Below are 44539 nucleotides of genomic sequence, written 5' to 3' on the forward strand. Positions count from 1 at the left end.
GCAATGCATCTGCCCCGATGCAATGCATCTGCCCCGATAACGCTGAACGCAACCGGAGCTACCACCGTTCATGTTTCTGTAACAGCCGAAGATGGTGCCACTATTCGTACATATTCCATTACCGTGTACAAAAACGGATCAAGTAATACTTCAATAAGTTCATTGGCATTAAGCCCGTCAAGTCCATTGTCGGTAACAACGGGTACCAGTAATATAAATTACCAAACCTCGGTATCGGTTACTACAGCTACAGTTGGCGTTGTAGTAACAACTTTAGATCCAAATGCAGTCATACGGGTTGAGGGCAACCCTGTAGCCGGCGGGGTTACATCCGACCCAATAACACTGAATGCAACCGGTTCCACAACAATCCATGTATCAATAACAGCCGAGGATGGTGTCAGTATCCGCACTTATTCCATTGTTGTAAATAAAAACGATCCGGGTAGTATAGCCTTAAATTCATTGCTTTTAAGCCCGCCAACCGGTATTGCAAAAAAATCAAATGACATTGACAGCAGAAACATCACCGTTCACCAGGCCTTGTCACCAAATAGCGATGGTATTAACGATGTGTTCACCATTGATGGTATTGAAAATTATGCCGATAACCGCCTGAGCATCATGAATGCCGGCGGGGCATTGGTATACGATGTAAAAGGCTACGGAAGTAACGGTAACGTGTTTGATGGTCACTCAAACAAGAATGGGATGATGCAGAAGCCGGGTACATACTATTATTCGTTAGAGTACAAGGATGGTAATGAAACCAAACGAAAAACAGGTTATATCATCCTGAAATATTAACCGGGAAAGGTATGGCCCGATAGGGCATTGTAATAAACCCCGGTTGTTGATAGCAGATAGGCAACCGGGGTTTTACTGTAAATAACCTGCTGTAATAGGGTGAAAATAGCCTGCTAAAAGCATCAAATCAGGCGGATAAACACCATAGGTAAGTTAATAATTCGGCCTATCATTACTAAGTTTTTCATAAGCAGGGTTTTGCCGAAAATAGCGCGGCAAACTGCCCATGGCCAAACTATAATACTTTCCTCTTAAACGAATTGCTAACCAGGATTACAAAAAAAAATGTCCATCAAAAAAAATATACTAAAGCTATGTCTTGTGCTTGTATTTGCAATAGGTGGCAGGGCTTTTGCTCAGCAGCAAATCTATAACTACAGTCAATATGCAGATAACCTTACCGCAGTTAACCCGGCGTATTCCATACTTGATAAGGCCGGATCTGTAAGTGTGCTGGGGCGTAAACAATTTATAGGAATAGATGGGGCACCAAGCAGCCTCATGCTGAATGCCAATTTTCCTATCGAATCTATCAACGGCGCGGCTGGTGTGTATGTACTGAATGACCAGGCTGCGGTAGAGAAACAAATTGAGGCTAACGTTTTTTTTGCTAAAGGAGTGCAGCTTACCCAAACCGATTACCTGGCTGTTGCGTTAAATTTAGGGGTGCGTAACTATGTGGGCAACTATTCGCAACTGGATGCTACCGACCCGCAGTTTATGAATGATGTGCGCGAAACAAAGCCCAACATTGGTTTCGGGGTAATGTTGTATAGCACTAATTACTATTTAGGCTTATCGGTTCCCGAGTTTACCATCCGTAGCCTGGGCACGGCATCCCAACAGCAGGCCAATTACCTGCGCACACATTATTATTTTACGGGGGCCTACCTGGCCGATGTAAGCGACGATGTAAAGGTTAAGCCGGCCACTTTGGTTAGTTATGTAAACGGATCAACAGTTTTGGCAAATATTTCGGGCACATTATACCTTAAGGAGCAATTGGGCGTAGGCTTAAATTACCGTACCGATAAAAAAGCGGCGGCTATGTTATCAGTAATTGGTAAAGTATTCAGGGTAGGGTATAGCTACCAGTTTGGCACATCATCAAATAACCTGGGCGGTGTAAATATCACCACCCATGAAGTAAGCATAAGTTACAGGTTTGGAAATGTAACCGGCAATAAATTATTATAAACCAGAATATCAAAGTACAATTTTTAAAACCTGTTCATAGCCTTTAAAAGGCTAAGCGGGAATACTTTGCCCTTGTTTTTGATAAAACCAACAGGCAGATACCGAAAAGCCTTAAAAGAGTAGGTGCAAAAAACTAACCAAGCAAAAATTATTATGGATCCCATTATTCATTTGAACCAAGCCGAGCAACAACACATGCTTTTTATGTTTGTGCCCGTAAAAGCAAAAAAAAAGCATCTTATTAACGAAGCCCTAACATCGGTTAAGCAATCATTTGTCCAGGCAGATGAGGATATGCGCGCTTTAACCGGTGTGCACTTTTTTATGTTTTACCATTTAGATGCCGGCGGATCGGCAAATTTACCCATCAAGAGTTTTGAAGCGCCGGAGAAGCAAGGCTTATTGGTGGTGCAGGCAATTTACGATGCCGATTTTGTACCCTATATCAGCTCATTTGTTGATAATCCTAAGGTGGCCTTTTTTCTCGATATTTTATTAGATTATATTGATGAAGATGGCATATTTGACCTTGATGACCCTACTTCGGCGGTATCGATTAAAGCGAATGGTGGGGTGGCGTTAAATAAGGCGGCGTTTATTTGCCTATTGATGCGCTATAATTTTTCGGACCCAACTATACCTGCTGCTGCAAAATCAACAAAAGAAGAAAAATTTATATTGGGTTATACGTTCCCTGGTTTAACTGTTGGCAATATACTGGCAAATTATCCACATGCACGTGAATTATGGCCAACAAAACCGGTAGCCATTCAGTTTGAAGATTCTGTACCACCAGAGCAATGCTAAAATAATTTGCCCCACTGTAATAGGTGGGGCGTTATAACTAAACTGAATTACCATGAACCCGAATTTAACCGATATTAATGCCGCTGCCCAGCCTATACCTAAACTTAGCGATATACAGGGTTTAATACTGCGAGGCTATAATTTACCTTTTGTACGCTATATTATTTTTACTATAAACAATGTAGATGGGGCGCGCCGGTTTTGTAAAGATATATTGCCCGGGAGTAGTGCATCAATGCACGTAACCACAGCTTTGCCATGGCACAACGGCATAAAGCCCGATTATTGCCTAAACGTAGGTTTTACTGCCAGCGGCCTGGAAAAAATGATAACTAAAACGAACTTCAATAAAGTGAGCGCCTGGAGTTTGGATTTTTTTAGTGCGTTTAAAGCAGGTGCCATTAAAACTGCCGAGAGACTTGGCGACATCGGCGAAAGCGCACCCGACCAATGGTGGAAAGATGATGGCTGGATCCCCGAAGATACTGACCCTGCCCCGGATGGTTCGGATTTGCATATACAGCTAACCCTTTTTGCGCATGACACCCAAAGCCTTGATACTTATTACAACGCCTTGTTGGGCATGGTGCCCGAAGATGCAGATGGCAAGGCTTTGAGTGCTGTTTTTTTAAAAGACTCAGAACCGTTATCCCAGGGCGATGATTATATCCATTTTGGGTATAAAGACAGTTTTTCGCAGCCGCGGCTAACAGATGTGCCCTGGAATACTACACAGGGAAGATTGCGTGCTGGCAAAAGCACTGTTGACGACAGGCCGGTAGTGCCAATGAACCAATTTGTGATAGGCATTACCAAGGTTTCTGTTGATCCTCAACCATTAAGGTATAATCCTCATCCTCTGTTAGAAAATGGCAGTTTTGCGGCCTTTAGGTTATTATACCAGGATGTAGCCGCTTTTAATAAATATATAAACTCTGCTGAAGATGGTACACCTCCTGATCTGGTAGCTGCAAAAATGTGCGGCAGATGGTTTGATGGTACGCCGCTGATAGTGTCGCCGGATAAGCCGAACCCTAATTTGAAAGATTTTGATTATACCAATTTTAATTATATCACCCCCACAGCCAATCAACGGGGCGAACCGAAACCGAAAAGCGACGATTTGGGGCAACTATGCCCTTATGCAGCCCATATTAGGCGGGCAAATCCGCGGGATGATGAAAAAGTGAAAGGCAATAGTGGCCCGGCGGCAGACGCGAAAACGCGTAGGATTATGCGTAGGGCCGGCCCGTATGGCCCCGATTACAGAGACGATGAAGTAGCCAAAAAAGACGGTGGGGTTGAAATAAAAAGGGGATTGGTCGGCTTGTTTATATGCGCCAATTTAACCCAGCAGTTTATATTTATTATGGATTCCTGGATTAATCATGGCGGTTTCAGGTCTGCTGATAAAAGCCCTAACGGCAGTGGTGTCGATCCTTTATTCGGCCCTTCTAAAAATGATTATGCGCCTAATAACGAATTTGATTACCTTCCCGATGGCCCAACCGATCAGCCCTATAAACGCATGCCCGGCCTTGAACGCTTTATACGTACCGATGGTAGCTTGTTTTTGTTTTTGCCGGGGATAAAAGCAATTGAAGATATATCAAACGGTATAATACCAACTAAGCCACAAACATAAAACCTAAAAAACTTAACCATGAAAAGTACCTTACTATTTACGCATGACGACCGGCTGAAAAATCGCCCGGTTTCATTTAAAGAAGTTGACGAACAGGCCCTGCACGCTATTGTACAGGCTGCCGTGAACGTCGAGTTGTTTACAATCCCATTGTATATGACCTCGTTATACTCCCTGCAGGGGATGCATGAGATGAACAGCAAGGGCAATAATTTTTACCTTGGCCGAACCTGGCCGGGCATGGCGGCAACCGCTAAGCCTGCAACCGCAAATGAAAAAGCATTTAACGCTGTCTTTAGTGTTTTTGTGGCCGAAATGCTGCACCTCCAAATTGTATCAAACCTGGCCAAAGTGGTTGGGTACGACCCTAAGTTTACCTGCGAGCCCTTACAAGACGAGGAAACCTACGCCTGGAAATGCTATGGCGATGATAAAACCATATTGCCGCACATCCTCGACTTTAAAGATTGTGTAGCACCATTTGACAAGGTAAAAGTTAAAACAGGAGCAATGAATAAGGAACAGGTACGCTTGTTTTTGGCCATTGAACAAACCGAAACTGATGCCGAAAAATTGATTGACCCTGATAAAATTGCTAAATACAGTGAGAAAGCACCTTTTGATAATTGGAAACCTGGTACCGATTTACCTTTCTTTGGATCGATAGGGAACATGTACCTGCAATTGTGGAATTACCTGTCCATAACCTATACCGATGGCGCAACACTTTGGGATATTGTTTTTGAAAAAGGAAAGGGCGGGGGTGATGTAGCCGTACAAAAGGAAATTTTTAATCCGGAGAGGCTCGATCCTGAAACAGAACCAGATCCGCAAGATCCGGGCGACGATGAATACCCCGGCATTGCTACCAGTATCCAGAATACCGAATCGGAAGCTGCCCTATTGGATGCCATGAACATGATCAACGGCATTACCGACCAGGGTGAAGGCGGCGGTGTAATTAAACAAATCCTGGATAGGATGAATAAAAGCAAGGGCGCCCATCAGCATGTTAACCTGAGCGCCGTGCAAGACCAGTTTAGGCCAAGTTGCCCGGTTTTGAAGAATAAATATCCCTCATATACTGCTACCGGTGCCGATGCGCCATCGGCCAAAGCCGACGCCCGCGACACATTTGGAAAAATGGACCATTATGAAACTTTTGCTTTTGTTATGAATTTGCTGATGGAAGGGCAGATTGAAACCTGGGACCAATGGCATGCCAAAGGTAATTCATGGTCGGCCGAATCATTACAAACCGCAGCTTATGATCCCTCACACAATCCGCAACTGCCTGCATCAGGTGATATTGCCGGTGCTTTAAACAGGTTAAAGCTGAATGATGCAGATGAAAAAAACTTTGAACTGTTTAGCCGCGCATCTACCGGTGCCATTGCAGGTGTAACCAAAGTACTTAACGATTATTTTAAAAACCCTAAAACACAATTCCCATACCCATCTATGGGAGGCTCGGGCGATAGGATGTCAATCTGTTGGGCTGTTTTTGGTAAGGCGCCGGATATCAGCCTCGGCGTAACCTCGCCGCATGATAAACCAATAGACCGTACTCAGCACCTTTACCATGCCTGCCAGGGAATGAGCCTGGATGATGTGTTGAAAGATAACCCGGAAACCTGTGCAACAACGGCAATTTACCATACCTGCAAAGGATCAAATGACTGTAAAACCGAAGGTGGTTGCGGCTTCGTTCAGAAAACCACGGGTGGCGGGCTGTGCGGTGGCAAGGCTACTGCTTTTTATAAAACACAACCCGGATGGCCTGCAGCAAACGCTTTGCCTTTTRGTCCGCCGGCAGATAATGCCTGTAAAGCTTTGGGTGGCTGCGCTGTTCCTATTTCGGCATCACAAATGTACCCTGCCCTAAAAGATGGAGAAGAGTATCGGATGCAACTATATGATTTTGGCAGCAAGCCCGATTTTAAACCAAAATCATTTGGTATTCTTGATTATGAAAAAGGTGAACTGGTTTATGACGTGGCCTGGAAAGCTTATCAGGCAGTTTTGGAAAAGAGAGGATTACCCGTACCTGAAAAACCAAAGCCAAGTGATTTGCGTTTGGCCTTTCCGCCGTCAACCTAAACAAAATTGTTTTTATGAATAATAATAATTTACCACGCCTCGGCCTGCCAAATTTGGGCCTTGGCGTGGGTTTACGAAACAAGCATTTTAATTACCTGCTGCATAACCCCGCGCAGGTAGACTGGTTCGAGATCATCAGCGAAAACTTTATGGATGATTTTGGCTTTGCCCGCCACGTGCTGATGCATGTGCGCAAACAGGTACCTGTGGTAATGCACGGGGTATCATTGTCTGTTGGCAGTACCGATCCTATTAACTTTAAATATCTTGAAAAACTGAAGGCATTAGCTGAAATTATCGAACCGGAGTGGATATCGGACCATTTATGCTGGACGGGTGTTGCCTACACCAATACGCACGATTTGCTGCCAATGCCCATGACCCAGGAAAGCCTGACCCACGTTTGCGAACGCGTAATGCGCATACAGGATTATTTAAAACGACCGCTTATATTAGAAAATCCATCTACTTATTTGCAATTTAAAGCATCAACCATATCTGAGTGGGGCTTTTTATCGTCATTAGCTACTACAACAGGTTGCGGGCTATTGCTTGATGTTAATAATGTATTTGTATCGGCAACAAACCACTGTTTTAACGCGCCAAATTACATCAACAATCTGCCACATGAGCATATTGTACAAATGCACATTGCCGGCCCTACCGATTGCGGCGATTTGCTGATAGATACGCATGATCAGCCAGTACCATCGCAGGTTTGGGAGCTATACGCGCAAGCACAAAGGCTCACCGGCGGTGTAAGTACCCTGTTGGAATGGGACGCCAAAATACCCGATTATCCTGACTTGCTGATTGAACTTTACAAGGCCCGCGAAGCTTTAAAAGGAAATATTCCTGTTCAGGGCGTTAATAAATCTGAGCATCAGCCTGTATCAAACCCGGTTGAATTTCAATTGCTTGCTGCAAATGGTTAAAGATCAAAAATTGGCATTATTGCAAAACTGGCTCAAAACCGTAGTGATGACGCCGGGCTACCTGCCTCAAAAATTGGGGCAGGCATGGCATCTGCACGGCCTTGACGAAGCAGATGTGGTGGTTGCCGACGAGGGTACAGCATCGGTTTACACCCGCCTGAACGTTTATAGCTCGGGATATTTATTGCGCTTGCTGGAATGTATGTATGCCGATTATGCCATCAGCCGGAAATTTATGGGCGATGAGGTGTTTGATAGCTTTGCCAAAGCTTACCTGTTATATCATCCATCCACCTCGTTTACTTTATACGATCTGGGTGCCGCATTCCCCGGGTTTTTGGCCAAAACAAAGCCTCACGTTACTCCGGGCGAAGGGCCGGATGTAAGTGATTTTATGAGCCTGCCCATATCATTTGCCAAATTGGAACGTGCCCGGCAGGAAGCCATACGGGCGCCGGGAACAGAAGGGGTTGCCGAACATGATCAGGAAATTAGTATCCAGGACATTCTGTTTGGTGTTGTTAAAATAACTACTCCCGGTTGCCTGCGATTGCTGGAACTGGATTTTCCTATGATCTCTTTTTTTACCTCGGTTTACCGGGATGAGGATTATGAACTGCCATCACCCCAAAAAACATTCACCGCAGTAAGCCGTAAAAATTTCAGGGTTACGATGACCGACGTTACCGAAGTGCAATATACCCTGCTTTCGTTGTGCCAGGCGGGGGATAACCTGTACGATGCCATAACCGCGACGGCATCATTTAATAAAATACCCCCGTCCGAACTATTGGCCGATGTGTTTCTTTGGATGCCCCTGTTCCATAAAAATGGTTTGCTTGACTGGGCTTGATGAGGACGTTAAACCCAGGTGAACCGTATTGTTATGATGTAGCAATTGGTTTTCGTTGTTGGTAAACACTACAAATTTACCAGCTTCCTTTTATATTTCAAAATCACCTTTTATTGATGCATAAATAGGTATAAATAAGGTAATTAATTGGTATTTATTTGTAATAAATAGTGTATTTATTGATACAAAAAGTACATTTATTTACACAAAAATAAAATGAAGATTTTTTATGCAAAAGATCAGAAAAGCAGCCTGAAAAATAAGGCATCGTTCGGTTCAAAACTGCAGACTGAACCACCGTTCTGTTCCCGGGACTGGGGGATAAATTAATCCCGACCGATATCATCAATAAAAATGCTTACCCGTACAGGCCGTCACGGAACCAATGATATTTGTATAAAAAAATATGTAGATACATTTAAATTTGGTTTTGTGCGGTATATTCGCGGTATCAACCCTATTGATTAATGAAAAAACTTTTAAGTATTGGCTTCGTTTGTTTGTGTCCCATTGTGTTTGCCCAAAAAAAACCTTCCCCGGGCAATTTGGTACAGTATGTTAACCCTTTTATAGGTACCGGCGCTGTTGACAAAAACAGTTTATCGGGCAGTAATTTTCCCGGCTCAACTGTCCCGTTTGGTTTTGTGCAGCTAAGCCCCGATACCCGCGAAGCACCGGATGATCCTGCATCCGGTTATGATTATAACGATAAAACCATCATCGGCTTTAGCCACACCCACCTGAGCGGTACCGGCGTAGCCGATTTGTTTGATGTGCTGATGATGCCAACCACCGGTGAAATTAACCTGGTGCCTGGCAGCGCAGATAAGCCTGGTAGCGGCTATAGTTCTGCCTTCTCGCATAAGGAAGAAACAGCCAAGCCCGGCTACTACCAGGTAATACTGAAGGACTATAACATCAATGCCGAACTTACCTCAACATCGCATGTAGGTTTGCATCGTTATACTTTTCCTAAAAGTGATGAATCGCACGTAATTATTGATATGGACCATTCGCTTGACAAAAAGCGGGGTTACTGGTCATGTAAAATTGTGAGCGCGCAGATACGTGTAATAGACGACCACACCGTTGAAGGTTACCGCGTTTTAAGCGGCTGGGCCAAATTGCGGAAAATTTATTTCCATGCCGAATTTTCAAAACCATTCACCAGTAGTGTACTGGCCAGCGGCGGCCACCGCTATCCCGATCTGTCAATCATCAACGGCACAAACCTGAAGGCTGCTTTAAACTTTAGCACTAAGGATAAAGAGCAAGTATTGGTAAAAGTAGGCCTATCGCCCGTAAGTACCGAGAATGCCCGAATGAATATAAAAGCCGAGCTGCCGGGCTGGGATTTTGATAATACCAGCACGCAAAGCAGCCTGCAATGGGAACATGAACTGACCAAAATTAAAATAGAAGGTACCCTGGAGCAAAAACAGATTTTTTATACCGGCATGTACCATGCCTTTACCCAGCCCAATAATATGGCCGATGTAAACGGCGATTACCAGGCTACAGATTTAACCATTGCCAACGCGCCGGATAAAACGCATTATTCAACCTTCTCGTTATGGGATACTTACAGGGCGGCGCACCCCTTGTATACGCTCATCCAACCGGAAAAAACTGCCGGCTTTATCAACAGCATGATGCGCCAGTACGATACTTACGGCTACCTGCCTATATGGCAATTATGGGGCGATGAAAATTATTGCATGATAGGCAATCATGCCATTCCTGTTATTGTTGACGCGGCTTTGAAAGATATTAAAGGTTTTAACCAGGAGAAGGCTTACGAAGCGGTTAAAGGCTCATCCATAACAGATCATCCCGGCTCGCCTTTTACTACCTGGGAAAAATACCAGTATATTCCCGAAGATATTGAATCGCAGTCGGTTTCGGTAACGCTGGAGATGGCTTATGATGACTGGTGCGTGGCGCAATTAGCCAAAAAGCTGGATAAAACGGAAGATTATGACCGTTTCATGAAACGATCTGAATATTACCGGAACCTGTACAATACCAAAACAGGTTTTTTTCAGGCCAAAAAGAAGGATGGCAACTGGCTGGAACCATTTGACGCGCTGGCCTATGGTGGCAATGGTGGCAGCCCCTATACCGAGGGTAATGCCTGGCAGTACTTTTGGTACGTGCCGCAAAACGTATCCGGCTTAATTGATTTAGTAGGAGGGAATACCGCTTTCAACCAAAAGCTCGACCTGTTTTTCTCTACAAAAGATAAACCAGGCGAGGTAAATGGCAATGCGTCTGGTTTTATTGGCCAGTATGCGCATGGCAATGAGCCAAGCCACCACGTTGCTTACCTGTATGATTATGCCGGCCAGCCATGGAAAACACAGATGTACGTTGCCAAAGTTTTGAATGAATTGTATAACAACTCATCATCGGGCTATTCGGGTAATGAAGATTGCGGGCAAATGTCATCATGGTATATATTTAGCGCCATGGGTTTTTACCCGGTTAACCCGGCCAACGGAGTTTATGCTATCGGTTCGCCTATATTAAAAAACGCGCAGATTGACCTGGGAGATGGTACAGTATTCACAGTTGACGTAAAAAATGCGGGCAAGCAAAATGCATACATCCAATCGGTAAAACTAAACGGTAAAAGCTATACCAAAACTTATATTACCCAAAATGATATCACCGGCGGCGGTAAACTTGAATTTGTAATGGGATCTAAACCTAACAAAAACTGGGGCATTAAACCTACCGATGCACCTTTGGCCTGGGGGTATTAAATTCAAAATTCAAAAGTAAAAATTCAAAAAAAGAACCTTTCAAATTTTTAAAACCAAAAGCCAAAGGCAGGAAGCATAAAATACAATACGGATTACCGCATTTGTACTTTATCCCTAAAGCTTCCCGCCCTCGGCTCTTGGTTTGCAATAGATATTAGTGTTGTATTGCCTTTCACCTTTTAACCTTTTTTACTTCATTGTTTCGGCATGCAAAATGCAAAGCATCTTGGTTACCGTCCTGTGGAATCCTGAAACAAGTTACCCATAACGTCTTGTATTTTCGGGGCGGGGGGCCTGTCACCCTGAGCCTGTCGAAGGGCCGCGCAGAGCGGCATTTGCCCGCAATGGTTCGACAAGCTCACCATGACATGTTCTATTTTCGAGGTGTGTAGGCCTGTCACCCTGAGCCTTTCGAAGGGTCGCGCAGAGCGGCATTTGCCCGCAATGGTTCGACAAGCTCACCATGACAGCCATTTTTTACGATGTCATTTCTCCTTCAGGATTTCGCGAAATTTTACCACTCACCATGACAGCCATTTTTGCGACGTCATCCCTCCTTAGAATTTCGCAAAATTTACCAATCAGAATGACTACATATTCGACGTTTCGATTAAGCCGAAAGCAAAACAAATAGCCAAAGGCAGGAAGCATAAAATACAACACGAATTACCGCATTTGTACTTTACCCCTAAAGCTTCCCGCCCTCGGCTCTTGGTTTGTGATTAGTTTTGAAAAACCTTTTACCTTTCGCCTTTTACCCTTCACCTTTACCCTTCTCTACTCCATATTGGCCAGCTTTACAGCGAATTTGCCGTCGAGGGTGCCTGTTGTGCCGTAACCTTCCAGTTTGGCGTGTACGAGGCCTTTAAAAGCCCCGTTGGTAAAACTCAGGATGTTAATGTTGCCGCCTGCGCAGTGAATCCCTTTTTCGCCGGGGTTTTGCGTTGGGTCGTTGGCGCAGCCAAAGGCTTGCTTGTTATCCATAAATATCATGTAAGCCGTGTTTTCCTTTGCCCGCTTTAAGCCATACTGCCCCGGGGCCTTGCCTTTAAAGGTTAGGGTGATCATGATTTCTTTTACACCAGCGTAGCGTGCATTTTTGGTCACCGTAAAATGCCCTGTGAATTGCATAGTAGTGATATTGCTTTGCCGGGCGTAAATGGCTTTAGCATTGCTCATGGCCACATCCATATTTAAACCCTTTGAAGCTGTAGCAGCCCGTGCCTGTTGTGTTACCTGTGCAAGCTGTGCTTGCAACGCTGCCAGTTTTGCCTGTTGAGCGGCACTGGCGTTGGCTCTGGCTGGCAACTTCATAGTCGCCAATTGGTCCATCTGTCTATCATTTGGTTTGATGATGTATTTTTCCTGCATAATGCCTGCTGTTGGGGCGTCAAAATAAAACACGATGGGGTTATCTTCAATATAAATGGTTTGCAGCAGTACTATCTTGGCCAAACCGGGCCTGTTGGGGATGAGTTCTACGCTGATGGTGGCGCATCGTCCTGCCGGGATAGTTGATGGGGCCATGTAGGTAGCAAAACCGTCGTTTACATTAAGGCTGCCTGCGCCTTGCTCCATTATTTTCCAGTTTTTTATTTTGTAGGGCTCGCTTGCCGGGTTGCCGGCATCGTAGCGGTAATCCTGGCCATAATTGGCATCGCCGGGGTTCATCGTGGCCGGGTCGCCGGGAAAAATCTGTAGCTCAACGTTTATCTGTATCTGTTCATCAGTTTCCACAATTTCCTTATCCGGTTTTAATGTGAATGCCACCGCCCTGCGGGCAATAGCCTCGTCAAGCTGTTGCGGGGTATAATGCTGCGCTTTTGCCACCTGCATAACCCAAACAAACACGAATACTATGAATATTATCTTCTTCATTTTTTTTAAGCTAAAAGCTGAATGCATAAGGCATAAAGCTTTGATTTTATGTTTTATAATAAACTAATTGTAGTAAAATAGTCCTGGAAAATGGTGATTAGCTTTGGGCTTTCCGCTTTAAGCTTTCGGCTCCTACCTTCCTTCCAGTACCCAGCGTGCGCTTTCGGCATCATCCCATATATTGGTACTTTGCAGGGCGCCGCTTTCCATGTTCAGGTAGGTGTTGTTGCCCACATTTTTAAACTTCACCCTGTCCGATCCTACCACCGGTTCAATGTACCACATGGTGCCGGCGTATTGGGTGTTGCTGTTCAATTCCACACTGCCGGGTTTGCCGCTGCTGATGTAAGCGTTAAGGCCCTTGCCTTTAAGCAGGTAATAGTTTGCTCCGTTCACCGGGATTATCTCCCACTGCAACATATGGTTCGATTCGGTGTTGTTGGTGGTGATAAAGCCTGCGCGGTTATCAAGGTAAACGCCTTTCCAGCTATTGCGGATGTCATAATAACTTCCACGGTTATAACCATCGCGATAGCCCTGCCCATATCCCGGTGGTGGCGATGGCGTGCCATAATTAGCGGAGTTTAAAACAGTGCCAACCGGCGATACCGCATTCATGAGGTAGGTGGCCGTAACCTTTGGCTTGTCGTTTAGCGGCACAATCACAATGGCCGTGGTGCTGATGGTTTCGCCGGCCTTTATCCAGTAGCCGATATCAACAAAGCGTTTGTTTTTTACGGTTTTATTGGGGTCTTTAGGGTCTTTATCATCCACGCGCGCCAGTATGGTACAGGGATTGGCCGATAGTAAGGCCTCCTTACTGGTGAGCCGGGCGCCTGTGGCATTTAACACATTAAACTGCACGATGTAGGGTGCAATTTCATTAAGAAAATTAAAACCGGTACGGTATAAAATGATCTTTGATTCGGGGGAGGTATTGGTGACAAAAAACTTAACCGAAAAGCGGCTGAAATCGCCTTTGTCGCTCACTTTTTTTACTTCCTCGCTGTTAATATGGTAGCCCATAGTTAAACCGTTGAGTGTAAGTGGTGCGGTATCTGTAACATCAAACACCTGTGATTGCTGCTGGGCCAATAGGGGGGCTGCAAAGGCAATCGCTGCCAAAAGGCAGATGAATAATTTTGTTTTCATATCACTTGATTTTGGGGTTATCTAATAATTGCGGTATGTTTTTAAGATCGACATTGGCCAGCACCTTTTTTATAAGGTCATTACCACCTTCAACCATGATCATTACGTTAAAAACGGAAACCTTATTAACGGTAGGCGCATAAACGGGTGTAATACTTTTAATACCATTGCCACTGGCCAGGCCAGAATTGGTTAAATTGAATTTGCCATAATAGATGTAATCTTTATTGGGCATCCAGGAGCCGTCTTCATTTTTATGCGCGGGTATGTAAATATCAAAGGATGAACCGGGAATGGTATGGCGTATAACCGGCCGGTAATCCTCGCCGGTTACGCCCCCGCTGGCTTCACCATAAATGGTATTAATAATCACTTTGATTTTTACACTGCCTTCCATTTCTATTAGCTTAATATCGGGCATGCTGGTACTTGCCTTTTGCATAGCTTCTATCATTATTTTTTGCTGCTGCAGGGCGGTTATTTTTCCGGCCTTTAAAAGTTTCGATGTCGAATCGGACAACGTAGCCATTCGTTTACTGAACCACTGCGTATTAAGCGGCCCGCTATTAAAATCTGGCAGCTTAAAAAACGAAAGGCCATAGGTATCCTGGGTAAATGGCCGGCTGGCAGCATTTACAGATACCAATGCCCGCCTTTCGTTATTTGGATTGCAGGGATCTATGCTAGATATAGGGCCTGTAACATCGATGGTTGCGCCGGTTTCGCGATATATCAAATCGCCGGGCGCTCTTTGGCCGGCAGCGCCTTCTCTGAAACTGATGGCGGGTACCAGGTTGTTGAATGCTTTTTGGATGGTATTAAAAACTTTCCAAAGCAAAGCATTTTCACAGCCCGATGGTGTGCGGCCAACTTCTTCGTCGTAAAATTTGGCGTAAATGGTAGGGTCGCAATTACAGCCGGGCATTTTATCTGTTTGCTCATATTTAGGTTCGCGAAACAGTTGCAATGTGCCCGATATAAAGCCATGAACGCTATTAATCGTGCCCGGTGATGCTCCCGGTTCTTCGTAAATCGCATTGCCTGCAAACGTTAAATAAATTTCGCCTGCGTTAAAAACGTTATAGTGCACACGCATGGGCCGGTGGTCGTTATCCGGGTGGATATAAAACTGCGTTTTTGTTTTGCCCAGGATATTAAACTGGTCGCCCTGGTATTTATCCCGGTAAACTACATTGGTATCGGCACGGTCATCCAAAATAATGATGCCGATATCTGATGATCCGTTAACCATCAGGTGCCTGGCGCCGCTGGCTGGGTTTACAAACCAATAGGTATTGTAGTTTTTGTATTTAACCAACGGCATTGCTATTGATTTTTTTATTGACGGCCCGCCGTTTAAAGGGCTAAACTCGTAATTGAATGTGCCGGTTTGTGCCACGCCTTTTATCGCGCAGCAAAACAACATGATAATGATTAGGTGCTTTTTCATGATACCGGGCTTAAAGATCATGATGGCACAAGTATAACATGCCGGTGATAACATTAACAGCGGTAAAATAAACCACGTCTTTGCCGTTAATAGTCACTTTAACCGGGAAGTCGGCATTTTCAAACCTGGTATTGTCGCTAAAACAAAGGCAATGATCGCCCGGCCAGCAAAAAGCATCATCGTTGGCACCGATAAATAACTGTTTAAGGTCTATCGGGAAAGGAGTTGCCGCAACAATTTGGTTGTTTCTCATCAAGGTTCTGTTGCCTTTACTCGATAGGAAAAATACAGCGCCACTGTTACGAATCCAGCCACCACCGCCATAATCTGCCAAATCTATTTTAGTGCCGTCAATCCGGTAGGCTGTGCTGCCTGTGGCGGTTGTACTTATCGCGGCGCACATTTTACCATTCGGACTTATTAACGGTGCTGCCATTACTAAACCAGGGAGAGGGGTAGTTTGACCTGAAGAAGAGGTCATTACATAACTAACCCCTTTCCCATAACTCATCCCGGCGGCAGCCACTACAGACGAATCTGCGTTATGGCCTATTGCTGCCGACATAAAACGGGCAAATGACTTCCCTTTGAATGTAAATTCCTGGTCTATTTTACCCGGCTGCCTGCCACTTTGTATATGCGGTCCTTTTTTCAAAATAGCGTTAGTGGCATCAAGGGTGCTGAAATCCGTACTTTGAAAATCTTTTTCACTGCCGTTATAGGCATCGTTAAAAGATATGTTTTGCGGTGGCTTTTTCCCCGTATTTTGCAGCTTTCCGTTTTGATAATCATATACCGCCATAACATCGGCAATCTGGCCGGTAAACTGGCCATTTATTACTTTAAACGACAGAAAATGCAGCCCAAAATTGCCTCCGCCTTCGCCTTGCATGGCAGTGTTAATTTCGGCTTTAGTGTATACTTTAATCAGGACGCCAAACCTGGCCGGGTCGGTAAATTTTCCGTCGGTCGGCGAACCGGTTGTATTTGAGTTATTAGGTGGGGGTGATGTGGTATTTACAATATCGTTCACTTTACTTTTAAGTTTTTTTAAAAATTGGGCATGCAGCACCTGTGTGGCCGATAGCAGGATAAGGGTGTAAACTAATTTTCTCATTTTATTTAGGGTTAATGATTTTTAAGCTTCAATAAGTTGCGGCCGCTCCTCGGCAACCATAATTTTTCTCTTTTCGGGCGCAACAAAAGGCATGTAATAAGCGGTGATGTTTAAGGTGATCATCACCGATGAAAAAAAGTAAAGGCCCATAAAAAAAGCGATGGATACATGAAAAATAATGGCGCCGCCCAGCCACCACTTGCGTAAAACAGCGATGTTGATAAGGGGGTACATCATTTCCAATATGATAGTAAACCAGCCAGCCAACAGGGGTACAGGTGTATTGTATAAAAAATCAAAACTGACCCATTCTGTAGCGTTATAACCATGCACCATTCGCCATATGGCTTCGCCATTGCGCCAGTTGTAGCCCAGCAGCTTCTCGAAACCTGAGAAAAAATAGATGAGGCAAACATGGGTTTGAAATAATTTCAGGCAACGCGCGGTCCTTTCGGCTGATACAGGTTGCTTGTTAAACCATAAACTATCCAATGATAGCAGGCTGCCAACCGGGAAAACGCAGCAATAAAACAGCGCTATCGAGGTAAAAAGATCAACACCATAGCTGTAAAACTCCATGGAGTTGGTTATCAACAGTTGCAAGGCAAGCGATAGGATGGCAGCAGGGCGTGTAAAAAGGCCTGCTAAAAGCATCAACAAGGCTACGGGGTAAATTAACCTTATAATCCACAATAAGCCCTCGTAGCTTAACGGCACGATGCCTTGCAGGTTTTTATATAAACTATAAATGGATGGAATTAAAAAGTCGCGGGTGCCCGCTGCAATATCGGGCGGGATAAAAGCATGAGATGAAAATATGCTATCAAAGTCGGCCTGCAGCGCCATAAAATGGAGCAAGGATATTAACGCTATTCCGCAACGCAGCGAAACCATCCAAAGGCTATTTGAAGGCGCTTTGGAGTTATTTTTAAATAAGCTTTTAACAAAGTTTTTCATTTGGTAAGCTTTAGTTCTTTTATTTTGATGAGGTAATAGTTGTGATCTCCTGCGGCATATTGGCCAAGGGTAGGGAAGCCTATCAGGTTATAACTCACGAAAAAGGTATCCTGCCGGCAAGTGTTCTGGTTATATATTTTAACGGCTATGCTTTTAAAAAGCAAGTCCATGTATTTATCTTCTAATTTTTTATAAGGGGCGTTTTGATCTTCTAAAAGATTATTGGTAACGTGCGAGGAGAGTACCGAAAAGCGCATTTGCGCCTCGAAGCCCTTGAATTGCGCCTGTATTTTTTGGCCGCCACACTCACCAATAATCAATCCGCTGGCTTTGATGTTAGGCGCGAAATACCCGTAAGGCGATCCCGCTGCGGTTAGTTTGCCGTAGTACCTGAATGGGGTATTAAAAAAAAAGTGGTTATAAAAGTAGTTTACAGGTGTGCTTTTTTTTACTTTATAAAAACGGCAATACTTATCGTAAGCAAAAAATACCGAGGTTATAATGATAAAACCTATGTGGAATTTGCTCCAAACTGTAAATAATGCCGCCCTGGTGTTCATGCTTATAAAAACTATGGCTGGCGGCATTTGCCGCCAACCTTTAGTGCTTATTGTTAATTTTTGTAATTTTCAAGAATGCCACTGATTGCTGCTACCGACGATACATTATCGGTTGAATTATAGATGCCGCGTTGCGTTACTTCAATGTCTTCGCCAACAGGTTTGTTTACCATTGATTGGGTAAAAATGCCCGCGCCCACTGTTTTATCGGCAACGTTGTAACCGGTAAGTTTGGGGTACTTGGCATCAGTTACTTTTTTGTAGCTTACCGTGGTTTCCTGGGTAAAGTTTTTAATGCCATACTCTTTTGCCAGCACAGCCTGAAGGCTTTTTTTGTGCGCATCGCTCATAGGCACAGCTTCTTTAGTAACATACAAATTGGCGCCCAGCTTGGTAAAGCCCAGCCTTTGCGCGTTTTTAAAGAATGAAAACGACGCGATACAAGTAATGCCCAGCATTACGGTGATTAATTTTTTCATGGTTTTTTGTTTTGGGTTAAATTTTCTACTCGTAAGGCTTTTCGATTACGCCCCGTTTTTGCCGGTATCTGGCCTCCGGTTTATCTATGAATGGGGTTAATTTTGGGTAAAAGTAGCGGCCGAAATTGTTGTGCTTACCTCTGTTATTTGGGTGTTGTGAGGATCGGTATTATCATAATACTGGCCTTTTAAATCAACTGATGGCGACTTGCAGGCGAAACTGCTACCCGAGCCCGAAAGTACAAGTGTGCCGCCCGCCAATGAAGTATATATGCCGACATTCTGAGTGTTTTTAAGACTGGTTTCAGACACAAGCAGCGCAACCTGGTTGGCCGCCGGCGTATTGTCGTTTCCGCCTACAATAGTATAACTGCCGGCATCTGAATTTCCTTTTCTGAAAACGAAGTTGACCAATACCTTGGTCGAGTTATCATCGGCTACTGCCGAATCGGTAAGCACATCAAGCGTAGTAGATGATGACGCATACAGCTTTTTTGAAGTATAAGCTTTTCCCCTGAAGGTAAACTTGGCTGCCACCTTTACTGTTGGCGTTGCGCTATTGTTTTTTGAGCAGGATGCTGTGGCCAGGGCCGCAAGAAAGGTTAAGAATAAAAGTTGCTTTTTCATAGGATGTTTTTTTTAAGGTGTTATATATTTATTTAATTGTTTAGTCTTTAATTGTTATCAAAAATGTCATTTCGAACGAGCCGGGGAGGGTGTAAGCTTAGGCGTGAGGAGAAATCTTATATACCCTGCATCACCACACGCATCTCGATTGCAGGGCGTATAAGATTTCTCTTTCGCACTCCCACAATTCCCCTCGCATGCGCTATCGAAATGACATTTCTTTAATTAAAAAGGTGTGCACCCGATAGGGTGTATTAGGGGGCTGGGTGATTCTCCGACCGCTACCCATAATCTTACATTTTTACAAATTCAACCCGGCGGTTATTGGCCTTGCCTTCAATAGTTACATTATCGCTGATGGGCTTGGTATCGCCATATCCTTTGGTGGTTAATCGTGCGGCATCAATCCCCATGGTTACCAGTTGTTTTTTAACAGCGGCGGCCCTTTGCTGCGATAATGTTAGGTTGTGTGCAGGCGCACCGCTGTTATCGGTATGGCCATCCACCTCGAATTTTATCTCTGGGTTATCTTTCAATACAGATACGATCATGTTGAGTGTACCCATACTTTCGGGTCTGATGGTGGCCTGGTCGATATCGAAGTTGATACCATGGGTAACAATTTTGGCATCAGTGAATTTTTTGCCCAGCATATTCATGCCGCCGCCGCTGGCTATCCGGAAATTGGATATAATAATAGGGGTCTCGGCATTGCCAATGCCTTCAATGTCAATAGCATGCGGTATTATTCCAATATTGGGTACCACCAGGATGCGGTATTGATCTACATAAATTTTTAACTGGTTTTTTTTATAGGCTATCGCTACGTGATGCCATTTATTATAATAGCTTTCGCCCGAAATTGAAGGGGGAAAGTTGCCGGATAAATCTACTTTGCCGGCCTCCGAACCAAATTCGGCTGATGTCCATCCGGATAGGTTGATGTTTCCCAAATCGTTTTTAGCAGCCAATGCATCAGCATTACTACCATAAAAATAAATACGCGGGCCATAACCCCCGGTAGTGTAACTATCATATTCTATGGTAAACGTATCGCCTAAATACGATGGTGATTTAATTAGCGGACTAACATGCGCGTAGTTGCCATCGGTGAGTAAAAAAGATTTAACATCACCGGTTTGGTTAATAACGGCCTGTCCTGCACCAAGATTCCAGTGGGATGGGAATTCGCCGTTTGGGTCGTCGGTAAAATGATCTTCAAAAATTATTTTATCGCCTGGTACAAAATCGTAATTATTAAAAGCGCTAAAGTTTGGCGTAGTTTGCGCCGGGGCGGTATTGCTATTGGTATTTAAGGCAGCTGTAGCGTTGGTGGTTACCTGGGCGGCGCTATTTGTTTTGCTGCTATTTGCTGATGCAGGATGACCATTGCCGGTTAATATAGTATCGGCGGTATTAACTGCTTTATCGGTAGCGTTATCAAGATGCTGATCAATTTTGGCGTTGGCTTTGCTTTTAAGCTTATCTTTTGCCCGGTTAAGGATATTGCCAAACTGGGCCTGCGAAGTGGCGCAGGCAAATAGTATTAGCAGGAGGAGTAATGTCTTTTTCATTTCGATGTTTTTTGGTAACACGAAAGTGACAAACACCTGAATTTCTTTTGGGCGTTTTTAGTAAGTGGTTATTTTAGGCAATAAGTGGTAGGAGGACAGATGTGCAGATTTTAGATTACAGATGTGCAGATGAATGAAATCTTTTATATTTGGATATGCCCGAACATCGTTTACCTGTTACCGGAAAGTACATAGACCCATTAGTTGATTTTGCTTTTAAGAAAATTTTTGGCAGCGAGCCTAATAAAGATTTGCTTATGGCCTTTTTGAACGAGGTTTTTAGAGGTCGAAAGGTTATTGTTGACCTTGTATATAATAAAAACGAGCATCCGGGCGATTTGAAAGACGAGGGTGCTGCGATATTTGATCTGCTTTGCACGGGTACTGATGGTGAGCAGTTTTTGATTGAAGTGCAACGCGGCAGGCAGGGCTATTTTAAAGAGAGAGCTTTGTTTTACACAAGCCGCCTGATTAGTGACCAGGCACCTAAAGGTAAACGGAATGTTTGGGGGTATAATTTAACCGAGGTTTACCTGGTTGCTTTGTTGGAAGATTTTACATTGGAAATTGGTTCCGGGAATAATTATCTGCATGATATTTGCCTGTGCAACAGGGATACTGGTGAAATATTTTACGATAGGTTGGGTTATACTTATATAGAATTGAGTAAATTTGTTAAAAAGGATACCGACTTGGTAACAGACTTAGACAAATGGCTTTATGTTTTAAAAAACATGAGCCGGATGGACAAAATTCCTGTTTACCTGCGAAAGCCGATATTTGAAAAACTATTTAATATTGCAGAATACACTAATTTTACAAAGGAGGAAAAAGACATGTACGATAGTAGCTTAAAATACAAGTGGGATAATAAAAATGTGTTGGATTATGCGGTATCTACGGCTAAAGCGGAAGGTAAACGTGAAAATTCGCTTGCCATTGCCCGCGAAATGAAAAAAGATGGTTTGCCAATTTCTCAAATTGTAAAATTCACGAAGCTTTCGATCGAAGAAATAGAAAAGCTGTAGCTATTATTTACGCTCACTTCAAATCGAAGCCAGCTGTTCCAAAAATGCTGTTTTTCGTCTGCGGCTTACTTCAATTTCGGTATTATCGCTCATGATAACTGTACCACCATCACCTTTAATGTACTTTTTGATGTGGTTTAAGTTGATAAGATAAGAGTGATGGATGCGGAAAAAATAATGCGCCTGCAAAATATCGTCAAACTCTTTAAGATTTTTGGTTGAGGTGATAGTGGTATCGCAAAGGTGAACCATGGTGTAAACATTGTCGGCCTCGCAATAAATGATATCGCTGATGTTTACAAATTCAATAGTATTTACCGATGCTATGGCTATTTTTCCAAAATTGGTTTTTGGCTGCTGTAACTGATTGAGCAGGTGGGGTACCTGTAGCGCCGCCTGTTTGGGCTGTTCCTGGAGGCGCTCAATAGCTTTGGTTAAATCGTCAAGATCGATGGGCTTTAGTAAAAAGTCAAGTGCCGATAGTTTGATGGCATTTAATGCATAATGGTTATGTGCCGATACAAAAATGATCTTGAAATCAACTTTGCCCAGTTCTTTAAGCATATCAAAAGCATTTTTGCCGGGCATCTCCACATCCAGGAAAACCACATCGGGTTTGTACATGTCAACGCGCTTTATCCCTTCATCGGCGCCCGAAGCAGTGGCCACTACTTTGATGTGCTGAAAATTCTGGCTGATGAGTTGAAGCAAAATGTTGCGCCCTCTTGGTTCGTCGTCAATAACTATGGCTTTCAGCATAAATCAAAATTGTAAAGGTATGGTAATGGTTATTTTGGTTCCGGATGCTTCGCCTGTTGGCTTCTCCAGGTCGTCTATCTTAATGGCGGCATCGTTTTGCAACAAATAAAGCCGTTCTTCGGTAATTTTCATACCCATTGATTGTTTTTTGGTGCCGTTTATGGTTTTAAACCCGGCAGACCGTTGCCGCCCGATGCCATTGTCTTCAATTTCGCAAAACAAGCTACCCATTTTTTGTTCAAAGCTGATGATTAGTTTTTTATCGCCTTTTTTATGTATCAGCCCATGCCAAAGCGCGTTTTCGGCAAATGGTTGTATGATCATGGTTGGGATACGGATAAATGAAGGGTGTATGTTGTTACCTATCCTGATATCAAACTCAAAATCGTCGTTAAAGCGCAATTTTTCTAATGATAGGTATAGCCGTAAAGTTTCTATTTCATCCTCAAGCGTGATAAACTGTTTTTCTGAATTTTCCAGGATCATCCTTACCAGTTTAGAAAAGTTGGAGAGGTACGTGTATGCCGCTTTGGTGTGCTTACTTACAATGCATTCCTGTATGGAGTTGAGCGCGTTGAAAATAAAATGAGGGTTCATTTGCGCGCGCAGGGCTTTCATTTCCAAATCAGAAAGCTGCAACTGGAGGGCCGCTTTTTTTCGCTCCCGTAAACGCACACTCCTGATAATGACGAGTAACGATAACCCGGCTACCACCCAAAATATGGTTTCGAACCACCACGTTTTCCAGAAAGGCGGTTTAACTATAAATTCAACCCTTTTTTCGGCGCTGGTTAAGCCATCTGATGTAACTGCTTTAAATCGGAAAGTATAAGCGCCCGGAGGCAGGCTGTTGTAGTCGATTTTCCCGGTGTTGCCCACATAGTTCCAATCTTTTTCAACTTTATCCAGTTTGCCGTAATAACGGTTTTGAAGCGGATTAGTGTAATTAACAAGTGCCCAGTTAAACGATATTTTTTCGCTGTTGGGAGGGACGACGTAGCCTGCTTTTTCTTTATTCAGGATGGTACTGTCGTTGGCGCTCACACTGGTTAGCAGTAAGTTTTTTGTTGTTGGCTTATGAAGCAGATCGGCAGGAGTGTAGCTGGTGATATAGTTTTCGGCGGCGTAAATCATACTGCCGTTTGGCAATGTGCGCAGTGTGCCATTCATGTCGTTGTTAATCAACCCGTCTTCCTCGGTGTACTGGTTAAAGCTATAGTTGGCAAGGTTAAAAACCACAAGCCCGTTTCTTGTGGCAATCCAAAGGTTATTAGCATGGTCGGGTGCGTAGTCGTAAACATATTTGTTCATGCCGGCCGGCAGCGGCCAGCCCCGCGACGTATTATTTTGAGTATTGATAGCTACAATGGTGGAATTATCTACTACCCAAAGTTTACCGTCCTGGTAATAAATATTAAGCGCCCTGCTATAGGGGGTAATATTTTTATCAATAAACCTGTCGAATTTTTTTGTTGATACCGAGTATTTGACTATTCCGTAATCCATATCGGTAAACCAGATATTGCCCTGGCTATCGGCAACAGCACCTGCTATATTAACGCCTTTGGGTAAACCGCCACCGTCGGGCAGTTTAACCACCAGCGCGTTAAATTTATTGGTTTTGGCATCATATTCCCATACTCCCCTGCGCCATGGGAAACACCATATTTTACCCTTGTTTACAAAAATTCCGTTAATGAAATTGTAGGGGTATTTGCCGGTTTGGTTTACCTTGTAGCACACTGTGGTAAACTTACCCGTAAGCTTATTCATTTTGAAAATACCGTACGAAGTTGAAAACCATAGTTCATCCTTGCCATATGGTGTAATGCCCATAACCGCCAGCTCGTTTTTGGCATAGGCCGTGTCGGCTTGCTTAATGGCGGCGGTGTAGTTTTTTTTGATGTTAAACGCGCTATCAAACAAGGTAAGCTCGAGGTTACGATCACCGCCCAGCCATAGCTGGTTGTCCTGGTAAAATAATGTTGGGGCCTGGCTGGTTATATTGGGTTGCGATGTGATGAAATGATGCCTGAACAATTGGCGGGTAGGGTCAAGTATGTAAACGCCCCTTGCTGTAGATATCCAAAGCAGGTTATCGCGCGAAACATAAAAACAATGCGGGTCAAGCGCGGCTGCTTCGCTAATAGGTTTCAAATCGTGGTGCTCAAATTTATCAAAAGGCTCGGTAAAGGAGGTTAAGTTATCAGTTAACCACATAGTATAGTGGTTGTTAATCGTTTTTTGCTCGGCAATGCTTGCTATATGATGAGGTGTTCCGGGCATCGAGCCGTACGATTTTACCGACCAGTTTTCAGGGATTATTTGTTTAAGGCCCTTGCTCCAGCAACCGGCCCATATTTTACCCGCATGATCTTCAAAAACGGTATTTATCATTCCGTCATAGTCGGCATCGTTCTCTGGTCCGTCAAATTGTGTAAACTGGTGTTTGGCTACATCAAACATCCAAACGCCGTTTACCGTTGCCAGCCACAGTCGCTTTTTGCGCCCAAGGGTTAAGGAGTTGATGGTGTTATCAAAATTTACAAACTCGCGCCTGCCGTCCCTGTTATTGGTAAAATGCCTGAATGTTTTTTCAACCATATCAAAGCATAACAGACCGCCCATAGTGGCAATCCATAATTTGTTACCGTCAAGCGCCAGGCTGTTCATACTGTTATCAAATTCCGACCTGTACGAATGGATTTTATTGGTTACCGGATCAAGTGATGATAACCCCTCGGATGTTGCCAGCCACAGGATATGGTTTTTATCTTCGGTAATGGCGTTAACCTGGTTGCTGAATAGTTTGTAGTCGGTAGGGGTATTGTTTGTTTGCAGGTTATGAAAAACCGAGCCGTCGAAGCTGTTGAGCCCATACTGCGTCCCCATCCACATGATGCCCTGGCTATCCTGAAAAAAGCAGTTCACCTGGTTGTCAGATAGTCCGTCTTTCTCACTCAAGTGGTAAAAAAGCAGTTTTGAGTTACTTACCTGCGCGTTGATATGGCCCGCAAAAAGCAAGAAAACAAAAAGCGATAATATGTAATTTTTAACCGGCAAAGGGTGATGTTTAGGGTGTAGTTGAAAGAAATTCCCTTTAAAAGTAGCATATTATATTGTTTGCCGTATAAAAAATATTTTTTCATTAATCTGGACAGCAGTAGGTTAACCATCCTGAATTATTGTTTACAATTCAGTAATTTAGCTGCCAACAAAAAGCCCGTCTCAATTTCGTTAAGGCGGGCTTCTTGTTTTAGTAGCAGATATCATCAATCAAAATCATGGTCAACAGGTGATAAAATAACGCCATGGTGCGCGTTTACCACGCCGTTTGCATAGCCATTGTTATCAACAAACATTTTTTCGTTTTCAATAAAGAAGTGCACTTCGCCTACATTGAAATTGCCTTTTATGGTAATTACACGGTCGGGTTCCTGGGCATGAATTTCGTTTAAAATATGGCTTGACAGGCCGTGAAACTCATGTTTGTCCATTTGGTAAACATCAAGCACGGGCTGTTCATGGCCGGTTTGGTATATTTTAATTCTGTAGTTGCTTAAATCCACGCGGATGTCAGCTCTGTCGGCAACGACATTGTCGGTAATGTTTAATGCTTTGCCATCGGTAGTGGCGATGCGGGCGGCGATACGGAGTGGCTGATTTTCATTGCCTTTTTGCTCGTTGTAATAAGTTAGTATCCGCAAAAACTCCGTGCTGTTATTACCATCATTTACGGTAAGCGTGCGTTGTTCGCTTAAAAAGATGGTGGTGCCAAAAATAAATGCATGTTTCATGGCTTCGATAATTTAGTTTATAAATCAATAAGTACTAAATTCCTAAATTGTTTTATTTTATGTTGATTGTTGTTTTTAAGCTTTTGAAAGATAACAACCTACCATTACGTGTTTCCCGGCATTAAATAAAACTCCATAAAAAAGCCACCCAATGAGTGTTGGGTGGCTTTCAATATTTATTAAGGGGCTAATTAATAGGTTGCCGCGAGCTTCAAAGCATTATATGCGTTAACCACACCGCCAGAAACGCAAAGATCTTCAAAGGCAACCTTCTTTTTCTTGTCGCCATCTTTAACAATTATTTTGTGATCTATTTTTACTACCGATTTCAGGATGATCTCTTTTACCTGTATCGCGCTTAGTTTAGGATAGTACGAGCGGATAAGCGCGGCCAAACCTGCCACCACCGGCGATGCCATGCTGGTGCCATCATGCTCGGCATAAGTTGAGTTTGGCGTAGTTGAATTAATTTTTACTCCCGGAGCAAATACATCAACACTGGTTTTGCCGTAATTTGAAAACGACGCCTTAAGGGTTTCGTCATCTTTTAAGCCGGAGGCTCCAACCTCTATCCAGCCCTTCGCTTCTGTTTTGTCCTCATAAACGCGGGTAGGGAAATTGTTGTCAACTTCGGTATTTTTATTGTCATTACCTGCCGCATGTACAATAAGTACATCTTTGCTCATAGCAAACCGAACTGCATCGTCAACTGCTTTTTTATCAAAGGAGTAGCCTTTACCAAAACTCATATTAATAACTTTTGCGCCGTTTGACGCTGCATAACGTATAGCATTAGCCACATCTTTATCGCGTTCGTCGCCGTTTGGAACCGTACGTACCGACATGATCATCACATCGTTCGCCACACCCATTACTCCTATGTTATTGGTACGCACAGCACCTATAATACCAGCCACATGCGATCCATGGTCGGCGTCGGGGCCGGCAACATCGGTGTTGCCATAAAAACGCTCGTTGCTATCAGTATAGTTATCGCCCACAATACTCCTTGGGTCAAAACCGATGTTTAAATGATAATCCAACTGCTCTTTATAGTGTTTAAGCGGACTATTAATCTCTTGTTCCCTAAAATCGGCGAGATCTTTAAAATCGCCAAGGGCCGAAACCAATATGCGTTTTACGTATGCTTCGCCGTCATTGTCGGGATTGTAGCTTTTAATATCATCCAACTTTGGGTTGGGGTTGTTTAACTTGGGTAACATAGCATCCAGCAAACTGCTAAACCTGGTAATGATATCGTAAGTTTTTTGCGCTTTTTGAAGCCGTTTATCAAGGTCAGTTTTCATCAGACCGTAAGCTTTAAAGTCAGTTAGGTCTTTACCGGTCAAGGCTGTAGTATCGGCATTGGCAAATTTTGCATTGTACAAACGCGTCAGACGGGTAAGTTCCAGGTTGTCATAGTGTACATCGCCCTTTGACGAGCCTATAAAATCCCAGCCATGCAGGTCATCAATATAGCCGTTTTTGTCATCATCGGTATTGTTGCCGGCCACCTCGGCGGGGTTGGTCCATATTACCTGCTTAAGATCCTCATGATTAATATCAACGCCGCCATCTATTACGGCAACTAATACAGGTACATGCTTTTTTTCTTTAAGTAACTCGTTGTAAGTTTTTTCGGTACTGATGCCAAAAAAGTTATCTGTTTTAAGGTCGAGGTTTTGCCAGTTTGGTATTGGTTTAGTTACATCCTGGGCTTTTAAACAAATAGGAAAAAAAAGGATTGCTGCAAATGCAAGCCTTTTAAATGCAGAAAAATTGCTCATTTATAAATTATCGGTTTAGATTAAATCTGTAATAAATAGCTAAAATAGTTTATTAATTTAAATTAACATTCATAAATAAAATAAATGTTAATAACGAAAAGCCCCCCGCGACGCGGAAGGCTTTTAAAATAGTACAAACATTTAATTGAACCTAAAGTGTTTATTTTGATCCGGAGGCTCGTCAAATTGTTTAGGTCGTTAACGTTTTTATCGGACAAATTACTTATCCAATCCACCCCTTCGCGTTGCCTTGGTTTGTGCAGGCCATTTAACGCCTTCGGTTTTGGTATTGGTTGTTTTTACCGGATCTTCACTGGCCATATAAGCCATTATAGCCGCCAACATAGCGTTGTTCTTCAGGTCATCAAATACTACCTTGTCATAAGTATCCCTGTTGGTGTGCCAGGTATATGACCCGTACGACCAGTTGAGCGAACTTAGTGAAAAACCAGGAGCACCAACGGCTACAAATGATGCAAAATCAGAGCCGCCACCGCCGGGTTGGCCGGGGAAGTTGGTTTTTATCCTGTTTTTTATTGTATCGGGTACGGCCGTAAGCCACCTGGTTAAGTAATCTTTTGATTCAACAAAACCCTGGCCACCGATATTAACAACACGGCCGGTGCCATTATCCTGGTTAAACAAGGCCTGCAGGTTTTTTACTATTTCTGGATGGTCTTCAACAAATGCGCGCGAACCATTCAATCCTTCTTCCTCGCTGCCCCAATGGCCTACTAAAATGGTGCGTTTTGGATGAGGATAATATTTTTTGAGCAGGCGCATTGCCTCCATCATGGTAAGGGTACCCGTGCCGTTATCGGTAGCGCCTGTACCACCGTCCCATGAATCAAAATGCGCGCTTAGCATTACATACTCATCGGGTTTTTCTGTGCCCTTAATTTCGGCGATGGTGTTAAATGTTGGTACTACACCCAGTTCTTTTGATTCGCAGTGGATGCTGATTTTTGGGCTGGTGCCCGATTCGGTTAAGCGGTAAAGCATTCCGTAATCTTCTAACGCTATATCAACAGTTGGGACTATTTTGGTATACGCGCCAAAAATTTTATCAACCCCGAAACCTGCCGACCAGTTATTGGTGATAATACCTGCCGCGCCGGCATTTTCAAGTGCAACAGGCAATGTTTTATTGGTAAGCCCCGTTTTGCTGATGCGCTTTTTCCATGCGTCGGTTTGGGCGGTACGTGCGGCTTTCATCCTGTCGAACGAATCTTTGGTGGCAAATTCCGTCCAGTTATAATCGGGCCGTCCTGTTGGCTGACACATGGATATCAGCACAAATTTACCCTTTACATTGGGCAGCCATTGTTGGAAAGCAACTGAATCAGCCAGATCCGGCAAGATGATCAGTTCGGCAGTTACCGTTTTTTTGCCCATGCCGGGGCTCCAGGCCAGTTGGGTGCCTTCTAATGATTTTACCCTTGGCGATATCATATCTATATGCGAAACACCACGTTCCCAGCCGCGCCATTCGCCCCATTTTTCGTTGTGGGCTTGTATATCCCAGCTTTTGTATTTGGCCACGGCCCAATCATTGGCCTGTTTCATTTGCGGTGTGCCAACTAAACGCGGGCCAATGCCATCAAAAAGCTGATGGGCAAGGTTTTCCAGTTGCGAGTTGCCGGTTTCTTCGGTCATGATGTTGTTGATAACAGGATTGGCAGATTGCGCGTTGGCAACACCACCATACAGTAAAGCGCCTATAACAATTGGTCGTGCTTTGTACCAAATATTAAGGCCGAAATTCAGGTTAATGTGTTTCATGAACCTAATTTAGAGAAAAGGAGTGAGGCATTGATAATTTATGCCTCACCGGGCTTCATTGCAAACACTTTGTTACATAAAATGTGAAGGTTATAGTTAAACAGGTAACTTAAGTATGAATTTGAAGCATCTGGTTCCCGCCTTTTTGAAACTCGTAGTCTACCTTTATCAAATTTAAAACTTTACTTTTTGCAAAATGGGCTAATACAGCATCCATAACGTTGTTTTTTTGCGCATCAAGGTTTAAAACCGGAAAAATTCGTACCTGTTTGCAAACACGTAACATTTCCTGTATGGTAGCAATGTGAAAATCGACACCAAGATTTGCGTACAAAAGCAAAAAATGCGAGCTTACTCCGATATCAAATTGTTGGTCGCGATATGGTGTTTTATCCGGCATCATATGGGTTACGTAACGGCCTTCTTGTTTGCCTTTTTCAAAATCGGCGAGGAAGTTTTTCATCGCGTTCATGCGGATACTAACAAGATTGTCTATGGTTTTGATCTCGTTCCATACAAATTTATCGTAGTTGGCGGTCATTTGTTCAATAACTTCGGTTTTGGTTTCAATGATCCTTTGTTCTATTTCGGCCCTGGAAAACTGGTAAACAGGATCCATCGAAGTTACACTTCCTTGCATATGGGTTAGTTCGGCGTTAAAGCTTGCCGGCCCATCACCAACGCTTAAAAAGTTAAGGTTTAAATCGGCGGGAGTTAGGCCGAACATTTTTTGGTACTCCGTTAAAGTACGCCCCCACGGGACTACAGATTTTAAGGTAAACGACATGGAAATAATTTAAATAAAAAAGCCTGCTAAGTAAGCAGGCTTTAAAGTGTATACGCGATAAACAATAATTTAAACTGCTACAATAAATTTATACTACGCGGTTGCCAATTATTATTTGTTGTTATTTTCATTTTGATAATAAGTAACAAATGTAGGAATTAGCGGGGGTTTTTAAGTGAATAAATGGTCAATTAGCCAGCAATCGCTTTTAAAAGTTGATCCTGAAGAAAGGTAGCTCCTAAGGAGCAAAAGAAGTGTTGAATTCGTTTTCTACAAACAGGTTGCCTCTACCAGGCAGCTTAAAGTGTACTAAGCTTGCAAAGGTTAACCTTTTGTAGCTGAAAAGTTTAAAAGCGATTGCTATGTATAAAGCAAAGGTTTATTAGCGATAGGTGGATTTATGTAGATACCTTGAAAAGAAAGGTTTTTGAATATACGCCAGATGAGAAACTGATTGAGTGGAAGCATTAGCCAGGTACATGAAAGTCAACTGTCAAAGCCCTCTGTACTATTCAGTGTATTTGATCTTAATCGTTAATCTTCCAGATCGTTCACAATTTCAACAGCGGCGAAAAACGAGAGTCCTTTAAGCATCAAAACTTTAGCAGATTTTTGTTTCCTGGTTAAGTAGCTCCGGTTGTCTTCCAACTGAGATGCAAAGTGTGTTATATCGGCTTCAATTTGCCAGTCGGAGGGGATTACGATGGTTACCTGGCCAAATGCCTGCGATATATCTAGGTAGGCAAACCCTGTAATATCGGCCTGGGTAAAATCCAGTTCGGTGCTGCCAAATACGTTCCTTACACTGCCACCTTTAAAATCTTTTGAAAGTATGGTTCTTTTTATCTCGCCAAAAATGGTTGTGGTATCAAAGCTATCGTCGGCGTTTTCGGTCATGGTTCCTGATAAAATGTTCATATTCTTTGATCTAATTGTCGAACAAAAATAGGCAAAGCAATAGCTGCTGAAACCGAAAGTTTGCAGGATGGTAAAAGTTGTCGGTAAACGCAGGGAATATGTCGGTAAACGGCGCGGCGCCGTTTAATTTAAATTGGCTATCCCTCTGAAAAATTGGATCGCTCCAAAAACTATCGCGCCCCAAAATATAAAGCCAATATGAGCCATTGTTAGTACCAGGCCACCGACACACCATAACGCGCCGTAAAGCATATCTTTTTGTGCTTTTTCCATTGTGATAAGTTATAAGGTTTTTATTATGCAGGCACTATTGCCGACACCATAAATTTATTTATTGTAATTGGTTTTTACAATAGCAGGTTAAATGATTTTGTAAAGATGCAGTTGTAAACTTTTATGGCCGGCGATTCCCTAAAAAAGCAATTGAAAAAACAAAACCACTCCTAAATGCATTAGACGCATTTTTGAAATTTGGCGGCCTGTAAAAGGGCATAAACCAGTATAAATTAAGGCTGATGCTTAATGCGATTTTACATCGGCTTTTTTTTAACGGTTATATTATTTGGCATCCTTGCCCGCTACCACGCTGTCAATCTCGGTTTGTGTGATTCCGTATTTTGCCATTCGTTTACGGTGATCGGCCGAACCAAGGTATTCGTGAAGTTGTGCATTCACAGCCTGCAGAAGACTTAGGTTATTTTTGCTAAATGAGAAGGCACCAACAGGGGCTTTTCCACCTTTGCTATTTGTGAAAGGGACTGCTTCCAGTTCCGGATTGGCATTTGCAGTGGCATGGTTTCCAACTGCCGTGGCTGCAAAAGCGTCAATCTTTCCGGCCAGCAATGCGGCGGTAGCATCTGGTTGGCTGTTAAAAAGCACGATTTGGCTATCGCTCACGCCCGCCGACTTTGCAGCATCGAACTGCACTTGACCGGGAATAAGGCCAAGCAGCGCATCGCTGCGCATCATCACTGATTCATAATTTGTCAGGGCCTTCGGGTTGCCATGATACACGAGGAATCCATCGCCAAGCGACCATACCGGCACGCTGAAAGCTACATTCATTGCTCGTTCGGGCGTAACAAAAATGGGCACGTTCATATCCCAACGTCCGGCCTGAACGCCTGGTAAAAGCTCTTCAAACGTAGTGAGCTGATATTCGATGGACGTTATGCCAATTGTCCGTAACACCACCTCGACCAATTCGATGTCGGCACCCTTTACCAGATGGTTTTCGTCAGTCCAGTAAAAAGGTGGTTCTTCGATATATGCTATTCGTACTTTCATGTTTTTACTCCACGACGTTAAAGGCGAATGTTCTGAAATTTCTGTTTCCATTTTGCTTGTCGTTATCTTGTATGCTTGTTGTATTTATAAGGTTTATTTCACATTGACAGCAAACTACTTAATAGCATTCCATGTGAATTTACTTTGCAAAGTTATGAGTATGGGTAAGGCGATAACAGATGCAGATTCTGAAAATTTAAGCATGACAGATTGGAAAGAAATAGTTGGTAGCCTTTTAAGGTTTTCGCTTGCCCAACGAGGGTCGAACACAAAAAATTACGCTATCGTACAAAAAAGTAATGTATAAAAATGAAAACCGCTCCTAAATAAATTAGAAGCGGTTTTTGAAATTTGGTGAGCCCCAAAGTACAGATGTGAACGCTTTTATTGAGAATGTAATTTATTCATTTCGCAAACTCTTCACCGGGTTAGCCATTCCAGCTCTAATGGTTCGGAAACTTAAGGTAAATAATCCTGTTAGCAGCATTCCTGCGCCGCTGATAACGAATACCCACCAGCTAATAGTTACGTGGTCGGCAAAGCTTTGCATCCATTTATTCACGGCGTACCATGCAATCGGCGTTACTATGATAAAAGCCAGTAAAATAAGTGATATCAGTTCGGTTGATAGCAGGGTTACTATTTGAGCCACGCTTGCGCCAAATACTTTGCGTATGCCAATTTCCTTTGTGCGCTGATTGGTGGTGTAAATGGCAAGGCCTAACAGGCCGAGGCAGCTAATCAATATCGAGAAGCCTGTTGCCCAGGTAAGCAGGGTTGATGTGTGTTGTTCTTCGTCGTAAAATCTGGCTATCGTGTCATCATAAAAATGGCAATCGAAATCATCGTCGGGATAAACCTTCTTCCAGGCCTTTCCCATATTTGCAATAGCGGTTTTCCACTCATTACCGCCTGCGGTTTCAGGTTTCAAACTAACATGTAGTGTTATCATGCCCCATTTGCCGCCGGCCGGGACTATTGCTGACGGATATATGGGCGAATGCAATGAACGCTGGTTGTAATCGGCAACCACTCCGATAATATTTACCGCTTTGCCCCGGGGAGCAAAGCCGCCCCCCAATTGTTTGCCGACAGCGTCGCGGGGGTTAATAAATCCCAATAGTTTAGCATAGGTATTGTTGATGATAACGCCTTTTAGGGTATCAGATTCCTGTATGTTTCTGCCAGCAAGTAATTTTAGCTGGTATACTTTAATAAAGTTTTCATCGCCGTGCTCAATCACCACTTCCCTTGTTTTTGTTTCTTTTTTTCCATCGTTATAAATACCCATTGTTCTATTGTACGTGTCAGATGACGGCGGTTCATCACCTAAACTTACAAGAGCAACCTGGGGCATTAACCGAAAATCATTCATCAATATCTTGTTACTGCTAACCTTGCTTACATTCCATGGCGCCCTGATAATCAGTATAGCATCCTTTTTAAACCCAAGATCTTTGTGTAAAGCATAATAAATTTGCTTACTTACTAAAATGGTAGCCATTATGAAAAATTGCGCTACAACAAATTGTGAAACCGTAAGCGATTTACGGAGCCACGCGTTTCGGGTTTTGTTGCTATCACTTTGCGCCTGGTTTTTTAGAACCAATACAGGTTTATAACCCGACAGCACAATTGCGGGGTAAAAACCCGACAAAACACTTACTACAATAGTTAAAATCAGCAGGAAGAGTACAACATCCGGTCGTAGCATATTCGCATGAATATTTGGGGATATAACGCCGGCAAACATTTTTAAAATAATTGGTGCCAGCAACACCGATATACATACCGCAAAGAATGTTATCAAAAATGTTTCGCTTAAAAACTGAACTACTAATTGTAGCCGGCTGCTACCCAAAGTTTTGCGGATCCCAATTTCTTTTGCCCTTTGAGCGGCCTGGGCGGTAGTTAAATTCACATAATTGATACATGCCAGCAACAGCAAAAAGATAGCGATAGCCAATAAGCCGTAAAGTGATGTTTTGCTGGCTGGCGATGCGAAATCAAAAATATTGTAGTTGGGGTTGAAGTGAATGTCGTCCAATGGCTGCAAGGTCAGATCCACGTTGTCTGTAAACCCCCTGACTCCTTTGCCAGGCGGATTACTTTTACTGAAAATGGTATTAATCTGTTTTATAACTCTTGTAGCCGGGGTACCCGGTGCCAGCTTAATAAAAACCTCCGATCCTGAAAAGATGTTATTCCAGGTGTTTAGCCTTAAATCGGCAGAAATACTTTTGTTAGTTGTGGCCGTACTAATGGAGACAAAGTCATGAAAGGTAAAGTCGGTGTTTTTAGTAGGTGTTTCAACTACCCCGCTAACGGTTGTTTTAAGGGTATCATAGGTAACTATTTTACCAATCATTTCATGGTATGACAACGACGGGAAGTAAAGCCTGGCTTGTTGGGATGTTAATACTACCTGGCCGACGGCATCAAGTGCGTGTTGCGATGAGCCGGCAAGCCATACGTAATTAAAAATTTTAAAATATTGCTGATCGGCAAGTGTTATCCTGTCCTGGTCTTTAAACCGCTTTTGTGCAATTTTATCTTTATCGATATAAACAAAATGGGGCGACAGCGTATAAAGCGGCGTAATTTCCTCTATTCCTGTGGCCTGGCTTTTAATAGCTTCAGCTAAAGGGCCTGGAACACCGCTCGAATAGTTTTTATTTCCCTGAGATGATATGTTCATAACAACTCGGTAAATCCGGTCGCTGTCCTTGTGGAATTTATCAAAGGTAAAATCGTAGTGTACAACAAAGTAAATGACCAGGAAAGCACTTATGCCGATGGATAAACCGATAATATTTATCAGTGTAAACAGCTTGTGCCTCCAAAATTCGCGGAATGCAATTTTAAAATAGTTTTTTATCATCATGTTGCGGTTCAATTTCTGATGAAACCACTTCGGCGTGATTTCCTGGTTCGAAATTACGGACGCAAACTGCAGATGATGTTCCAGGTTATAAGATGGGATTCCTTTTTTTTGATCGCTTTTATATTCCGCCGGGCTTTTGCCTGTCAGCTGCTTAAATATCCGGTGAAAGGTAGTTCTGGAATTAAAGCCGGCATCATACGCAATGCCCAGTAGGGTGATATGATCATAAGCGGGGTCCTGCATTTTCCGGATCACCTCCGCAACGCGGTATTCACTGATAAAATCATTAAAGCTTTTTTTGAGCGCGGTATTGATTATCCGGGATAATTCATGCGGGCTTAAATCAAGCTTTTCGGCCAGTAAACTTAAACTTAGTTCCGGGTCCTGGTAATAAAGGTTGGTTTGTACAGCCCTCTTTAGCCAGGTTCCCTTTTGCTTCATTGCCGCAGGAAGCGGTGGTTTTAAAAATGAAGGGGACTGCGCCCGAAGACCTGGCTCTGCTCTTAAATGGGCTGCGGCGGCCATCCAGATGATTATCGCGACTAAAAGTAGGTAAAGGGGGCAATAGGCATGCACACCCAATTGATGATGGTAATACAAATAATCTGCAGCGGCAAAGGGGATCCAGAATAGCCACAACAAGCCGAAAACTATAAGCAAATTATGCAGCCAGCGCAACTCGTTCCGATACCGGTCGCCCCCATTAAATTTTAACCGCCGGTAAAAGCTTTCTATTTGCCTGTGAGCCAGGCACAGGTAAATTGTGACCGAAACAAAGGCCAGCAGTTGCAATACCGGGTTCAGTTGCCGAAAGGCAGGCGTATCATAAGTAGCTGCACCGGTATTTATACTATCCCTAACTTGCAAAGCCTGGGCACCCAATTCCAGCAGCAACGGACTAAAATGCAGCAGATCGTTAAACCGGAATTTATATTCAGGCCGGGTTATTTTAAGCACGTAAAAGAAGATAAGAGGGCCAAGGGCAAGCGAAAATTGCAGCGGTAGCCGGCTCCAATTAGTAATGTAAGCCGACAGCCCGATGTCGATGCCCAATATCTGCGCCATCCACAAAACAATCGTAACCATTGCAAGGGCCAAAAAACGGTTTGCTGTTTGGTTTATCCTTTTGGTGAACCATAAAAGCAGGATAAAAGTGAGCCCGATAAATATCGAAGCAAAGAAAGCCAGGTCGTAGGTATTAATATGGAAGGTATATGTATCCATTTGAAATGTTAAAACGCAAGCGCTGTTACAAACTTATAAGTTATTGAAATATAAAAAATTATATGGAATAAATAGGTACACTATGCGCAAACTACATATTGAGCCGTTCGGTTTTCGTTTGTGTAGCTGTTTAATAAAAAAAGCGATGCTGATCCCGCTGTACTATTGGAATGATCTTACGGGGCGAACCCAAAAAGTACTTTGTATTAACGGGAAGAGCTGGTTTAAAAATGAATCAAAAAATAAAAACCGCCTCTATTGTTGATAGAAACGGTTTTCGAAATTTCGTGACCGACGGCTCAGTGTTTTCGAGGTCTTTTATGGAGGATTTGAGGATATTGGCTTCGATAAATATTCAATTATGAAAGGTTCGAAGTTAACCTTGTGATTGAAATAATTATTAATCCGACGAGAACTATAGAATTGGTTGCAATATTGAATAATAGTGGGATATGCCAGGCTGAAACCTAAAAATCGAGCAAGTATAACCTGCAAGTTTTGGGCTGTTGGCCAGGAAATTGGTTAACAAATATTCCGACTTAAAGGTAGATTTGGGGTTTTTGGTTTTTCTTTGGAGGACGCTGTTGTTTAATAATACGGTAAATAATTTACTATCCAAACCTGAAAAGCCTTCCCAATCAATAGCCAGGTACAGAATATTTTCGATTCCTTTAAAGTGACATTCCTGAACCCCATTAAAGCCGAAGTGGTGTTGCTGCCTAATATTTCGTTGAAGGAGCAGGCTTTGGTTTCTGATATATACTAGTGTCGTGTCAACGATAAATTGACGGATCGTCTTTAGCCAAAGCCTAAAGTCCTAAGTCGAAACAGAAAAAATTCAACTTTAGACTTACGACTTAATACTGTTGACTTAACACTAGGCATGTTTATTTCTTTTTTTCGTGATTTAATGCAAGAATTCTATAATTAACGAAATTTTATTAACTTTCACTCCAAATTAAAATTATTGCCCTGAAGCCTGAGCCGTATATTCGCTATTTTATGTTTTTTGTCAAGAAATACCTCAAACCAAACCCCGAACGTGCGTTAAAAGCGCTGTCACTCATGGAAATACTGGTTGTACTGATCATCATCGGTATTTTAGTGTTATTGGCTCTGCCCAACCTGTTGCCCGTAATTACCCGCGCAAAAACCACCGAAGCTAAACTGCAGCTTGAACACGTATCTATGTTGGAGAAAACCTATTTCTACGAACATTCCAAATATACCAATGACCTTAACGAATTGGGCTTTATCCAGGAAAAGCTAAGCACCGAAAGCAAGGATGCCAGGGCGAACTATAAGATAGAGATCACCAATGCTTCCAATACCGGTTTTACCGCCAGGGCAACCTCGGTAGTTGATTTTAACCAGGACGGGAATTTTAACGTTTGGGAGATGAACCAGGACAAGGTATTAAAAGAAGTAACCCCGGATTAAAGTGTTGCTGGCCATCCGTTTTGTTTTGTTATTGTCGCTGCTCGTTATTCTCCTGCAGGACTTTTGGTTTCGGGCTGTGCACTGGGCGCTGTTTCCGTTGCTGACTATCGGCCTGTTAAGTCTGAAACTGCTCGAAGGCAACGATGCTTCCTTAGCCGGCGAACAGATTGCGGTTAACTTAAGCTTCCTGGTGATGGTGCTGGCTGTATTAACCGGCTATCTTTTCATCAGCAGGAGGCGGTTCATCAACATTACTACAGGGTTAATGGGCTGGGCCGATATTTTATTTTTGGTAGCTATCGGGTTTTATTTGTCGGTACTTAATTATGTTTTTTTTTATATCGTCAGTATGCCATTAGTATTAATATTATGGCTATTTTATCAGCTTATAACCGGCAATAAAGGCAAACATATTCCACTGGCCGGGTTACAGTCCTTATTATTTATTGTATTTTTAGCTGGCGACTGGTGGTATTTTCATATCCGTGTTACCGATGATTACTGGTTGTTCCGTTACCTTACACCATGGATACAGCAATAAAGATCACATTACTAACCGAGCATATCCATATCCTTTCTAAGGACATGGCCTGGCATTACCGTGTGCTGCCCAAAGGGCGGGTTAATGGGCAACTTGCTTTGTATTGTGAAGAAAATACTGATACCGGCAGCCTTGCCGCCGAGCTGGAAATAATGCTGGGCCTTGATATCCTCCTTGAACCCATACCTGCATCAGAAATTGCCCGGTTGTTGGCTACCTATTATATTAAAGATAATACCACTACAGGAGCACTGCAGGCCAATGTACGCCATGACGAGGACAGCTTTTTGATGAACCTGATTGGCGAAGCCAAAAATCTGAAAAGCAGCGATATTCATATTGAACGGTACGAGAACAAGTGCAGGGTAAGGATCCGCATTGACGGGAACATGGTGGAGCGTTACCTGCTGAAGGAGGATGATTACCCGGCACTGATTAACAAAGTAAAAATCATGGGTAATCTGGATATTGCCGAAAAACGACTGCCCCAGGATGGCAGGATCAATTTCAGTCACCAGGGGCACCAGTTTGACATCCGGGCGTCTATCCTGCCTACGCTTTACGGCGAAAAGGTGGTACTAAGGTTGTTGAACAACGATGCTACAGATATAGATTTGAACAGCCTCGGATTTTCGGCGTTTGATTTGGATAATTACCTCCAGGGGGCAAAAAGGCCAAATGGTATCCTGCTGATTAGCGGACCTACCGGCTCTGGTAAAACCACCACGCTGTATGCCACATTAAAGCTGCTTAACAAGGAAACCCGTAATATTCTTACCATTGAAGACCCGGTAGAATATACGTTGGAAGGCGTAAACCAGGTGCAGCTTAAGGAGGCTATCGGCCTTACTTTTGCCGCGGCGCTCCGCACTTTTTTGCGGCAGGATCCGGATGTAATTATGGTTGGCGAGATCCGCGATACCGAGACAGCCAACATGGCTATCAGGGCCGCGCTTACCGGTCACCTTGTATTGTCAACCATCCACACCAATTCTGCCTGGGGAACGGTTTCCAGGTTGATAGATATGGGCATCCCGTCATATATGGTTGCCAACACGCTGAATACAACTGTAGCCCAACGGTTGATTCGCCTGCTTTGCCCGCATTGTAAAGTGCAAAAGGATTTTGACAAAACATTATATCCACGGCAGTTTAAGCCTTACCGCGAGGTTTCGGCCCATTATACACCCCGTGGGTGTGAAAAATGCTATTACACCGGTTACAAAGGGAGAAAAGCCGTTTACGAAGTGATACCTGTAGACCTTGACCTGGCCAACGAAATAAAAAATGGCAATATGCAGGTACAGGCACTATTAGAAGAACGGGGCATTAAAACCCTTGCCGAAAATGCTTTCGGCCTGTTTGCCGATGGGCAGACGTCTATTGACGAGATATACCCGCTGTTATTTAATTATTAAAGTATTATATGCTAAAAAAAATTACCTGCCTTATCATTTGTTTTTACTTGTTTGCCGCAGCTATAACAGCCAGCGCCCAGCAGCAGGACAGGCTACAGCTTATTAAACAAAAACTGGATGAGCTTGCAACGGATGTTCCCGGGCTTAACCAAAAAGTGCAGTTGCTGGTTACCGGTGTATCCATTCATGAATATCTGAATGCCATTGCGCGCTCCAATAATTTGAGTATAAGCTCCGATCCCGGCCTTAATTTCAGTATCTCGGATACCTTCACCGGTGTTTCGGCGTCCAATATATTGTTATTACTTGCCCAAAAGTATAACCTGGATATTACAGTTGTGGGCTCCATCATTAATATCACGCCTTATCGCGATCCCAACCAGTTTTTAAAGCCCCCGCCTAAGGAGCTGGGTATAAAATATAATGCGGCAAACAACACACTCTCGCTATCATTAACAAACGACAGTTTGGCGGCAGCAGCAAAAAGAATAACGCAGCTATCCGGCAAAAACATTGTGGTGCCCGGCTCACTACAAGGCAAAACGGTTACCTCTTATATCGCCGATGCGCCTTTCGAGACAGCCCTGGGTAAGCTGGCTTATGCCAATGAAATAAAAATGGTGCATACGGCAGATGACTTTTACCTTTTTCAGCCGTTAGACGAAAACGAGGAAGTTTATGTTAACGGCGATAGGAATACCGGCGTAAGGAAATCATTCCGCAACACCGCCCAGCCAGGAGCTGCCGGTGCCAGCGGGTTATTTGTAAGGCAGGTTAACGGCCAAAAGCTGATTTCGGTAGATGCCGTTAACAGTCCCATTATTGATCTGGTTAAACGTGCTTCGCAGGAAACCGGAAAAAACTATTCCATTTACTCTGATATTAAAGGTTCTATAACCCTCCATGTAAACGATGTTAGCTACGATGACCTGCTAACCTTATTGTTTAAAAGTACCGAATATACCTTTCATGCCGAAAAAGGTATTTATGTAATAGGCGACCGAAAGCTGGAAGGTTTGCGTACCTTCAGGGCAATTCACCTGCAAAACAGGGCAATTGACACCATTGTAACCATGATCCCCTCAGAATGGAAGCGCGGTATAGAGATTAAAGAATTCCGTGAACAAAACACGCTTTTGCTTTCCGGCTCGGGTGCACAAATAGATGAAGTAGAAGGCTTTATTAAGCAGATGGACGTACTTGTTCCGGTTGTGCTGATAGAAGTTACGATGATTGACGTGCACAAAACCCGGAGCGTTTCAACCGGTATTTCTGCAGGCGTTTCAGACAGCGTAAAAACGGGGGGCACGGTATTACCCGGAATAGATTATACTTTTGGCGCCAAAGGCATTAACGACTTTTTAAACAGTGTGGGTAAAGCAACCTCGCTTAACCTGGGCCACGTGGTGCCTAATTTTTATGTACGGTTGCAGGCGCTGGAAAGTAATAATAACATTGATGTGCGCTCGGTGCCCAAATTAACGGCACTTAACGGTCATTCGGCCACGCTGAGCATTGGCAGCAAACGTTATTATAAAAACACCACACAGAATGTTATTCCTTCTATTCAAAGCGCGCAATCTATATTTACCAATGTGTACCAGGAAGTAAATGCCGATTTGTCTATCGCTATAAAACCCATCGTGTCCGGTGACGACCAGGTTACGCTTGGCATTAAAATAAACATATCCGATTTTACATCTATCCCAACCGATGGCTCGCCACCGCCGCAGGCTATCAGCAAATTTGAAACCAGCCTCCGGGTACACAGTGAGGATACCATTGTTTTGGGCGGCCTGGAGCGTACAGAAACCGACGACAGCGGCTCGGGTATCCCCCTGCTTTCCAGGATCCCTATTTTAAAATGGATATTCAGCAGCCGCACCCGTAGCAAGTCGAAGGTGGTTACTGTACTGTTTATTAAATCCACCATTATCAGGTAGTATTATGGGTATATTATCGCCATATTACCATATTAACCAGGCAGCCGGTATCACTGTAGATATTGCGCAGGATGGCTCTTATACCATAAACTGCTGCCAGGTTAGTACCGATCACAAGCAACTCACCATTGAAAAAAAGTTCGGGGTAAAAGATGATGCAGAAGGTCTTGCCAAACAACTTGGCACCAAAATACCCATCGCTTTAAACTTATCGGGCAAAGGCATCTTAACCAAACAGGTAACAGCGGCATCCGGCGATGAGCAGCAGGATATGGCCAAAATAATCCCTAACCTGAATGTAGATGATTTTTACCTGCAGCAATTTGCATCCAACGATCAGTTGTTTGTATCCCTGGTAAGGAAAACCCTGGCCGACCATTGGATAAATATATTGGAGCAGCAGGGCTTTACCATACTGATGCTGAGCCTTGGCCCATTCGCCGCATCCCACATGTTAAACCAGCTTAATGTTTACGAAAGTGATGTAGTGTTTAATGGCATTCAAATAAGCCGGGATACCGACCTGCATTGGACGGCTGTGCAATTCAGCCCTACATTTGTTGCTCCTTTCACCCTTAAAATAGGGGCGGAGCCCATCGACCAGCAATTGATTATGCCCTATGCGGCGGCTTTTCAACTGGTGCTTGCCGATAAATTGGAGCCGGTTAAGGCGATGGTTGATGCCACGGATGCCCGGTACCTGCAAATTATAGGGACAAAAAAACTTAAGGTAACGGGTGCTTTAATATTGGGTGTTTTCTTTATCCTTTTACTCCTCAATTTTGTAACCCTTTCCTGGCTCAATTCAGAAAATAGCCGTCTCGATGGCCAGGCCAGCCTGTCGGCAAATAGCAGCAGCGATATGCAGGCGCTTACGGCGCAGATAAAAACAAAAGAAGCGCTGCTGAAAGATATGGGCTGGGATGGAGGTTTTAACAAAGCCAGGCTTATCGATCAGCTTGCGGCATTGCTGCCGGGCGAGGTAACCCTGAAGGAAATAGCGATAAACCCTCCCGATATCAACAACAAGGATTCGCGGGGGGAGCATTTTTTAGACCGACAGATAAAGCTTTCAGGGAATTCGCAACAGGTTATTGCCGTAAATGAATGGATAGCGCGCATTAAAACGTTAAAATGGGTAAAAGGTGCCGGGCTTGATAACTTCGAGTTTGATAACGACCAGAACACGGGGAAGTTTAACATTATCATCAACTATTAGCATGCTGAAAAACCTGAACATCAAAAAGGAATACCTGCTTATAGCCGGATCGGTACTGCTTTTACTGGTATGCTACCGTTTTTCATTCAGCCACACCGTAGATGCCTGGAAACTCCGGCGCCAACTACAGCAAAAAATAGCCCAGGCCGGCGACCTTACCTACCAGCCAGACTACCTGGAGCGGAAAGATAATAACCTAAACCACATTATCGCCCGCTTTAAAATAGATACGGCCACCATGCGCAGCAATATGATTACCACCATTGCCCTACAGGCCGAAAAACTAAACGTGAAACTATCACGAGTGCCGGTGCAACCCAGCTCCAACCCCGACGATAAATACATCATCCAGCGGCTGGATTTTGAAGGCGATTTTTTTTCGCTTTGCAAATTATTGCAGCAACTACAAGCTACAGATGGCACGGGTTTGATACGCGCGGTTGATTTTGTATCGGGTAAGGTGGTTGGCGGCAATACGGAAACCAAGGTGCTTGGTATGCGGGTGTTTGTTGTGGTTATTAGGTGATGGAATAATGAAAACCGTTTGCAGATTGTTTTGCTAACCCCTTCTTTTAATACCTGCTTTTAAAAGTTTGGTAATGATGCCAAAAATAGTTGGTGGAATTAGTTAAAAAAAGCAGTATATAGCAAATGCAGATATAAGAGTACCCAGGCTCTGCAGAGGTGCAACCTGCCAGCAATAATATTTGCGAACGATACCATGGCCGGACGAAAGTCCGGCTTTTTTTATTCATGGTAGAGTTCAAATATGGCTAAGAAAACCTATTGCCATTTTGTTTATTCTTGAGGAACAAGTACCAT

34 protein-coding genes are annotated in these 44539 nt (G+C 43.5%); 15 read left to right on the forward strand and 19 right to left on the reverse strand.

Translation table 11 applies throughout. The features are described 5' to 3' along the window. The 8 genes from AC1DU2_RS28115 to AC1DU2_RS28150 all read left to right on the forward strand — a co-directional run. A partial coding sequence (locus AC1DU2_RS28115; protein ID WP_477388640.1) for a T9SS type B sorting domain-containing protein occupies positions 1–807 on the forward strand: 807 nt, incomplete at its 5' end. Between the two features lie 285 nt (positions 808–1092). Then, positions 1093–2004: a PorP/SprF family type IX secretion system membrane protein gene (locus AC1DU2_RS28120; RefSeq protein WP_477388642.1), complete on the forward strand. Its 912-nt coding sequence runs from the start codon at positions 1093–1095 to the stop codon at positions 2002–2004. 153 nt (positions 2005–2157) lie between these two features. After that, entirely contained in the window at positions 2158–2811 is a 654-nt protein-coding gene (locus AC1DU2_RS28125; RefSeq protein WP_477366966.1) for a hypothetical protein, read from the forward strand. Positions 2812–2863: 52 nt separating this feature from the next. After that, positions 2864–4456, forward strand: a complete 1593-nt coding sequence (locus tag AC1DU2_RS28130; RefSeq protein WP_477388644.1) for a hypothetical protein — start codon at positions 2864–2866, stop codon at positions 4454–4456. An 18-nt stretch (positions 4457–4474) separates the two neighbouring features. Beyond that, complete coding sequence (locus AC1DU2_RS28135) at positions 4475–6556, forward strand: ferritin-like domain-containing protein (protein ID WP_477388646.1); 2082 nt, start codon at positions 4475–4477, stop codon at positions 6554–6556. A 14-nt stretch (positions 6557–6570) separates the two neighbouring features. After that, positions 6571–7491: an MNIO family bufferin maturase gene (gene bufB / locus AC1DU2_RS28140; RefSeq protein ID WP_477388648.1), complete on the forward strand. Its 921-nt coding sequence runs from the start codon at positions 6571–6573 to the stop codon at positions 7489–7491. Next, positions 7484–8344 (forward strand): HvfC/BufC family peptide modification chaperone, encoded by an 861-nt coding sequence (locus AC1DU2_RS28145; RefSeq protein ID WP_477388650.1) that lies wholly within the window; start codon positions 7484–7486, stop codon positions 8342–8344. Before bufB ends, AC1DU2_RS28145 begins: the two co-directional genes overlap by 8 nt. A 467-nt stretch (positions 8345–8811) precedes the next feature. After that, a complete protein-coding gene (locus AC1DU2_RS28150) occupies positions 8812–11109 on the forward strand; it encodes a GH92 family glycosyl hydrolase (protein ID WP_477388652.1) in 2298 nt (765 codons plus the stop codon). Positions 11110–11886: 777 nt separating this feature from the next. Here AC1DU2_RS28150 and AC1DU2_RS28155 read toward each other — a convergent pair. From AC1DU2_RS28155 to AC1DU2_RS28195, 9 genes are all read right to left on the reverse strand, one after another. After that, positions 11887–12987, reverse strand: a complete 1101-nt coding sequence (locus tag AC1DU2_RS28155; protein WP_477388654.1) for a hypothetical protein — start codon at positions 12985–12987, stop codon at positions 11887–11889. 132 nt (positions 12988–13119) lie between these two features. Then, positions 13120–14139: an RICIN domain-containing protein gene (locus AC1DU2_RS28160; protein ID WP_477388656.1), complete on the reverse strand. Its 1020-nt coding sequence runs from the start codon at positions 14137–14139 to the stop codon at positions 13120–13122. A gap of 1 nt (position 14140) precedes the next feature. Beyond that, a complete protein-coding gene (locus tag AC1DU2_RS28165; RefSeq protein ID WP_477388658.1) occupies positions 14141–15589 on the reverse strand; it encodes a hypothetical protein in 1449 nt (482 codons plus the stop codon). A gap of 10 nt (positions 15590–15599) precedes the next feature. After that, on the reverse strand, positions 15600–16706 hold the full coding sequence (locus AC1DU2_RS28170) for a hypothetical protein (protein WP_477388660.1): 1107 nt from the start codon (positions 16704–16706) through the stop codon (positions 15600–15602). Positions 16707–16727: 21 nt separating this feature from the next. After that, entirely contained in the window at positions 16728–17663 is a 936-nt protein-coding gene (locus AC1DU2_RS28175; protein ID WP_477388662.1) for a hypothetical protein, read from the reverse strand. Beyond that, positions 17660–18250 carry a hypothetical protein gene (locus tag AC1DU2_RS28180; RefSeq protein ID WP_477388664.1) on the reverse strand — a complete coding sequence of 197 codons (591 nt, stop codon included), beginning with the start codon at positions 18248–18250 and terminating at the stop codon, positions 17660–17662. The genes AC1DU2_RS28175 and AC1DU2_RS28180 overlap by 4 nt, the downstream gene beginning before the upstream one ends. A gap of 26 nt (positions 18251–18276) precedes the next feature. Continuing rightward, entirely contained in the window at positions 18277–18702 is a 426-nt protein-coding gene (locus tag AC1DU2_RS28185; protein WP_477388666.1) for a hypothetical protein, read from the reverse strand. A 96-nt stretch (positions 18703–18798) separates the two neighbouring features. Then, a complete protein-coding gene (locus AC1DU2_RS28190) occupies positions 18799–19329 on the reverse strand; it encodes a hypothetical protein (RefSeq protein WP_477367006.1) in 531 nt (176 codons plus the stop codon). 293 nt (positions 19330–19622) lie between these two features. Then, positions 19623–20903 carry an OmpA family protein gene (locus AC1DU2_RS28195; RefSeq protein ID WP_477388668.1) on the reverse strand — a complete coding sequence of 427 codons (1281 nt, stop codon included), beginning with the start codon at positions 20901–20903 and terminating at the stop codon, positions 19623–19625. 155 nt (positions 20904–21058) lie between these two features. On the opposite strand from AC1DU2_RS28195, the gene AC1DU2_RS28200 reads away from it, so the two are divergent. Next, on the forward strand, positions 21059–21931 hold the full coding sequence (locus tag AC1DU2_RS28200; protein ID WP_477388670.1) for an Rpn family recombination-promoting nuclease/putative transposase: 873 nt from the start codon (positions 21059–21061) through the stop codon (positions 21929–21931). A gap of 18 nt (positions 21932–21949) precedes the next feature. Here the strand turns inward: AC1DU2_RS28200 and AC1DU2_RS28205 are convergent, their stop codons facing one another. The 10 genes from AC1DU2_RS28205 to AC1DU2_RS28250 all read right to left on the reverse strand — a co-directional run bounded on the left by AC1DU2_RS28205 (position 21950) and on the right by AC1DU2_RS28250 (position 37156). Continuing rightward, positions 21950–22690: a LytR/AlgR family response regulator transcription factor gene (locus AC1DU2_RS28205; protein ID WP_477388672.1), complete on the reverse strand. Its 741-nt coding sequence runs from the start codon at positions 22688–22690 to the stop codon at positions 21950–21952. Between the two features lie 3 nt (positions 22691–22693). Continuing rightward, on the reverse strand, positions 22694–25753 hold the full coding sequence (locus AC1DU2_RS28210; RefSeq protein ID WP_477388674.1) for a two-component regulator propeller domain-containing protein: 3060 nt from the start codon (positions 25751–25753) through the stop codon (positions 22694–22696). Between the two features lie 209 nt (positions 25754–25962). Beyond that, positions 25963–26487: a hypothetical protein gene (locus tag AC1DU2_RS28215; protein WP_477388676.1), complete on the reverse strand. Its 525-nt coding sequence runs from the start codon at positions 26485–26487 to the stop codon at positions 25963–25965. A 191-nt stretch (positions 26488–26678) separates the two neighbouring features. Next, positions 26679–28274, reverse strand: a complete 1596-nt coding sequence (locus tag AC1DU2_RS28220; RefSeq protein WP_477388678.1) for a S8 family peptidase — start codon at positions 28272–28274, stop codon at positions 26679–26681. Positions 28275–28493: 219 nt separating this feature from the next. Further along, complete coding sequence (locus AC1DU2_RS28225) at positions 28494–30056, reverse strand: M20/M25/M40 family metallo-hydrolase (RefSeq protein WP_477388680.1); 1563 nt, start codon at positions 30054–30056, stop codon at positions 28494–28496. A 109-nt stretch (positions 30057–30165) separates the two neighbouring features. Then, on the reverse strand, positions 30166–30843 hold the full coding sequence (locus AC1DU2_RS28230; protein ID WP_477388682.1) for a hypothetical protein: 678 nt from the start codon (positions 30841–30843) through the stop codon (positions 30166–30168). A gap of 534 nt (positions 30844–31377) precedes the next feature. Beyond that, positions 31378–31761 (reverse strand): LiaF domain-containing protein, encoded by a 384-nt coding sequence (locus AC1DU2_RS28235; protein WP_477388684.1) that lies wholly within the window; start codon positions 31759–31761, stop codon positions 31378–31380. Positions 31762–31884: 123 nt separating this feature from the next. Beyond that, on the reverse strand, positions 31885–32034 hold the full coding sequence (locus AC1DU2_RS28240; RefSeq protein WP_477388686.1) for a hypothetical protein: 150 nt from the start codon (positions 32032–32034) through the stop codon (positions 31885–31887). Positions 32035–32319: 285 nt separating this feature from the next. After that, complete coding sequence (locus tag AC1DU2_RS28245) at positions 32320–33099, reverse strand: transporter substrate-binding domain-containing protein (RefSeq protein WP_477388688.1); 780 nt, start codon at positions 33097–33099, stop codon at positions 32320–32322. A gap of 349 nt (positions 33100–33448) precedes the next feature. After that, positions 33449–37156 carry an ABC transporter permease gene (locus AC1DU2_RS28250; protein ID WP_477388690.1) on the reverse strand — a complete coding sequence of 1236 codons (3708 nt, stop codon included), beginning with the start codon at positions 37154–37156 and terminating at the stop codon, positions 33449–33451. Positions 37157–38221: 1065 nt separating this feature from the next. Here AC1DU2_RS28250 and AC1DU2_RS28255 point away from each other — a divergent pair. Genes AC1DU2_RS28255 through AC1DU2_RS28280 form a run of 6 tightly spaced genes read left to right on the forward strand, consistent with a single transcriptional unit; the run spans position 38222 to position 44243 of the window. Beyond that, the gene (locus tag AC1DU2_RS28255) at positions 38222–38596 is read left to right on the forward strand and encodes a hypothetical protein (protein WP_477368096.1); all 375 of its coding nucleotides are present in this window, start codon (positions 38222–38224) and stop codon (positions 38594–38596) included. Positions 38597–38600: 4 nt separating this feature from the next. After that, positions 38601–39137 carry a hypothetical protein gene (locus tag AC1DU2_RS28260; protein ID WP_477368093.1) on the forward strand — a complete coding sequence of 179 codons (537 nt, stop codon included), beginning with the start codon at positions 38601–38603 and terminating at the stop codon, positions 39135–39137. After that, a complete protein-coding gene (locus AC1DU2_RS28265; RefSeq protein WP_477388692.1) occupies positions 39122–40555 on the forward strand; it encodes a GspE/PulE family protein in 1434 nt (477 codons plus the stop codon). Before AC1DU2_RS28260 ends, AC1DU2_RS28265 begins: the two co-directional genes overlap by 16 nt. 8 nt (positions 40556–40563) lie before the next feature. After that, positions 40564–42498, forward strand: coding sequence for a type II secretion system protein GspD (locus AC1DU2_RS28270; protein ID WP_477388694.1), 1935 nt, complete (start codon positions 40564–40566; stop codon positions 42496–42498). 4 nt (positions 42499–42502) lie between these two features. Further along, entirely contained in the window at positions 42503–43717 is a 1215-nt protein-coding gene (locus AC1DU2_RS28275; RefSeq protein WP_477388696.1) for a hypothetical protein, read from the forward strand. Between the two features lies 1 nt (position 43718). Beyond that, positions 43719–44243: a hypothetical protein gene (locus AC1DU2_RS28280; RefSeq protein WP_477388698.1), complete on the forward strand. Its 525-nt coding sequence runs from the start codon at positions 43719–43721 to the stop codon at positions 44241–44243. The last annotated feature ends 296 nt before the right edge of the window (positions 44244–44539 follow it).

It is taken from the genome of Mucilaginibacter sp. P4_C11 (assembly GCF_056402115.1).

Excerpts from the sequence above, each read along its gene's own strand:
- AC1DU2_RS28180 (WP_477388664.1), bottom strand. The coding sequence starts at position 18,250 with ATGCCGCCAGCCATAGTTTTTATAAGCATGAACACCAGGGCGGCATTA.
- AC1DU2_RS28165 (WP_477388658.1), bottom strand. The coding sequence starts at position 15,589 with ATGAAAAAGCACCTAATCATTATCATGTTGTTTTGCTGCGCGATAAAA.
- AC1DU2_RS28270 (WP_477388694.1), top strand. The coding sequence starts at position 40,564 with ATGCTAAAAAAAATTACCTGCCTTATCATTTGTTTTTACTTGTTTGCC.
- AC1DU2_RS28255 (WP_477368096.1), top strand. The coding sequence starts at position 38,222 with ATGGAAATACTGGTTGTACTGATCATCATCGGTATTTTAGTGTTATTG.
- AC1DU2_RS28185 (WP_477388666.1), bottom strand. The coding sequence starts at position 18,702 with ATGAAAAAATTAATCACCGTAATGCTGGGCATTACTTGTATCGCGTCG.
- AC1DU2_RS28145 (WP_477388650.1), top strand. The coding sequence starts at position 7,484 with ATGGTTAAAGATCAAAAATTGGCATTATTGCAAAACTGGCTCAAAACC.
- AC1DU2_RS28280 (WP_477388698.1), top strand. The coding sequence starts at position 43,719 with ATGCTGAAAAACCTGAACATCAAAAAGGAATACCTGCTTATAGCCGGA.
- AC1DU2_RS28220 (WP_477388678.1), bottom strand. The coding sequence starts at position 28,274 with ATGAGCAATTTTTCTGCATTTAAAAGGCTTGCATTTGCAGCAATCCTT.
- AC1DU2_RS28250 (WP_477388690.1), bottom strand. The coding sequence starts at position 37,156 with ATGGATACATATACCTTCCATATTAATACCTACGACCTGGCTTTCTTT.
- AC1DU2_RS28245 (WP_477388688.1), bottom strand. The coding sequence starts at position 33,099 with ATGGAAACAGAAATTTCAGAACATTCGCCTTTAACGTCGTGGAGTAAA.
- AC1DU2_RS28275 (WP_477388696.1), top strand. The coding sequence starts at position 42,503 with ATGGGTATATTATCGCCATATTACCATATTAACCAGGCAGCCGGTATC.
- AC1DU2_RS28125 (WP_477366966.1), top strand. The coding sequence starts at position 2,158 with ATGGATCCCATTATTCATTTGAACCAAGCCGAGCAACAACACATGCTT.
- AC1DU2_RS28240 (WP_477388686.1), bottom strand. The coding sequence starts at position 32,034 with ATGGAAAAAGCACAAAAAGATATGCTTTACGGCGCGTTATGGTGTGTC.
- AC1DU2_RS28195 (WP_477388668.1), bottom strand. The coding sequence starts at position 20,903 with ATGAAAAAGACATTACTCCTCCTGCTAATACTATTTGCCTGCGCCACT.
- AC1DU2_RS28230 (WP_477388682.1), bottom strand. The coding sequence starts at position 30,843 with ATGTCGTTTACCTTAAAATCTGTAGTCCCGTGGGGGCGTACTTTAACG.
- AC1DU2_RS28160 (WP_477388656.1), bottom strand. The coding sequence starts at position 14,139 with ATGAAAACAAAATTATTCATCTGCCTTTTGGCAGCGATTGCCTTTGCA.
- AC1DU2_RS28155 (WP_477388654.1), bottom strand. The coding sequence starts at position 12,987 with ATGAAGAAGATAATATTCATAGTATTCGTGTTTGTTTGGGTTATGCAG.
- AC1DU2_RS28235 (WP_477388684.1), bottom strand. The coding sequence starts at position 31,761 with ATGAACATTTTATCAGGAACCATGACCGAAAACGCCGACGATAGCTTT.
- AC1DU2_RS28265 (WP_477388692.1), top strand. The coding sequence starts at position 39,122 with ATGGATACAGCAATAAAGATCACATTACTAACCGAGCATATCCATATC.
- AC1DU2_RS28200 (WP_477388670.1), top strand. The coding sequence starts at position 21,059 with ATGCCCGAACATCGTTTACCTGTTACCGGAAAGTACATAGACCCATTA.
- bufB (WP_477388648.1), top strand. The coding sequence starts at position 6,571 with ATGAATAATAATAATTTACCACGCCTCGGCCTGCCAAATTTGGGCCTT.
- AC1DU2_RS28225 (WP_477388680.1), bottom strand. The coding sequence starts at position 30,056 with ATGAAACACATTAACCTGAATTTCGGCCTTAATATTTGGTACAAAGCA.
- AC1DU2_RS28190 (WP_477367006.1), bottom strand. The coding sequence starts at position 19,329 with ATGAAAAAGCAACTTTTATTCTTAACCTTTCTTGCGGCCCTGGCCACA.
- AC1DU2_RS28130 (WP_477388644.1), top strand. The coding sequence starts at position 2,864 with ATGAACCCGAATTTAACCGATATTAATGCCGCTGCCCAGCCTATACCT.
- AC1DU2_RS28205 (WP_477388672.1), bottom strand. The coding sequence starts at position 22,690 with ATGCTGAAAGCCATAGTTATTGACGACGAACCAAGAGGGCGCAACATT.
- AC1DU2_RS28215 (WP_477388676.1), bottom strand. The coding sequence starts at position 26,487 with ATGAAACATGCATTTATTTTTGGCACCACCATCTTTTTAAGCGAACAA.
- AC1DU2_RS28150 (WP_477388652.1), top strand. The coding sequence starts at position 8,812 with ATGAAAAAACTTTTAAGTATTGGCTTCGTTTGTTTGTGTCCCATTGTG.
- AC1DU2_RS28175 (WP_477388662.1), bottom strand. The coding sequence starts at position 17,663 with ATGAAAAACTTTGTTAAAAGCTTATTTAAAAATAACTCCAAAGCGCCT.
- AC1DU2_RS28170 (WP_477388660.1), bottom strand. The coding sequence starts at position 16,706 with ATGAGAAAATTAGTTTACACCCTTATCCTGCTATCGGCCACACAGGTG.
- AC1DU2_RS28120 (WP_477388642.1), top strand. The coding sequence starts at position 1,093 with ATGTCCATCAAAAAAAATATACTAAAGCTATGTCTTGTGCTTGTATTT.